This is a genomic window from Paraburkholderia metrosideri, assembly GCF_904848625.1.
In the GTDB taxonomy this organism is placed as follows: Bacteria; Pseudomonadota; Gammaproteobacteria; order Burkholderiales; family Burkholderiaceae; genus Paraburkholderia; species Paraburkholderia metrosideri.
Window position 1 is genome coordinate 56139 of record NZ_CAJHCP010000007.1, and the last position, 57671, is coordinate 113809.

The 57671-nt window shown below is 57.2% G+C and carries 49 protein-coding genes; 29 read left to right on the plus strand and 20 right to left on the minus strand.

Annotated features, from left to right (window positions below):
* Positions 1-52 precede the first annotated feature (52 nt).
* Positions 53-256 carry an AbrB/MazE/SpoVT family DNA-binding domain-containing protein gene (locus LMG28727_RS34655; RefSeq protein WP_328810957.1) on the plus strand — a complete coding sequence of 68 codons (204 nt, stop codon included), beginning with the start codon at positions 53-55 and terminating at the stop codon, positions 254-256.
* 120 nt (positions 257-376) lie between these two features.
* Here LMG28727_RS34655 and LMG28727_RS16320 read toward each other — a convergent pair whose 3' ends face one another.
* Positions 377-739 (minus strand): hypothetical protein, encoded by a 363-nt coding sequence (locus LMG28727_RS16320; RefSeq protein WP_201643364.1) that lies wholly within the window; start codon positions 737-739, stop codon positions 377-379.
* 195 nt (positions 740-934) lie between these two features.
* On the opposite strand from LMG28727_RS16320, the gene LMG28727_RS16325 reads away from it, so the two are divergent.
* From LMG28727_RS16325 to LMG28727_RS16340, 4 genes are all read left to right on the plus strand, one after another.
* Positions 935-1465 carry a hypothetical protein gene (locus tag LMG28727_RS16325; protein ID WP_201643365.1) on the plus strand — a complete coding sequence of 177 codons (531 nt, stop codon included), beginning with the start codon at positions 935-937 and terminating at the stop codon, positions 1463-1465.
* A 55-nt stretch (positions 1466-1520) separates the two neighbouring features.
* Positions 1521-1772 (plus strand): helix-turn-helix domain-containing protein, encoded by a 252-nt coding sequence (locus LMG28727_RS16330; protein WP_201643366.1) that lies wholly within the window; start codon positions 1521-1523, stop codon positions 1770-1772.
* 145 nt (positions 1773-1917) lie between these two features.
* The gene (locus LMG28727_RS16335; RefSeq protein ID WP_236591967.1) at positions 1918-2547 is read left to right on the plus strand and encodes an RNA 2'-phosphotransferase; all 630 of its coding nucleotides are present in this window, start codon (positions 1918-1920) and stop codon (positions 2545-2547) included.
* A gap of 42 nt (positions 2548-2589) precedes the next feature.
* Positions 2590-3414 carry an SIR2 family NAD-dependent protein deacylase gene (locus tag LMG28727_RS16340; RefSeq protein WP_236591969.1) on the plus strand — a complete coding sequence of 275 codons (825 nt, stop codon included), beginning with the start codon at positions 2590-2592 and terminating at the stop codon, positions 3412-3414.
* A 551-nt stretch (positions 3415-3965) separates the two neighbouring features.
* Here LMG28727_RS16340 and LMG28727_RS16345 read toward each other — a convergent pair.
* Entirely contained in the window at positions 3966-4286 is a 321-nt protein-coding gene (locus LMG28727_RS16345) for a DUF4148 domain-containing protein (protein WP_201643367.1), read from the minus strand.
* Between the two features lie 470 nt (positions 4287-4756).
* Here LMG28727_RS16345 and LMG28727_RS16350 point away from each other — a divergent pair, with 470 nt between their 5' ends.
* Positions 4757-5941 (plus strand): porin, encoded by a 1185-nt coding sequence (locus LMG28727_RS16350; protein ID WP_201643368.1) that lies wholly within the window; start codon positions 4757-4759, stop codon positions 5939-5941.
* 65 nt (positions 5942-6006) lie between these two features.
* On the opposite strand, the gene LMG28727_RS16355 is transcribed toward LMG28727_RS16350, so the two are convergent.
* The gene (locus tag LMG28727_RS16355) at positions 6007-7050 is read right to left on the minus strand and encodes a LacI family DNA-binding transcriptional regulator (protein WP_201643369.1); all 1044 of its coding nucleotides are present in this window, start codon (positions 7048-7050) and stop codon (positions 6007-6009) included.
* A gap of 433 nt (positions 7051-7483) precedes the next feature.
* On the opposite strand from LMG28727_RS16355, the gene LMG28727_RS16360 reads away from it, so the two are divergent.
* The 12 genes from LMG28727_RS16360 (at position 7484) to LMG28727_RS34785 (ending at position 22939) form a co-directional block, all read left to right on the plus strand.
* Positions 7484-8398 (plus strand): LysR family transcriptional regulator, encoded by a 915-nt coding sequence (locus tag LMG28727_RS16360; protein WP_201643370.1) that lies wholly within the window; start codon positions 7484-7486, stop codon positions 8396-8398.
* Between the two features lie 134 nt (positions 8399-8532).
* The gene (locus LMG28727_RS16365) at positions 8533-9453 is read left to right on the plus strand and encodes an intradiol ring-cleavage dioxygenase (protein ID WP_201643371.1); all 921 of its coding nucleotides are present in this window, start codon (positions 8533-8535) and stop codon (positions 9451-9453) included.
* 14 nt (positions 9454-9467) lie between these two features.
* Positions 9468-10394 carry a sugar phosphate isomerase/epimerase family protein gene (locus LMG28727_RS16370; protein WP_236591971.1) on the plus strand — a complete coding sequence of 309 codons (927 nt, stop codon included), beginning with the start codon at positions 9468-9470 and terminating at the stop codon, positions 10392-10394.
* Positions 10391-11428 carry an inositol 2-dehydrogenase gene (gene iolG, locus LMG28727_RS16375; protein ID WP_236591973.1) on the plus strand — a complete coding sequence of 346 codons (1038 nt, stop codon included), beginning with the start codon at positions 10391-10393 and terminating at the stop codon, positions 11426-11428. Before LMG28727_RS16370 ends, iolG begins: the two co-directional genes overlap by 4 nt.
* 24 nt (positions 11429-11452) lie before the next feature.
* On the plus strand, positions 11453-12541 hold the full coding sequence (locus LMG28727_RS16380; protein WP_201643372.1) for a Gfo/Idh/MocA family protein: 1089 nt from the start codon (positions 11453-11455) through the stop codon (positions 12539-12541).
* A gap of 94 nt (positions 12542-12635) precedes the next feature.
* Complete coding sequence (gene chvE, locus LMG28727_RS16385; RefSeq protein ID WP_328810868.1) at positions 12636-13706, plus strand: multiple monosaccharide ABC transporter substrate-binding protein; 1071 nt, start codon at positions 12636-12638, stop codon at positions 13704-13706.
* A gap of 90 nt (positions 13707-13796) precedes the next feature.
* Positions 13797-15335, plus strand: coding sequence for a multiple monosaccharide ABC transporter ATP-binding protein (gene mmsA / locus LMG28727_RS16390; protein WP_201643373.1), 1539 nt, complete (start codon positions 13797-13799; stop codon positions 15333-15335).
* Positions 15328-16536, plus strand: a complete 1209-nt coding sequence (gene mmsB, locus LMG28727_RS16395) for a multiple monosaccharide ABC transporter permease (protein WP_201643374.1) — start codon at positions 15328-15330, stop codon at positions 16534-16536. Before mmsA ends, mmsB begins: the two co-directional genes overlap by 8 nt.
* A gap of 136 nt (positions 16537-16672) precedes the next feature.
* On the plus strand, positions 16673-16969 hold the full coding sequence (locus LMG28727_RS16400; RefSeq protein WP_201643721.1) for a Dabb family protein: 297 nt from the start codon (positions 16673-16675) through the stop codon (positions 16967-16969).
* A gap of 43 nt (positions 16970-17012) precedes the next feature.
* The gene (locus LMG28727_RS16405; protein ID WP_201643375.1) at positions 17013-18074 is read left to right on the plus strand and encodes a maleylacetate reductase; all 1062 of its coding nucleotides are present in this window, start codon (positions 17013-17015) and stop codon (positions 18072-18074) included.
* Positions 18075-19732: 1658 nt separating this feature from the next.
* The gene (locus tag LMG28727_RS16410; protein ID WP_236591981.1) at positions 19733-22561 is read left to right on the plus strand and encodes a UvrD-helicase domain-containing protein; all 2829 of its coding nucleotides are present in this window, start codon (positions 19733-19735) and stop codon (positions 22559-22561) included.
* A 108-nt stretch (positions 22562-22669) separates the two neighbouring features.
* Positions 22670-22939, plus strand: coding sequence for a Sir2 family NAD-dependent protein deacetylase (locus tag LMG28727_RS34785; RefSeq protein WP_407945852.1), 270 nt, complete (start codon positions 22670-22672; stop codon positions 22937-22939).
* 293 nt (positions 22940-23232) lie between these two features.
* Here the strand turns inward: LMG28727_RS34785 and LMG28727_RS16420 are convergent, their stop codons facing one another.
* The 3 genes from LMG28727_RS16420 to LMG28727_RS16430 all read right to left on the minus strand — a co-directional run bounded on the left by LMG28727_RS16420 (position 23233) and on the right by LMG28727_RS16430 (position 26364).
* The gene (locus LMG28727_RS16420) at positions 23233-23601 is read right to left on the minus strand and encodes a hypothetical protein (RefSeq protein ID WP_201643376.1); all 369 of its coding nucleotides are present in this window, start codon (positions 23599-23601) and stop codon (positions 23233-23235) included.
* Between the two features lie 220 nt (positions 23602-23821).
* Complete coding sequence (locus LMG28727_RS16425) at positions 23822-25072, minus strand: phosphatidylserine decarboxylase family protein (protein WP_201643377.1); 1251 nt, start codon at positions 25070-25072, stop codon at positions 23822-23824.
* 155 nt (positions 25073-25227) lie between these two features.
* Positions 25228-26364, minus strand: a complete 1137-nt coding sequence (locus LMG28727_RS16430) for a glutathione-independent formaldehyde dehydrogenase (protein ID WP_201643378.1) — start codon at positions 26362-26364, stop codon at positions 25228-25230.
* Between the two features lie 252 nt (positions 26365-26616).
* Between LMG28727_RS16430 and LMG28727_RS16435 the strand changes: the two genes are divergently transcribed.
* Positions 26617-27651 carry a flavodoxin family protein gene (locus LMG28727_RS16435; protein ID WP_201643723.1) on the plus strand — a complete coding sequence of 345 codons (1035 nt, stop codon included), beginning with the start codon at positions 26617-26619 and terminating at the stop codon, positions 27649-27651.
* Positions 27652-27869: 218 nt separating this feature from the next.
* Here the strand turns inward: LMG28727_RS16435 and LMG28727_RS16440 are convergent, their stop codons facing one another.
* Positions 27870-28100, minus strand: coding sequence for a response regulator (locus tag LMG28727_RS16440; protein ID WP_201643379.1), 231 nt, complete (start codon positions 28098-28100; stop codon positions 27870-27872).
* A gap of 507 nt (positions 28101-28607) precedes the next feature.
* On the opposite strand from LMG28727_RS16440, the gene LMG28727_RS16445 reads away from it, so the two are divergent.
* A complete protein-coding gene (locus LMG28727_RS16445) occupies positions 28608-30206 on the plus strand; it encodes a hybrid sensor histidine kinase/response regulator (RefSeq protein WP_236591986.1) in 1599 nt (532 codons plus the stop codon).
* A gap of 550 nt (positions 30207-30756) precedes the next feature.
* On the opposite strand, the gene LMG28727_RS16450 is transcribed toward LMG28727_RS16445, so the two are convergent.
* Together LMG28727_RS16450 and LMG28727_RS16455 are read right to left on the minus strand one after the other, a co-directional pair.
* On the minus strand, positions 30757-32106 hold the full coding sequence (locus LMG28727_RS16450) for a hypothetical protein (protein ID WP_201643381.1): 1350 nt from the start codon (positions 32104-32106) through the stop codon (positions 30757-30759).
* Positions 32107-32133: 27 nt separating this feature from the next.
* On the minus strand, positions 32134-32937 hold the full coding sequence (locus LMG28727_RS16455) for a TetR/AcrR family transcriptional regulator (protein WP_201643382.1): 804 nt from the start codon (positions 32935-32937) through the stop codon (positions 32134-32136).
* A 347-nt stretch (positions 32938-33284) separates the two neighbouring features.
* Between LMG28727_RS16455 and LMG28727_RS16460 the strand changes: the two genes are divergently transcribed.
* The 4 genes from LMG28727_RS16460 (at position 33285) to LMG28727_RS16475 (ending at position 38346) form a co-directional block, all read left to right on the plus strand.
* Positions 33285-34100: a hypothetical protein gene (locus LMG28727_RS16460; RefSeq protein ID WP_236591989.1), complete on the plus strand. Its 816-nt coding sequence runs from the start codon at positions 33285-33287 to the stop codon at positions 34098-34100.
* A gap of 45 nt (positions 34101-34145) precedes the next feature.
* Positions 34146-35120 carry a SphA family protein gene (locus tag LMG28727_RS16465; RefSeq protein WP_201643383.1) on the plus strand — a complete coding sequence of 325 codons (975 nt, stop codon included), beginning with the start codon at positions 34146-34148 and terminating at the stop codon, positions 35118-35120.
* 168 nt (positions 35121-35288) lie between these two features.
* Positions 35289-36743 carry a DUF1254 domain-containing protein gene (locus LMG28727_RS16470; protein ID WP_201643384.1) on the plus strand — a complete coding sequence of 485 codons (1455 nt, stop codon included), beginning with the start codon at positions 35289-35291 and terminating at the stop codon, positions 36741-36743.
* Between the two features lie 88 nt (positions 36744-36831).
* A complete protein-coding gene (locus tag LMG28727_RS16475) occupies positions 36832-38346 on the plus strand; it encodes a DUF1254 domain-containing protein (protein ID WP_201643385.1) in 1515 nt (504 codons plus the stop codon).
* A 340-nt stretch (positions 38347-38686) separates the two neighbouring features.
* Here the strand turns inward: LMG28727_RS16475 and LMG28727_RS34210 are convergent, their stop codons facing one another.
* Both LMG28727_RS34210 and LMG28727_RS16480 read right to left on the minus strand, forming a co-directional pair.
* Positions 38687-38905: a hypothetical protein gene (locus LMG28727_RS34210; protein ID WP_236591991.1), complete on the minus strand. Its 219-nt coding sequence runs from the start codon at positions 38903-38905 to the stop codon at positions 38687-38689.
* A 402-nt stretch (positions 38906-39307) separates the two neighbouring features.
* Positions 39308-39838: an isochorismatase family protein gene (locus LMG28727_RS16480; RefSeq protein WP_201643724.1), complete on the minus strand. Its 531-nt coding sequence runs from the start codon at positions 39836-39838 to the stop codon at positions 39308-39310.
* A gap of 13 nt (positions 39839-39851) precedes the next feature.
* On the opposite strand from LMG28727_RS16480, the gene LMG28727_RS16485 reads away from it, so the two are divergent.
* Positions 39852-40025 carry a hypothetical protein gene (locus LMG28727_RS16485; protein WP_201643386.1) on the plus strand — a complete coding sequence of 58 codons (174 nt, stop codon included), beginning with the start codon at positions 39852-39854 and terminating at the stop codon, positions 40023-40025.
* A 550-nt stretch (positions 40026-40575) separates the two neighbouring features.
* Here the strand turns inward: LMG28727_RS16485 and LMG28727_RS16490 are convergent.
* The 4 genes from LMG28727_RS16490 to imuA form a co-directional block, all read right to left on the minus strand.
* A complete protein-coding gene (locus tag LMG28727_RS16490) occupies positions 40576-41862 on the minus strand; it encodes a hypothetical protein (RefSeq protein ID WP_201643387.1) in 1287 nt (428 codons plus the stop codon).
* A 609-nt stretch (positions 41863-42471) separates the two neighbouring features.
* Positions 42472-45621, minus strand: a complete 3150-nt coding sequence (locus tag LMG28727_RS16495) for an error-prone DNA polymerase (RefSeq protein ID WP_201643388.1) — start codon at positions 45619-45621, stop codon at positions 42472-42474.
* A gap of 12 nt (positions 45622-45633) precedes the next feature.
* Positions 45634-47097 carry a Y-family DNA polymerase gene (locus LMG28727_RS16500; RefSeq protein ID WP_201643389.1) on the minus strand — a complete coding sequence of 488 codons (1464 nt, stop codon included), beginning with the start codon at positions 47095-47097 and terminating at the stop codon, positions 45634-45636.
* Positions 47021-47734, minus strand: a complete 714-nt coding sequence (imuA, locus tag LMG28727_RS16505) for a translesion DNA synthesis-associated protein ImuA (RefSeq protein ID WP_201643390.1) — start codon at positions 47732-47734, stop codon at positions 47021-47023. The genes LMG28727_RS16500 and imuA overlap by 77 nt, the downstream gene beginning before the upstream one ends.
* Before the next feature lie 90 nt (positions 47735-47824).
* Between imuA and LMG28727_RS34215 the strand changes: the two genes are divergently transcribed.
* Entirely contained in the window at positions 47825-48106 is a 282-nt protein-coding gene (locus LMG28727_RS34215; RefSeq protein WP_236592064.1) for a hypothetical protein, read from the plus strand.
* A 127-nt stretch (positions 48107-48233) separates the two neighbouring features.
* On the opposite strand, the gene LMG28727_RS16510 is transcribed toward LMG28727_RS34215, so the two are convergent.
* Positions 48234-49595, minus strand: coding sequence for a hypothetical protein (locus LMG28727_RS16510; protein WP_201643391.1), 1362 nt, complete (start codon positions 49593-49595; stop codon positions 48234-48236).
* Positions 49588-50745, minus strand: coding sequence for a nucleoid-associated protein (locus LMG28727_RS16515; protein ID WP_201643392.1), 1158 nt, complete (start codon positions 50743-50745; stop codon positions 49588-49590). Before LMG28727_RS16515 ends, LMG28727_RS16510 begins: the two co-directional genes overlap by 8 nt.
* A gap of 488 nt (positions 50746-51233) precedes the next feature.
* On the opposite strand from LMG28727_RS16515, the gene LMG28727_RS16520 reads away from it, so the two are divergent.
* Positions 51234-52193, plus strand: a complete 960-nt coding sequence (locus LMG28727_RS16520) for an SOS response-associated peptidase family protein (RefSeq protein ID WP_201643393.1) — start codon at positions 51234-51236, stop codon at positions 52191-52193.
* Positions 52194-52314: 121 nt separating this feature from the next.
* Here the strand turns inward: LMG28727_RS16520 and LMG28727_RS16525 are convergent, their stop codons facing one another.
* Both LMG28727_RS16525 and LMG28727_RS16530 read right to left on the minus strand, forming a co-directional pair.
* Positions 52315-53754: a hypothetical protein gene (locus LMG28727_RS16525; protein ID WP_201643394.1), complete on the minus strand. Its 1440-nt coding sequence runs from the start codon at positions 53752-53754 to the stop codon at positions 52315-52317.
* 60 nt (positions 53755-53814) lie between these two features.
* The gene (locus LMG28727_RS16530; protein WP_236591994.1) at positions 53815-54648 is read right to left on the minus strand and encodes a three-Cys-motif partner protein TcmP; all 834 of its coding nucleotides are present in this window, start codon (positions 54646-54648) and stop codon (positions 53815-53817) included.
* 120 nt (positions 54649-54768) lie between these two features.
* Between LMG28727_RS16530 and LMG28727_RS16535 the strand changes: the two genes are divergently transcribed.
* Positions 54769-56034: a three-Cys-motif partner protein TcmP gene (locus LMG28727_RS16535; RefSeq protein WP_201643395.1), complete on the plus strand. Its 1266-nt coding sequence runs from the start codon at positions 54769-54771 to the stop codon at positions 56032-56034.
* On the opposite strand, the gene LMG28727_RS16540 is transcribed toward LMG28727_RS16535, so the two are convergent.
* The gene (locus tag LMG28727_RS16540; RefSeq protein WP_201643396.1) at positions 56027-56776 is read right to left on the minus strand and encodes a DUF5131 family protein; all 750 of its coding nucleotides are present in this window, start codon (positions 56774-56776) and stop codon (positions 56027-56029) included. The two genes, LMG28727_RS16535 and LMG28727_RS16540, sit on opposite strands and share 8 nt — an antisense overlap.
* A 370-nt stretch (positions 56777-57146) precedes the next feature.
* On the opposite strand from LMG28727_RS16540, the gene LMG28727_RS16545 reads away from it, so the two are divergent.
* The gene (locus LMG28727_RS16545) at positions 57147-57365 is read left to right on the plus strand and encodes a hypothetical protein (RefSeq protein WP_201643726.1); all 219 of its coding nucleotides are present in this window, start codon (positions 57147-57149) and stop codon (positions 57363-57365) included.
* Positions 57366-57671: the final 306 nt, after the last annotated feature.

The following is a 57671-nucleotide window of genomic DNA, read 5'->3' on the forward strand; positions in this document are numbered from 1 at the left end:
GTCGTTCCGTGAAGAGTCCAGGCGAGAGAAGGAAATCGTGGCCGAATCAACCGTGAATTCGAAAGGACAGACCACCGTGCCTGCGAGTGTGAGGGCGACGTTGAATGTTCTAGCAGGTACGCGTTTGTTCTGGCACGTAATGCTCGATGGCACTGTAATCGTACGCGTGAAATCGAAATCGATTCGTGGCTTGGCGGGGTCAGTGAACACCGACATACACGTCGACATCGAAGACATGAACCCGTGGCGTGGTTGATTTGCTATCGGCGCCGGGTTCAAGCTGCCTGCGATGCTCCGACCATGGCCAGAATGTGAAGGTGTGTCTCGAAATGACACGAGCACGCTGCCGTCAACGTCTGCCATGGCATCACGGATTTCACCGGCATCGTGCCCCCAGGCTAGAGCGCCATGGCAATTTGCGGAAATCCTCTTCCGAAAGAACCTTGCCATTGCGAGCATCATCGAGTCCATCCATGGCGTCATTCAGCATCATCATCCTGCGCCGCTCTTCTTCAAGCAATAGTGCCGACTTCACCGCGATGCTGATGAGCGTCTCTGAGACGGGCGGCCCGTTAAGCCTCTCGTTAAAAAGGTGTTCGCACTCCATTGCTTCGGAGGACCACAACGGCTGTGAATAGCGATGCACGTTAGCGGCCATGTCGGCGGCGGTGAGCACGCTTGCACGTTCGGCAGCTAGCGAAGTGCTTCGCTCAATCAAAGCCTTCAGATTCGTACCCATATCTGCATCCTTGCAGTCGTCGATTACGAATATTGCACGAAAGAGTCGGCTGGACAATCCTTTGCGGGAAGATGCAATGCTCAAAAATAACCAGGATGTCGGCGCCTAGAAATGGTAGATACGGCCGGTGGAACCGGCGCCACGAGCGTTTGTTGAGCTATACGGTATCGTCCCAACAACGAACACCCAGAACATATGAATGACTTTGCAGAAGACCAACTAGATATCAAAGAACTCCGGAACGCTGCTTATCATGAGGCAGGCCATAAGGTGATTTACGAGCGCTTCGGCGGAGCGGGTGATGCGGTGGTGTGGAAGAACCAGAGCGGAAATCTCGACGAAGCCACCTGGCTCGGGCACTTCCAACCCAGGACCTGTCCCGACACAATGCACGCAATAGCCAAGGCGCAAGGATTCATCGCCGTTCAGCTGCCCGCGAGTTGGAAGGTGTTGTACGGCATGGCAGGCTTGTTGGCTGAGGTCATCATAAGCGGCGAGACGGACGACGCCGGCGTCATGGCTGACATGTTGCGCACTCGAGTGTGGACTGGCGAGGCGTCACTCTCGGACTTAACGTTGATGAACGCCATCGACCTCGATTGTTCCTCGCTGAGCTACGACGTCGTCGAAGAGTGCGTGCGTCTGCTGCGAGAAGGATGGACCGACGTGCAGCGAGAGGCCGAATATCTTATTGCGGCCGGGTTGGAAGATTTGAACGTCAAGTGACACGTTGAGCAGGCCCTCTTTTAGCGTGAACACTGATTCAGCGAGGTGAGTTCCCATGTCGACAGATGCGAAGATTTCACCGCCATCCGAAGGCGGCACTGACGAATTCATGTCCGCTGCTGAAGCTGCGAAGCTGCTATTTGTTTCACGCCCACATGTGCTGAAGCTGCTCTCGCAAGGGAAACTCAAGCTCCACCACAAAACGGGGAACAGCCGATTCGTGACGAAAACGTCGGTTCTGGACTATCGGGCCGACCAGCGCGCTGCGGCAAAAGCATACCAAGCTTCAACAACTGACGACGAGTAAAGCGAGTGCGACCAGCTGAGCAGAACGCCAAGTTTGAGGCAAGCGCTCACATGCGACTGCGCTCCCCTAGGCGCTGATTTTTCGACAATAAGTGGTCGAGACAATGCCGTATCTTTCCAAACAGTGCCCGCGGATACATATCTACATGAACATGAAGACCGATACTCATCTGCCGACTGAGCACCTCGCGGTTAGCAGACTTCTTTCGAAGATTTTGCGCCACGAACCCGAGCTGATTGGCATCAAGCTCGACAGTCAAGGATGGGTATCTGTTGACGAGCTTACACGCGCCATCGAACGTACTGCGCGTACCGCGGGCGCGTCGAAGCGACTGAGAACACTTCCAACAATCACCAAAGAAGTCATCCAGGCGGTCGTTGCCACAAGCGACAAAAGGCGATTCACACTATCATCGGATGGCACTCGAATACGTGCGGCGCAAGGCCACTCGATAGAAGTGAGCCTAGGATATGCCGTAAATGAACCGCCTGCCGTTCTCTATCATGGCACCGCCTGGAGCAACTGGAAGAGTATCGCTGTTGAAGGGCTGACGGCTCAAACGAGGCACGCAGTCCATCTGAGCACGGATGCGGAAACGGCAACGCGGGTCGGCGCTCGCCACGGCCAGCCACTGGTGTTGGTCGTGGATGCGGCGCGGATGCACGCCGACGGGTACGCTTTCTCGCGGTCGGATAACGGAGTTTGGCTTGTCGAGGAGGTCCCGGCGGCTTACCTCGCTCAGCTTGGGCCGCGCGGGCACGGGTCGAAATCGTGAATGCGGGTCAGCGCACAGGTCGCAATTTAATGGAGAGTAGCGGTGTCCAATTCACAAGATGAGAAGCTGGAGCAAGCGGCCGCGTTGCTGCGAGAAGCCGACGGACTGCTCATCACTGCTGGTGCTGGCATGGGCGTCGATTCGGGCCTGCCTGACTTTCGTGGCCGAGATGGCTTCTGGCGCGCGTATCCCGCGCTCCGTCACCACGGCTTTTCGTTCGAGGACATGGCAAATCCAGCAAGATTTGCGGAGTATCCTGAACTTGCATGGGGCTTCTATGGACACCGTCTGAAGCTTTATCGTGAGACTGTGCCGCATCAGGGCTTCGCGATTCTGCGGCGGAGGGCGGACAGCATGCCGCGTGGTGCATTCGTGTTCACGAGCAATGTCGATGGACAGTTCCAAAAAGCCGGGTTCTCCGAGAGCCGGGTCTACGAATGCCATGGGTCAATTCACGCATTGCAGTGTCTGGAGGTCTGCACGGACGCCACATGGTCGGCTAGGGACTTTCAACCGCAGGTGAATGAAACGACATCGGAACTGGAAAGCCCGATGCCTCGCTGCCCGCATTGCGGTGCGCTTGCGCGTCCAAATATCTTGATGTTCGGAGACTGGACGTGGGTTGACGTGCCCTATGAAAAGCAACGGGAGCACCTTGAGAGCTGGATTTCTTTAGTATCGAAGCTGGTCGTCGTGGAACTGGGAGCTGGGAAAGCACTGCCCACGGTGCGCCGCTTCAGCGAGCGTAACGCGCGCCAGCGGCTCATCCGGATAAATCCTCGGGACTCGAACACAGACCCATTACATGGTGTGGGCTTTGTGGGCAGCGCGGCCCTGACACTCAAGCAGCTCGACGCACAACTGTGAGTCGCGCGCGGATAGAGTGCACCTGCGGCACAGCAACGCGCACTGGACTTCGCACATAACGAGAGTACTCGGCTTGGCGCGCTGGACATCGTTCCCAGATTCTCTGCTTCTCAAAGGTATCGCGCCGCTACGGGAACACCTCCAGGTAGTTTCGGCAACGTGCATCTTCGCGAGTGTTGAGTGCGGGTGCCGCGTTCCAGCGAAGAAGCGCCCCAAATTTCCGCCAGTTGTCGTGTAGCGTCGCCGGAAAGCCCGAATTTGTCGGGTAGCGTCCCCGGAACGAGAAAGACGTCGCGGTGTCGCGGATGCTTCTGGTGACGCATGCCGGCCGCGTCACAAAATCGGGTGCTGATATCTGTAGCTAAACTTGTCGAGCGAGATATAGTATCGCTCGCAAACGCTGAGGGGTTTCGTACAGCGCGCGCGTCGGATAGAGATTGAGTCGACGAGTTTAAGGAAAGCTGAAGCTGTCAGCTCGAGATTTCTCTTTTTGACGAGACGAAGGCGCTAGCCGCGCGGGCGTCACAAATCGCACTCGCCCGCACTACTCGTCATGGAGCTACGGCTGGCGAGGTCTTTGAATTCTGGCCTGCGGCCTTCTTCTGGGCACTTTCCAGATTCTGCGGATAGTTGGTTTGATTGCCGGCGGGGTTGTACCCATTTTTTTCTAGGGTGCTCAGTTCGGCATTCTTCTTCGCACGGCGCTCCTTGCTTGCCGCCTTCTTTTGTGTCTTTTTCTCCTGCTTTGAAGCAACCCCATCAGATGCGCTGACGTCTTGCGTCGCTGCTTGCGCAGTTAGTGCCGAGACACAGAGGAGGCTCAAAGCCAAACCAGCGGCGAAAGCAAGATTAGAAAACTGATTAACTTTCATACGTCTCTCCATATGGATGCGTTGATGAAAAAATGCGTGCGAGCCGCTTGAAAAAGTTCCAGAAAGGACGTCTCCTTCCTTCTTGGAAGGCCAAACTGTAGCTGACAAAACGTCGACGGCGATACGGGGTTAACCGCGAGCACGTTGACAATGAAAGGGCCGAAAAGCCCTTCTGCTCGTGCATCTGCCGCATTTTCCCTATTAGCGCGAAAGAGATTCCCCGTTCTGCTCTTTGTTAGAACGATTGAGGAATATAGACTCCGGCCGAAATGCACAAATTGCTGACGACGCTTGCGCCGCTTGAGTCGTCGATTTCAGGCATTGTCTCGTCGCCCTCAACCTGTGCGCACCGCTTTAGCCGGCCGGTTGATTGTTCACCGTTGAAGTTTCGAGCGTTGCCGGCTACCCGGTTAGTCGAATTTCCTAAGAACAATTTAATTGAGTAGTACAACTACATTATGGAGGCGACAATGAAGAAGCTCATGTTCAGTTTGACTGCATTGTGTGCGACGGTTCCGGCATTCGCTCAAAGCAGCGTCACGTTATACGGTATCGTGGACAACGGTATCGTGTATGAGACCAACCAGCCGAAGGGGCACGTATTCGGCGGCCAAAGCGGTGGCTGGGCCCAGTCGAGATTCGGTCTTAAAGGCGCCGAGGACCTCGGCGGCGGTACTCATGCAATCTTCCAGCTTGAGTCCCGACTGAACACGATGAACGGGTCTTTCGCGAACGGCAGCTTCTTCGAGGGGCAGGCAACCGTTGGTCTGCAAAACGACACGTGGGGGCAAATCAAACTCGGCAATATGGGCTCGGCCGAAATCAGCCAGTATTCCGGCGATGTCGACCCTCAGCAAACCAAGAGATACTCAATCGGCACACTGGTTCGCGGCCGTATCTTTTCGCAGGCTGCGAACGGCGTCGAATACCTCTCGCCGACGATTGCCGGTCTCACCCTACAGGGTCAATACGATTTGACCAACTCGACGAAGTGGAACTCCGGCAATCCTGGCAGCGCTCCTGGCCAGCTCGGCACGTCAACCGGACTCGGTAGTTCGCAGGGACGTTCCGACGGCATCAAACTTTCGTACGCAAAGAAAGGCCTGTTCTGGCAGGCGACTTACGACGAGGTTCGTGACGGGAACGGCGAGTTCAGTAACGTGTATCTGGCGTCCCGCTCGATTCTCACTGGCTTGACCTATACATTTGGCACCGTAACCGGTTATGTCGGATACCAGCATCTCAGCGCGCCGGATGCGTCCAATGCGGGCTATTTTGGTACCGCGACGCCGTCCGCATTGCCGGCGGGGACGAGTCTCCCGACCGCCGTCAATCACGAATGGCTCGGCGCAATCTGGCAGTCGACACCCGCGCTTGCCATTACGGGTGCGGTCTATCATGCGAATGCAAATAATGGCAACGGGAACGCGACACTCTACACACTGGGCGTGAACTACTCGCTGTCCAAGCGAACGTTGCTTTACACCGAGTTGGCTTACATTCGCAACAGCTCGACCTCTAACCTCGGTCTCGACGGGAGCCTGTACGGAGCGAACATCAACAACGACCCCGTCAACGGAAGCCCGTCCACCACGAATCCGAACTACGGTAGGAGCCAGTTTGGCGTCATCGCAGGTTTGGCGACGAGCTTCTGACGTTCGAGGTTGCCCGGGAACTCCATTGCCGGGCAACAGCGATACCAGGCTCGCGAACTGGCAAATCAGTCACGGAACCGCTTGGCGATGTAGTCAGGAATATTTTCGGGTGTCACGACTACAACGGAAGAAGACGGCGCGACAGAAGACGCGGGCAACAGCTTGTGGAATTGCATCACGTGATGACATGCGGAGCGCAAGTCCTGACGGAGGTCATGATGCAGTATTGCCTGTATCTTCCCTTCCCGAAGGAGTCGCACGTTGTCCCTGTCGAGGTCATGCCCTATAAAGAAGACGGGGGTCTGCTGGTGTGCTTCGATTGCGCGGAGAATTGCGACGTTCCCTCCGCCCATGGAGTAGACGGCCGAGATTTCGGTATCCGAGTTGAGCACGCTACAAACCCGCTGTTCAGTAGGTGAATCGAGACCATGCCCACCACTGGCATCAAGCAGTCTGAGTTGCGGGTGGTGCTTTCGCAATGCACGACGGAAACTTATCTCTCGCTCTTCCTCTCCGCGAAAGTGTTCGTCGCTCATAGTTACCAGGACATTTGCGGGTTTGGGCCCAAGACCCAAGCCCAGAAGATAGGCGGCTGTGGCACCAGCGGCACGATTATCGAGCCCCGCGTAGGCGACGCGGCCAGACAAAGGGATGTCGGTGACGACCGTGACCACAGGAATTCCATCGCGCTGGAGTTCCGCGACTGTTTCGGCAATCTCGGGGACGTCGCGTGCCTTCAAAACCACGCCGTGGGTGCCTCTGCGAGCAATGGAGCGCAGAGCGTCGACGACCTGGTGCGTCGTCATGGTTTCCTGCAAGAGAAAGCGAGGACGAACAATCGTCGGGAGCATTAGCGCCAGCTCACCTTCTAGCGCGTGCTTTATTTCGTCGCTGAATCTGGCGGGAGCTTCGACTACCACGTCGAAAATGAGCTTCCTGCCCGAGTTCGCAAGGTTGACAGCTTGGGTCTCAAGGTCCTTTATCGCCTGCTCAACCCGAATTCGAGTGTGCTCCCGGACGTTAGCGCGCCGGTTCAACACCCTGTCGACGGTCGCGACGCCGAGCCCAGCCTGGAGAGCGATTTCCTTAATCAAAAAGCGGTGAGCCAATTCGCCCTCCTTCTCTGATAGTTTGCTGACGCGTTAAATCTAAATTGATAGAACGTTGATGCCTATCCTACATCGAAAACTGAGATGTGAATTAGCGAGAGCGGATGTTTTCTGCTCAAACCAGCCGCTGGCCGCATTTAATGCCGACCGCGACCAAGCGTTGGACTCAAGTTGCAGCATTGTTCCCATGGATTGGCGCTCTGTCTACGCACGGCCAATCCGCCGCCGTAGGTCAAAAACAAGTATTTTCCCTAAATGTTCCAATTTAAAAGAGTTGATTTGATAGTTTTTTGATGGTTTTTAAATCGGTGAAGATAGATTTTTGTATTTACCATGATAGGGAGGCAATTTTCAAAGCGAGTCAATGAGGCAGAGTGTGCTCCTGCAGTCAGCGCGAATGCAGGCGGAGACAATGGCGTGATGGCGTAAGAGCATGGACCAATTCAAGGAATTACAACTATTTGTCGAGGTGGCCGAGACGGGCAGCATCAGCCGAGCTGCGGAATCCGCCGAACTTTCAATCTCGGCGGCAAGCCGGTATCTAATGTCTTTGGAGTCGCGGCTGGGCGTGCAACTCGTTCGAAGGACGACGCGCAATCTCTATCTAACCGAGGCAGGCGCTGAATTTCATCGGCGTTGCAAGTCAATTCTCGGGGAGCTTGGCGAAGCCGAGGCGGCAATCAAGGAAGCAGTCGTCCGTCCAAGCGGCGTGTTGCGCGTGACGGCGTCGCTGTCGTTTTGCATGCTGCACATCGCCCCCATGCTTCCGGAGTTCAGTGCCCGTTATCCAGACATCTCAATCGACGTGGTAGCCGCCAACCGTTACTACGACATCATTGAGAACGGTATCGATGTGGCCATTCGCACAAAGGTGCTTGAGCCTGACAGCAACATCACAATTCGACGACTGGCGTCCACTCGCCGAATACTCGCCGCGTCGCCCGCTTACCTGGACGCGAACGGCCGCCCCCGGTTTCCCGCAGAACTCGCGAAGCACAAGCTTTTGAACTATCAGCTCGCTGACAATCCTCGTGAGCTGTCATTCACGCGTGATGGCGAGACCGTTGTGGTCAGGGTGAAGCCAGCGGTGGAGTCAAACGACGGGCAGATATTGCGCGTTGCGGCGCTCGACAACATGGGCATCCTCGTGCAGCCCAAATACATCATTTACGACGACCTTCAGGCGGGGCGCTTGATACCCGTGCTCGACGACTGGGACCTCCCGCGATTGACGATGAATATCGCCTTTCAGACGCGAGCGCACCTTCCTGTAAAGGTGCGCCTGTTTATCGACGCGCTCGTCGAGAGATTTCAGCAAAACGAGTACGAACGGCGCTGGACCGAGTGAGCCGCGCGCGAGGTGGTTGCTGGGAGGCATATTCCCACCTGGCGCGAAAGACTTTCCCTTTTCAACTCTGTTTTGACTGAGGCAGCGAATATAGACTTCACTCAAGGCTACAAACAAGATGATGGAGACAGGCAATGCAAAGCGGTTCCCTTCCAAGTCAGGCCACCTCACCGTATTTCGATGAAGCTCGCTCAGCAGAAGTCGTCAATGCCCGCATGAGCGACGAGGCCGATGGTCGTCTTCGCCGCGTCATGTCGGTTCTGGTCAAGCATCTTCATGCTGCCATCAAGGAAATCGAGCCGACTCACGAGGAGTGGTTCTCGGCCATCCGCTTCCTGACCGAGACCGGTCAGATGTGCACCGACTGGCGGCAAGAGTACATCCTGCTGTCGGACATTCTCGGCGTTTCGATGCTGGTCGACGCCATCAACCACCGTCGACCGAGCGGTGCGACACCAAACACGATTCTGGGCCCATTCTACGTGGCCAACGCTCCCGAGTACGCGAACGGCGAAAACATTTGCTTGGATGGCAAGGGCGAGCCGATGGTCGTAGAAGGTCGTGTGACGGACATCAGCGGAAACTCCATTCCGAACGCGAAGCTCGAAGTCTGGCAGACCAACGATGACGGGTTTTATGACGTGCAGCAAAAGGGTGTTCAGCCCGACTCGAATTTGCGCGGTGTTTTCACGTCCGATGCTGAAGGTCGCTACTGGTTCAAGTCTGTCAAGCCGCGTCACTATCCGATTCCCTCGGATGGTCCGGTCGGTAAGCTTCTGGAAGAAATGGGTCGACATCCGAATCGTGCCGCCCACCTGCACTTCATCGTGTCGGCACCGGGCTTTGACCCGGTCATCACGCACATTTTCACGCCCGACTGCCCCTACTTGAGCGAGGACGCGGTATTCGGCGTAAAGCGTGAACTCATCGCCGAATTCACCAAGATTGACGACCTGGACGCAGCGAAACGCGTCGGCTTTTCGTCGTCGTATTGGTCGGTGTCGTGGGACTTCACACTCGCGACGTCAGGTAAGCCCATTCTGGCAAACGCCTAATCGCCGGCACGCGGGTGCGTGCATTCTCGAACCAAGTGATTTTGATAGACATAGGAATGCTAATCATGAGCAAGAAGGAACTGCTGGCTGCGTACTGGACTTTGGCCGGCGACGTTTATCCGTGTGCAGCGAACGAAATCAGCCCGTTTCCGCTGCGCGACCGCTGTGAAGCAGCGATGCGCGCGGGATGGAGCGGTGTTGGTCTCATTCTCGATGACCTTGAGTACAGCGTCGAGAAGTACGGCCTGTCGGGCGTGAAGAGCATTCTGGACGACACCGGGCTGAAGTATTTCGAGCTCGAAATCCTGATGGACTGGTATTTCGACGGCGAGGCGCGCGCCAAGTCAGACCACGCTCGGCAACGCTTCATCGAACTGGGTGGCGAGTTGGGCATGCGCAACCTGAAAATCGGTGCAAGCCCCTTCGACAAGACCCCCCCCGACTTTGCCCGCATGACGGATGAATTCGGAAAGCTGTGTCAAGACGTAGCGACTGTCAACGCGACAGTCGCCATCGAATTTATGCCGTTTTCTCCCATCCGCAACGTGGCAGAGGCGCTGAAAGTCGCAGGAGGCGCGAATCAACCGAACGGCGGGCTGATGGTCGACCACTGGCACGTCGCTCGCGCTAACACACCGTACAGCGAGGTCGCACAAATTCCGGCCCGCTTCATTAAAGGTGTCGAGATGGACGACGTCGCGGCGCAGGTGAAGGGGTCGCTGTTCGACGACAGCACGTTTAACCGGCAACTGTGCGGCGAAGGCGCAGGCGACTGCCGCGCGTTCGTCGATGCTCTCGAGCAGGCCGGCTGCGCGCTGCCGTACTACGGGGTCGAGCTCATCTCCGAGGTCCACCGGACATTCCCGCTCGACGAGATGGCAAAGCGCGCTTACGACACGACCATCGCCCAGTTCTCGGCAGCGCCCACGACGGCTGCGTGACGCTCATCAACTTTCAACGAAAAGTATCTCAGGAGACTCAAATGATTCGAATCGCCGTACTCGGTGCTGGCCGCATTGGCCGCATTCACGCTGCCAACGTTGCAGCAAGCCCGAACGCGAAACTGGTGGTGGTGGCCGACCCGGTCGAAAGCGCGGCACAATCGCTGGCCACTCGCCTCGGCTGTGAAGCGTCCACGGACCCCGCCGGCGTGCTCGAGCGGAACGATATTGATGCCGTCGTCATCGGCACGCCGACCGACACGCACATCACGTTCATGCTTGAAGCAGTCAAGCGCGGCAAAGCCGTTCTGTGTGAAAAGCCTATCGACCTCGATATGGAAAAGTCGCTCGCTGCGGCAAACGAGGTCGAGCGCCAGGGTGGTCGCGTCATGCTCGCTTTCAATCGCCGGTTTGACCCGACGTCGCAAGCGTTTCGCAAGGCGATTGATGCGGGCGACGTAGGCGATGTGCGGCAAGTCATCATCTCGAGCCGCGACCCGGGGATGCCCCCGCGCGACTACGTCGAACACTCCGGCGGCATCTTCCGCGATATGGTCATTCACGACCTGGACATGGCTCGCTGGTTGCTCGGCGAGGAACCTGTCGAAGTGATGGCCATGGCGAGCCGCCTCATCGACGAATCCCTCGAGATGCTCACCGACTTCGACACGGTGATGGTCCAGTTGCGTACCGCGTCGGGCAAGCAATGCCATATCAACTGCTGCCGCGAGGCCGTCTACGGCTATGACCAGCGCATGGAAGTGTCTGGCTCCAAAGGCATGCTCCTGCAGGAGAATCTGCGGCCGTCGACGATTCGCCGCTGGTCGAAGGAAGTGACCGACGCGCGCGAGCCGCTCCTCAACTTCTTCCTCGAGCGCTACGTGGAAGCGTACAAGGCCGAGCTCGAAGCCTTCGTCGACGCACTGAACACGAATTCGCCGCTGCCGACGTCCGTACAGGACGGGCTCAAGGCACTCCGCCTGGCGGATGCTGCGCTGGAATCCGCGCTGACGGGCAAAACAGTCAAGGTGTAACTAGGAACCCGGAGGAGATAAGTCATGACCCGAAAGATTGGTCCGAATGAAACGCTCGGCGTGGCGTGCCTCGGTATCACTCACCCGCACACGTCCGGGCGAGTCAAAGCGATTCAGCGTCGTACCGACGCCAGGATGCTCGGCGCGTGGGACACGAGTCCGCTTTTGACGCCGTTCGTCGATGCCCTCGGCCTCGAGGCGCGCTCGAAAGAAGACATTCTGGCGGACGAGAATGTTCACGTCGTGCTCGTCCACTCGAAGAGCGAGAAGATGGCCGACCTGACCATCGAAGCACTCGAAGCGGGCAAAGCTGTGCTGTGCGAAAAGCCGGCTGGTCGGAGCTCGGCAGATGCAAAGCGGATTGCCGACGCCGTGGAGCGTACGGGCGGCCTTTTCCAAGTGGGTTACTGCTGGCGTTTCGCTCCATCAGTCGACGCCATGCAGGCGGTGCTGAAAAGTGGTCGTCTCGGGAAGGTGGTTCAGGTACGTGCGCATGGCGGCTGCTCACATGACGAGGCCGGTACCGCGCACATGACTCGACCAGGCGATATTGGCGGCGCCGTATTCGTCATCGGATGCCACCTCATCGACCGGATTCTCCTGCACTTTGGTCTGCCGCGCTCGGTGAACGCGCGCATCACGAAGTTCCCGAACTTTCACGGTGACGAATCGCGTGAAGATGCGGCGGGCGCGGTGCTCAACTACGAAGACAAAATCGTCAGCGTCGACTTCATGTCCTGGGACGTCTTGCCGTGGACTGAGAGCTGGGACATCACCGCCTACGGAACCGAGGGCATCATGTCTTCGCGTTCGTTGCCCGCGAGCTACAAGATTTACGACGCCGGCAAGGGCGACTATCCGGAAGGATGGACGGAGTGGCAGGAAACCAGCTTTCCGGAAATCTGGGCGACGAAAAAGACGGAATATTCGCCTGACATCGCTGAAATCGGCAACCCGGTCTACTTCGACCGCGAATCGAACGCATTTTTCGACGCTCTGCGTAACGGCACATCGTCCGTGGTTCCCGCTACGCAGGCGTACAACATCAGCCGTGTCATCGAGGCCATGTTCGCCTCTTCCAGCAAAGCAGGTTCAGAGGTCTTTATCGATTAATGGTTTGAAGCTGACGCGCCCGCGCGTCAGCTGAAGATTCCATATCTCATCACCTGAAAATGTAAATACGCATTCCTAAATAGGAGACGATGTCATGAAAATCTTGAAGAGTGTTGCACTTGTGCTGGCCGCTTCGGCCGCTTTCGCGGCGACTTCCGGCGCAGCCTATGCCGAAGACAAAGGTGTGGTTGGAATTTCGTTGCCCGACAAGACCGAATCTCGCTGGATTACGGACGGCAAGAGTATGGTCGACGCACTGAAGGCGAAGGGCTATTCGTCGGACCTGCAGTACGCGAACTACGACGTTCCGACACAAGTGAATCAGGTCGAGAACATGCTCGCGAAAGGTGTGAAGGCGCTTGTGATTGCGCCTATCGACGGCAAGACGTTTTCGGACGCTCTGGCACTCGCCCAGAAAAAGGGCATCAAGGTCATCTCCTACGACCGCCTGATTAGCCAGACCAAGGACGTCGACTACTACGCGACGTTCGACAACTACGGCGTCGGCGTCCTGCAGGCGCAGAGCATCGTCAGCGCCTGGCAGAAGGCTGGCAGCAAGACTCCGTTCAACATCGAAGTGTTCGGCGGCTCCTCGGACGACAACAACGCACACATGGTGTACGCCGGCGGCATGTCGGTCCTCAAGCCGTACATCGACAGCGGCAAGTTCGTGATTCGGAGCAAACAGGTTGCTTTCGAAAAGGTCGCCACTCGCAACTGGGATGGCGCGACCGCTCAGGCGCGAATGGACAATCTGCTAAGCGCGTTTTACGGCAAGGACCACCTCGACGCGGTGTGGGCGCCGAATGATGCGCTGGCCATCGGCATCATCTCGTCTCTCAAGGGCGTGGGATACGGGTCAGGCCAACAGCCAATGCCCATCATCACAGGGCAGGACGCGGATGTTCAGAACGTGAAGAACATCGTTCGAGGCGACCAAACCTCGACCGTGTTCAAGGACACCCGCAAGCTCGCTGGCGTTGCAGCCGAGATGGTTGACGATGCGTTGACCGGCAAGCAGGTGCCCGTCAACGACACGAAGAGCTACAACAACGGCGCCAAGATTGTTCCGACCTACCTCGTGAAACCTGCGCTCGTCGACAAGGGCAATTATCAGGCGGAACTCGTGACTAGCGGCTACTACACGCAGGCGCAAGTCAAGTAAGTCACCTGGACGTAGGCGATGCGGAGTTTCCAGCGAAGCGCCGCATGGCACAGGCACGCGCGCAGCGTGACGAATCGGAGGAATGAGAGCATGGATACCATTCTTGAAATGCGTGGAATTCAGAAAACCTTTGGCCCGGTCAAAGCACTGAATAACGTCAATCTAAGGGTCGGTAAGGGCGAGATTCACGCCATTTGTGGAGAAAACGGCGCAGGTAAGTCGACGTTGATGAAAATTCTCAGCGGCGTCTACCCGCACGGAACTTACGGGGGTGATGTGCTCTACGACGGTCAGACGCGCGAGTTCGATGACATTTCCGACAGCGAAGAGGTCGGAATTATCATCATCCATCAGGAACTGGCTCTCGTGCCCATGCTCTCGATTACCGAGAACATTTTTCTCGGGAACGAGCAGTCGAAGCGCGGTGTCATCGACTGGCAAGGGTCGCGGGCGAAGGCTAGAGAGCTTCTGTCAAAGGTGGGCCTCGCTGACTCACCAGATGTGCCGGTCGGTACGCTAGGGATTGGCAAGCAGCAGTTGATTGAAATTGCGAAAGCGCTATCCAAGAAGGTTCGTCTACTGATTCTCGACGAGCCTACCGCCAGCCTGAACGAGAAGGACAGCGACACGCTCCTTACTCTGTTGCTTGAGCTGAAGTCGCGCGGTGTCACCTCAATCATTATTTCGCACAAACTCAACGAGATTTCGCGCGTGGCAGACGGTATTACTGTCATCCGCGACGGCTCGACCGTCGACGTACTGGACTGTCGTGCCGAGAGCGTGAGCGAGGACCGCATCATCAAGGCGATGGTCGGCCGGGAGATGTCGGACCGTTACCCGCCACGTACGCCGGACATCGGCGACGTCATCTTTGAAGTCAAGGATTGGCGTGTCCAGCATCCCACGCAGCGGGACCGTGCGGTCATCAAGGGCGTCAATCTGAAAGCGCGCAAGGGTGAAATCGTCGGCATCGCCGGACTGATGGGCTCAGGACGCACAGAGCTGGCCATGAGTGTCTTCGGAGGCACATATGGGCAAGACATCACGGGCCAAGTCCTGATGCACGGCAAACAGGTCGACACGTCATCTGTGCAAAAGGCCATCAAGGCGGGCATCGCCTATGTGACGGAAGACCGGAAAGGCAACGGTCTGCTCCTCGACGACAACATCAAGCGAAATATCACGCTTGCCAACCTCTCCGGCGTCTCAAAGCTCGGTGTCGTCAACGAGCACGAAGAAATCAAAGTTGCGACGGAATTTCTGAAGAAGCTTCGCATCCGGGCGCAAGGTGTAACGCACGTGGTCGGGAATCTGTCGGGTGGAAATCAGCAGAAAGTCGTTATCAGCAAATGGCTTTACTCGGAACCCGATGTGTTGATTCTCGACGAGCCGACACGAGGCATCGATGTGGGTGCGAAGTACGAAATCTACAACATCATCAACCAGGTGGTTGCGGCAGGTAAATGCGTTGTCATGGTTTCCTCGGAGATGCCTGAGTTACTCGGAATGTGTGACCGCATCTACGTAATGAACGAAGGCCGGTTCGTCGGCGAATTAACCGCAGAAGAAGCCTCGCAGGAAAGCATCATGCGGGCAATCATGCGAAATGGAGACATTCAAAATGCGTAAGGCACTCTCTCCGGTGGCCGCCGAAGGCACCGAGGTCAAAAAAAGCGAACTGTTCGGCGTTGTGAAGCGTATTGGCAGCGAATACGGATTGCTTCTATCGCTTGTCATCATCATGGTGTTCTTTCAGGTGTCGACGAGCGGGGTGCTGATGCAGCCGCTCAACCTGACGAACCTTGTTCTTCAGAATAGCTACATCGTCATCATGGCGCTCGGCATGCTGATGGTGATTGTCTCGGGCCACATCGACCTTTCCGTTGGCTCAACGGCTGGCCTGGTTGGTGCCCTGGCGGCGGTGTTGATGGTGCAGTATGACGTCAACTACGTCTGGGCAACCATCATCTGTATTGCTGCAGGCGCGGTGATTGGCGCTGCGCAAGGGTACTTCATTGCCTTCTGGCGCATGCCGTCCTTCATTGTGACGCTCGCGGGCATGCTGGTCTTTCGCGGCATGACGAACCTCGTGCTTCAGGGGCAGTCGATTGGCCCGTTTCCCGACGGTTTCGGCGCGGTGAGCTCGGGTTTCATCCCCGATGTATTCCACGGTCAAACACTCCATATCACCTCCATCCTTCTCGGAGTGCTGGTTGGCGCGATGTTCTTTGTGATTGAACTTCGTCACCGCGCGGGTGCTGCGAAGCACGGCGTCGGCAGCGGCTCGTTCTCGATGTTTGTCGCGAAGAATGTTGTCCTTACCGCACTCATCGTAGGTTTCTGCTATCTGCTTGCCTCATATCGCGGCTTGCCGACGGTGCTGGTCATCATGGGCGTTCTCATCGGCGTGTACACGTTCCTGATGAATCGCACGACCATCGGTCGCCGGATTTATGCGGTTGGCGGCAACGCAAAGGCCGCGCGGCTCTCGGGCGTGAGCGTGCCGGCAGTGAGCTTCCTCACCTTCGTCAACATGGGGATTCTCGCGGCCCTGGCCGGGTTGATTTTCGCGGCGCGGTTGAACAGCGGGACGCCGAAGGCTGGCACGGGTTTCGAGCTCGACGTCATTGCAGCGTGCTTTATTGGCGGCGCCTCGGCTTCTGGCGGCGTAGGCAAGGTGGTCGGTGCGGTGGTCGGCGCGTTCATCATGGGCGTCATGAACAACGGCATGTCCATCATGGGTATTGGCGTGGACTATCAGCAGGTCATCAAGGGCATCGTCCTGCTCGCCGCAGTGTTCGTCGACGTGTACAACAAGAACAAGGCGTAACTGATACTAATCCAGCAGACCAGATTAGGGAGTCAGCAGGCGAATCGAAACCTGCCCTGCTGGCACGCAGACTTGAGTCGTGAGATTGCATCTCGGGAATTTGGCCTCGCTTTAAGCACTACTAATGGAAATGATTATGGTCAAGCACATCGTGATGTGGAACGTTCGAGGTGACACTCCCGAACAGAAGAAGGCATCCGCGAATCTCGTGAAGTCGGCGTTCGAGAGCCTAAGTGGGAAGATTCCTGGGCTCACCAAGCTTGAGGTCGGGCTGGACGTCAGCGCAGTTGATTATGCCTGTGACGTCGTGCTCTACACCGAGTTCGAGAGTCAGGAGTCGCTTGAGGCATATGCCTCGCATCCTGAGCATCTCAGGGTGAAGGAAGTCGTGGGAGACATTCGCATCGCGCGCCATCAGGTCGACTACGTCTAAGGGCGTCATACCAAAGCGTTCAGAAGACACAGGAAGCAAAACTATGTACGAATTCACCTACACCACACAGGCGGCAAGAGTCGTATTCGGCGCTGGAAGCATGAAGCTGATTCAGCAAGAGGTCGAGACCTTGGGGGCCAAGCGAGCGTTGGTACTATGCACGCCCGAGCAAAAGGCTCAGGCTGGAAATGTCTCGGACCTGCTTGGCCCTTCGAGTGCGGGTGTGTTCGACGGTGCCCAGATGCACGTCCCAATCGAAATCGCGCGCCGTGCACGTGAACATGCCAAGGAAGTCGGCGCAGACTGCGCAGTTGCTATCGGAGGCGGTTCGACCATTGGCCTCGGAAAAGCGATTGCGCTCGAATCTTCATTGCCGATTATCGCCATCCCGACGACCTATGCTGGGTCTGAGATGACGCCCATCTATGGGATAACAGAAGACGGCCTGAAGAGGACCGGCCGCGACGCAAAAGTGCTTCCGAAGACGGTTCTCTACGACCCGGAACTGACGATGGGGCTGCCGTTGAAAATGTCGATTGTCAGCGGTCTCAACGCAATTGCTCACGCAGCTGAAGGTCTCTACGCACAGGACGGCAACCCTGTCATGTCGCTGATGGCGGAAGAAGGCATTCGTTCGCTCGCCTGCGGATTGCGGGGTTTGAAGGCGAACGACAGGGACAAGAAGGCTCGAAGCGAAAGTTTGTATGGCGCCTGGCTATGCGGCATGGTGCTGGGCAATGTCGGCATGTCGCTTCATCACAAGCTCTGCCATACCTTGGGTGGGACGTTCAACTTGCCGCATGCGGAGACGCATGCAATCGTTCTCCCTCACGCGCTCGCGTACAACAGTACAGTCGCGGTCGAGGCAATGGAGCGCATTGCAAGGGCTTTGAGCGTCAGCTTTGCCCCAGATGGGCTCTACCAACTCAACGAACAGCTTGGCGTACCAAAGGGTCTGCGCGAAATAGGACTGCGCGAGGCTGACCTGGACCGCGCGTGCGAAGTGGCCTTGTCAAATCCCTACTGGAATCCACGTCCGATTGAGGAGAAGCCGCTGCGCGGACTGCTGCAGCGTGCGTGGGAAGGTGCTCGCCCGTCGGCATGACGAGGCAAGCCCGGTACCAGCTCAACCAAAATTGCAATTGACGGCGGTGAGCCCATCGAGCAAGTGCGACATATCGACGAGCCGTTGGGCGAGCAGGTGATGAACCTCGGCCGCGCGTCACCACGTCCCATACACCGCAAGCAACGATGCGCCCAGAGTTTCCTGCCGGGGTCGCTCCTGGATTGGAGGCCATGCGTGGGCGACGCATGGTCAGGTAGGGAATTTCATCCGCTGGTAGATGAGGCGACATCGGAACTGGAAAGCCCGATGCCTCGCTGCCCGGATTGCGGTGCGCTTGCGCGTCCAAATATCTTGATGTTCAGCGACTGGACTTGGGTTGATGTGCCCTAAGAAAAGCAACGGGAGCACCTTGAGAACTGGATTTCTGAAATACCGAAGCTGGTCGTCGTGGAACTGGGCGCAGGCAAAGCTCTGCCCACGGTGCGGCGCTTCAGCGAGCGAAATGCGCGTCAGCGGCTCATTCGAATAAATCCTCGGGACTCGAACACGGACCCGCTGCACGGTGTAGGTTTCGAGGGCAGCGCCGCCACAACTCTCGAGCTGCTCGACGCACAACTGTGAATTGCGCGCGCAGAAGTCGCATTTGCGGCATGGCGAGGCGCATTGGACTTCGCACGTGACGAGTGTGAGTAGCTTGGCGCGCTGACTATCGTCGGCAGATGCTCTGCTTTTCAAAGAGCATCAAGCCACTGCTGAAGCGAATTCACATGCTTGCAGCAGCAAGCGGTTTCGGGACTGTTGAGTGCGAGTGTCGCGTTCCAGCGAAGATTTGCCCGCGATTTCCGCCGGTTGTCGTGTAGCGTCACCGAAAAGCCCGAATTTGTCGGGTAGTGTCCCCAGAAAGCGAGAGATGTCGCGGTGTCGCCAGATGCTTCTGGTATCACCTTCTCTAGCGGATGGATGTGTGAGCATTCACAAAAGTACGAGCAACCCGAAGTGTCATGTTGAAGTTCCTCGACATGACTTGACCTTTGCCCACGGTTTACTTGACCCCCACCCACGCGCAACTTGACCTCCACACACGTTTTGCTTGACCTTCACACACGCAAAATGGGTATCCAGTCGTGAAAACTCCCACGTCGCTTGGCAGTTTTCTCGGTCGAACGCGCTGGTAATCTTATAATCTTTTAATCTGTGTAGTCGCAATGCGTGGGTTTGACTATTTTTCGAATCACCTTGTCAGCGTGTTTTCTGTAACTCATCGTCAAGCCTGTGTTGACTATGCTCAAGTTGGAATGCGCGTTTCGTGGCAACCAGGATAAGGGCAGTGGCGTGCGTGGTTCTGTACTCGCATCCGCTTCGTTCACGAAGACATCGGGTTTCGTCAGGAGTGAGCTTCCGACGCTCCTCCTTGGCTGCGATGTTCACGTCGTGCTCGTCCACTCCAAGAGTAGGAAGATGCCGGCTCAAGGCGCTGTTCGGGAAGGGCTGGTCGCAGCAGCGAAAGCAGGTGCCGGCCGAGCGTGAGACTCATCGAGTTGTAGTCGGCGACGACGGTCGAAGACGGTGTAATTCGAGCTGAGAGCGATACTCAATCACTCTGCACCTTTCGTTTTCCCGTCAGACCGGCTACCGTAGTGATTTTTGAGATACGACCGTCGCCAGCCAGATATGTGGGTTCGCGTCGGCGAACTACGATGACCAGCGCCGATAACATAAACCAGTGGGCACCTTCCCACTACGGCCAGAGATTCACGAAATCGAAGAACTGGATTTTGCGCCTGGCAGATGGCGCTCTGGTTCTCTTCGTTGAAGGGAAGCAACAGGTCACGCTCACCCTGGACGGCAAGAATAGACCCAATATCAAGCAAGGCCTGTTCTGGACGGACATCACCTTTGGCGCTGGGAAGCAAGACTCTGTCCGCATCGATGGGCTTCCAAACAAGCTGGCACATGGGCTTGAAGACGCAATCTCAACGTGCGAGCGTCTCAGTCTGTTCAATCACGCATATGGCGAGATACTGGCGTGGTTGAAGTCGGCCGGCGCCCACGTGGCGAAATGCGAAAAGGAGAGACGCTGGATACCGGAAAGCTGGCAGGCCGGATTCGAGGCGCGGCGACCGCGTCTGAAAATCTCCGACGAGGAACTTTGGAACCTTTTTAAAGACCCGGCTGTTCGCGCCAACCTTTGCGATGCCGCCGACCGCATCGAAACAGCACTCAAGAGTTGGCGAGGTGACTGGCCGGCCTACTGGGCACGGAGAAATGAAGCGCATGCGCAGCGGGAACTCGCTGCCTGCAAGGACCTGTTTGACCGGGTCGAAAGCAAACCGCTATCTGAAGAACAAGCTCGCGCGGTGGTCTGTTTTGAGGACCGCCTGCTGGTTGTCGCCGCTGCCGGGTCGGGCAAAACGTCGACCATGGTTGCTAAAGCAGCCTACGCAATCCACCTAGGCATCATCCGCCCCGACCAGGTCCTCCTCCTGGCATTCAACAAGAAAGCCGCAGACGAGCTTCAGACGCGCGCGGTCCAGTCGTTCAGTCGACTCGGCATGAACGATGTAGCAGTTGAAGCGCGAACCTTCCACGCACTGGGACTCAGCATCATCGGCAAGGCAACTGGCGAAAAGCCAGATGTGCCCGACTGGGCTATCGACGCATCGTCCGGTCAGCGAAAACTGATGGAAATCGTCGACGCGCTCAAAGACAGCTCGCCCATATTTCGCACGAACTGGGACCTCTTCCGGATTGTGTTCGGTCAAGACCTGCCAAAACCTGGCGAGCAAGGTGATGCCGACTTCATCGACCGTGATGGCAATGCAAAGATTCGAACTAACGACGGCAAGTTTGTCCGCAGCCAGGAAGAACGCATCATCGCGAATTGGCTGTTCTACCAGGGCGTCGAGTACGACTATGAACGACCTTATGAGCACAACACGAGGACGGCCGAGTATCGCCAGTACAAGCCCGACTTCTACTATCCGGACATCGGCCTTTACCACGAGCATTTCGCGTTGGATGCGAACGGTGACGCCCCTGCGCACTTCGAAAACTACCTTTCCGGCGTAGTGTGGAAACGGGAAGAACATGAACGCCGCGGGACCGCGCTCGTCGAGACGACATCTCACCAGGTCCGCACGGGTAAATTCGCGTCAATCCTCGAGCGCGCTCTCACAGAACGTGGGGTTGTGCTTGACCCGAATCCAGACCGCCCCGTCCCGAAGTACGGGCAGCGCCCCATGGATAGCGCGACGCTGGTCAAGCTCATCCGCTCGTTCATCGTGCATACGAAGAGCAATTCACTGTCGATGGACGATTTGCGCAAGCGTCTTGGAGATTCGTCCAAGGATACCTTCGTTCATCGTCATCGGATGTTTCTTGACCTTGTCGAGCCGATACTCGACGCCTGGAACGCAGCACTCGTAGTAGAGGGTTGCATCGACTTCGAGGACATGTTGAACCAGGCGGCCGAGCACGTTGAAAGCGGTCGATACCTGTCACCGTATGGGTTAGTCATGGCTGACGAATTCCAGGACGCGTCGCGCGCCCGGGCGCGTCTCTGCCGGGCGCTGGCGAATGCTCGACTCGGGCCGGCGCGGATGACATTCGGGACAATAACCGAGCAGACGAATTTTCATGTACCCAAGACGCCAGCGCGCGTAAGCCACCGGTACTTCTTCGCCGTGGGTGACGACTGGCAGTCCATAAACCGCTTCGCTGGCGCCGATGTCTCGGTGATGACCAGCTTCGCCGAGTGGTTCGGCAAATCACAGGTGCTGCGACTGGAGCAGACATTCAGATGCCCGCAGGCGCTCTGCGATATATCGAGCCGGTTTGTGACGAAGAACCCCCAACAAATCAAAAAGAACGTTCGCTCGTCGACGCCTACTATCGGCGCAGTGCTTGAGGCATTTCAAGTCAAGACGCGGTTCGACGTCCAGAGAGCTATCGATGATTATCTGGCAAACCTGCATCGCGGTCTCCTGGATGGGAGCGTTCCTCGTGCGCACGACAGAAAAGTCACCGTATTCATTCTCGGCAGGTACAACGCTGACAAATCTGCGCTCCCGGCTGGATGGCAAAGACGCTATGGACAGGAAATTGCGTTGTCGTTTGTCACCATGCACAGTTCGAAAGGCGCCGAAGCTGACTACGTGATTTTGCCCGGAATGCTCAGCCGCGGATTCCCTAATACGCGAGAGGACGACCCAGTTCTGGCCCTCGCGATGCCCGGTACTGACCCATATCCATTTGCTGAGGAGCGGCGCCTCTTTTACGTCGCACTCACGCGTGCCCGTCGCTCTGTAGCGATGTTCACAGTCGCGGGTCAGCGCTCCTCGTTTCTGACGGAGCTACTCTCAGAAGGCGCTGTCAACGTCACGTCGGCACGAGAAGATGAACATGCGGAGAATACGTGTCCGGCGTGCGGTACCGGACAACTCATCATCCGTGAAGGACGTTACGGGCCGTTCCTTGCATGCTCCAACTTTCCGGCATGTCGATACAAGCCCCCTGCGAAAAACTAGGCTCGACATTTTTATCGCTCAGGGCTCCCCTGGTTGCATGCGTTTCGGTTATACCGTGAGACCGTCCCGCACGAGGGCTTCGCGATTTTGCGCCGATGGGCGGACCGCATGCGGCATGGCGCATCCGTGTTCACGAGCAATGTTGACGGACAGTTCCAGAAAGCCGGATTCTTCGAGAGCCGAGTACACGAATGTCATGGGTCGATTCACACACTTCAATGCACGGAAGCCTGCTCGGCAGACACATGGTCCGCGGAAGGATTTCATCCGCTCGTAAATGAGAAAACATCTGAGCGAGAACCCTTTGCCGCGATGCCCGCGCTGCGGTTCGTTAGCGCGGCCGAACATTCTGATGTTCGGAGATTGGGCGTGGGTTGACGCGCCATATGAAAAGCAACGGGTGCGCTTCGAGGACTGGATTACCTCGACGTCGAGACCGGTCGTCGTGGAGTTGGGCGCGGGAAAAGCTCTTCCGACGGTGCGGCGCTTCAGCGAGCGAAACGCCCGTCATCGGCTCATTCGCATAAATCCACGTGAGACAGACGCAAACCCGTTGTATGGTATTGGATTCGCGGGGAGCGCCGGTCTGACGCTCAAGCTACTCGGTGCGCATGTGGAGAGGTCGCACCGATAGTCGACAGGCTAGCACTCACGTGCGTCCGTCGGCACTCTCATTTTGTCTTGCCATTTAGATTTCGTGCTGGATTCTTCATGCTCGGCGAACCCGGTGTGGTGGTCGCTCCCGATTCATTCTCGACGTGACGCTCGCCGCCATTCTGCGCGAAGCGTCTCACTTCCATGGCAGCATCCGTGGATTTCGATTGCTCAAGTCGCGTGGCCAGTAGTTCAAGAAAAACGGGAGCCTCGGCAGGACCGTGAAGAGCTACAAACTCCGTCCAAGCTTCCTCAATCGCGGCGTTGCGAGTATCAGCACTTCGAGTGCTGGCGATATGCGACCGCCCCCGCGCGAGTTCAACCTCGTAGCGCCTGTCGTATTGACTCAAATTTTCTGGCTTTCGCTTTTTCTTTTGGCCGCTCACGATTTTCCTCTCAGACTCCGTTGGTTGTATCACTCCAACGCCGCCAGTCTAAATCTCACAGGCAATTTTGAGAAGAATCCTGACGCGACTCAGCCTCGCTTGCATTTGCATATAGCGTGGCTATAGAAAGACTGACACCACTTGTTCGGAGCACCCGAGAACGTGCTGCCTGTTTGGTCGCGCGCACAAATTGGCCTGACTACGAAGCACGACACATGTCCTAGCGGGCGGTGGCAACGGGAGCATTAACTTTGATAGGTGGCGCGTCATCATCGAACGGCGCGTGCGGCACAAAGCTTCCTACGACGTTCGGCTGGAATACCAAACAATAGGTCGAGCCACCGTACTGGAAAAATCCGATTTCGTCGCCCTTCGCCACTTGCTGACCAGGAAGGGCTTCGATGACGCACGAGGAGACGTCTGCCATGCCCACGAAAATACATCCCACCAAGCCAATCTGCGGGTCATCGCAATTGATGACGATAACCGCTCGTGCCGCGACGGAAGTTGTGTAGCCTTGCGAATCGTTAAGCCCACCCGGGTCTACGCCCTCGGATTCCGCGTCGGAGTAATAACTGCCGTCGACGTGGTACGCCTTCACGATTCGGCCGGCAACAGGAGCATGCCAGCGGTGATAGTTGAAAGCACTGAGGAACGCCTGATAGACACTCCCGCCAACAAACTCCTGCGCCACGTCGCGCTCGCGTGCGGTGAACATCTCCTCAAGCGAATAGGGTTGCGACTTAATCCAAAAATTGTCGCGAAGCTTCACTTCATGCTGAATGTTGTACGGAGACGCCTCGCATGCGCTGACGATGACCTTGGAGTTGTCGGGTTCAGCAACGGGTCGGGCGTCGGGTTTAAAACGGCGGGTGAAAAAACTGTTCCACGACGAAAACCCCCAATAGGGTTTGTCGGGGTCGCAAATGAACTGGGACATCCCGAGTTGCTCCTGTGCCTTCGGAGACAGCCATCCCTCGGGAGCGGATGTATTCAAGTATTCGCGCGAGTGAGGGCCATCCAGAAATCCCGACCACACATTGAGGACCCGCTTAAGCTTGGCGTTCACGACGGGGTCGCGGAAAAACGCGTATCCAGAAGGCATGCACATCCGCCAGTCAAGGACTGCGTTCAACGGGCAGTGAATCAGACTTGCTTCGCTAAAGCGCGGAGGGTACGTCATCAGATAGTCGATGATGTCCATCAGCTCGTCGATTGTCGAATATCCAAGCTCATAGCCGGCCTCAATTGCATCCGAGATGGCACGCGTGAGGTCCATACGCATGACCGGGTCGCCTTCGACTAGCATCGCCAGCTCCTGTACCGCTGACGTACGGGGCGCGAGGCCGGCCCGTCCTCGGGCCTTCTCGGCCAAATCCCTACGGAACGCAATCAACTCGGCTTCCTTGCGCGGCAACCAGCCGCCTAAGCGGCGGCGTTGCTCTAACGTGTTTTCCGGACGGCCAGACATCGAATACTCCTTGGGGCTGGGTTTTTGCAATCGCTGGAGACGCGACCATTGTTTTCCCGACGGCGCCATGACCTGTAGCAAACGCCGCGGGGGGGGGGGTGCCATTCGGGATGGGCACCCACCATTGCTCGAATGCCGAGACTTGGACGGGACGCCTACGCCGCCGTTTTCAGCACGACCTTAGTCCATCCCTCGTCCCTAGCGTCGAAATGCGCATACCCTTCAGCCGCCTTATCAAGCGGTAGTTGGTGGGAAATGATTTCAGACGGCTTCGCTTTCCCAGCGGCGATGAGGTCGCGCAGTTTCCTGTTGTACGCCTTCACGTTCGCTTGACCGGTTGCGATATGTTGACCTTTCATCCAGAGCTGGCCGAAGTCGAGCGCGAGCTGGCCCTTCTTGGCAAGAGCGTCCTCAGCTTTCGGGTCCTCTGCGACGAAGACACCCACCACGCCGATACCGCCAGTCGGTCGCACCGCTTTGATGAGGTTGTTCATCGTTGCGTTGGGCACTTCGTGGCCCTTGCAACTACATTGGTACCCGACGCATTCACAGCCTCGGTCTGCACCCTCGCCGCCGGTTAGCTCCATCACCTGGTCGGCCGACGAACCATCGCTGTCATCAATCGGGATGGCGCCGAGCTTTTCCGCGAGAGCCAGCCGGTCGGCGTGTGTGTCAACCACCATAACTTTGCTGGCGCCTTTGATTGATGCGGACAGTGCAGCCATCAGTCCCACCGGCCCCGCGCCATAGATAACAACGCTGTCACCAGGCTCGACGCCGGCGAGAACCGTCGCGTGATAGCCGGTAGGAAAAATATCTGACAGCATTACGTAGTCGTTCTCCTTCTCCTCAGCGTCGGGCGGTAGGAGCAGACAGTTGAAGTCGCCGAATGGAACACGTAGGTATTCCGCCTGCCCCCCACTGTATGGCCCCATGCCCGCAAACCCATAGGCTGCACCCGCGACGCCGGGGTTGGCGGTCAGACAAAATCCGGTCAGCCCTTTCTCACAGTTCTTGCAAAAGCCACAGCCAATGTTGAAGGGAAGGCATACGCGGTCGCCTACCTTGATACGCTCCACACCTTTGCCGACCTCGGCGACAACGCCAAGGTTTTCATGACCTAGGATGCGTCCGGTCTCCATGTTTGTGCGGCCTTCGTACATATGCAGGTCTGAACCGCAGATGTTTGTGGTCGTGATTTTTACGAGCACGTCGGTTGGCTTTTCGATTTTGGCGTCCGGCATTTCCTTTACAACAACCTTGCGTGGCCCTTCGTAAACAAGTGCTTTCATTTCCCATCTCCGTTGAGATTTGCGGCACTGCCACCAGTGGACAGCGTGGCAACAAAGCCAGCATGGGGCATGCCTCAATGATGCGAACCGGCGGACTGCCAACTGGTCCGCGCTTGCTTCGCGCTAGAAGCGACGGCACGCCTGATGAAAAACGCCAAGGAAACGAGGATGTCGACAAACACTGGGGACGATTCAAAGCAGCGCGCAGTCGAACAAAGAATTGAGGTGCGAAAGGGGCAGGTCACCGAGAAGATGTCGCGCGATGCCTTCAGGCAACGATTTATGGCCAGATTTTATGACCCGAAATTCCGGGTGGAAGATGAGTCGCTCGATAGGCTCGAAGCGATTGCATGGGAGGCCTACGCTGCAGGGCGTAAGTCGCCCGTCACGGAAAAGGCAGGGCCGGGATTCGCCGACCCAGACTACGATTTATCAGTTGAGTGGCGCCAGGCCAGCGAGCGTATAAAGGCAGCCCAGCGTCAGCAGGCAGACCCTTCAGCGACCAGCCGCGTGCTCATTGTCAACGCCTCGTCCCGCAATGACTACTCGTGTCCGGGCGAAATGTCGAAAAGCTTTCGCCTGTCGAAGCTCGTTCAGGGCACCCTCGAATCGAAGCGCATTCAAGTTGATTTGCTGGACCTCTCCCGCCTCACATCTGACCGCGATTTACACATCCATCCTTGTAAAGGTTGCGTTTCTACCGCGATGCCGCTTTGCCACTGGCCCTGTAGCTGCTACCCGAATCACTCTCTCGGTATGGTGAACGACTGGATGAACGAGATATACGAACGATTTGCTGCGGCGCACGCCGTCGTCTTCGTGACACCGGTCTATTGGTACCAGGTGAGCAGCCCGCTCAAACTTTTGATGGACAGGCTCGTATGTGCTGACGGCGGCAATCCCGACCCGACTAGCACCCACGGTAAAAAGCCTGATGAAGCGAAAAAGCTCGAGCTCGCGGGTTGGGACTACCCGAAGCATCTCGCGGGCCGCGCCTACGGACTGGTTGTCCACGGCGACGTCGCCGGCATTGAAGGTTCTCGTCGTGCGCTCACGGACTGGTTCGACTGGATGGGCTTCGTCGAAGCGGGTGGTAAGTCTCGTCTCGACCGATTCATCGGCTACTACGAACCCTACGCAACGAGTCATGCAACGTTGGACGAGGATGACAATATGCAGAAGGAGGTTGTCAATGTTGCGCTCGCAGTGGCGAACGCGGTCGCCGCCATACGGGCCGGTAAGCTCGAAGAGCCGGACGCGAATCTTGAAGCGCCTCGGGCGAAATAAGGCGCGGTTCAGCTAGACCCGTTTCGGCGAGCGAGATAGCGGTGCTTAGCGAGGCCGCGCCGCTTGAACCGCCCTCACAGAGCCGCCAACCTGCAACAGAAGCAGTCCGACACTGGCTTGCGAAGCTGGTGGCGTCGCGTATCAGATAGCGCCAGAAGAGGCGCATTCACGTTCACGGCATCGCAAGTTTAGGACCGCGGGAACAAGGTATCGAATGTTCAGTGCTCGCACGAGTATTCATGTACCTCGGGGTGTGATTCGTCCAGAAGGCTATGAATCACCTTTATCAGCTGGCCTATGGGGGCTGGCTTCAGCAACAGCACGTCCCACAGCCGTTCACTCACATGAGGCGGCAACGCGGCCGACAACATCACCACAGGAATGCCGGCCATCGCAACGTCGGCCTTCAATCGTCGACACAATTCGACGCCATCAATGCGCGGCATCATCTAGTCTGTCGCGATGAGACTTGGTCTTTCGATAGCAGTGGTAGCGAGCGCTGCCTGTCCGTCCGTCTAGCGCCGCGAGCACGCGGAATCCGTCTCGCTCCGGCAGCCATCGAAGGGGGCGCAGAATATTCGGGTCATCATCAACAAGAAGTATCGTCGCCAATTTACGGACCGCTTTCGCATTAACAGGTTAACCCTTCGACGGTGCAATAAACGTTCCTAACCTTGTCGCCGCTGCGAACGGCCGCGCTGCCGCCATTGGTCTTTGTCGTGCAGCGACTACAATTAGCTGGCGCGGCAATTTTCCCGCTCATTTGACAGTACAAGTTACAACCTGGAGGCCATATGGTCGGACCGTCTGCGCCCTCCGCAGCGGACCGCGCACGCTGCGCGGGCACACTTGCTACGCCTGCACTGGGCACGCGCCCCCATCGACCGCCCGATTTCGCCGCTGAAAGCGAATCGATGCATCGTCTAGCGCGAGCGCTGACCTCCTCGGACGGCGCTATGCTCCAGACGCTGTCGGACATGGCACTTAATTTGTGCGAGGCGGGTAGCGCGGGCATTGCGTTGCTGGAACGCGGTGCCGATGGCGCACAGGTCTTCCGCTGGGCCGCGGTTTCGGGCGAATGCGTCGTCGCCATGGGTACTACGCCACCTGTGGAAGACAGCCCGAGCGGCATCGCGCTCGATTTGGCTACGGGGCAGCTATTCTCGTTTCCCCAAAACCACTTCACGTGTCTGCAGCACGTTGTCCCCGAGATTATCGAAGAACTGGTCGTACCGATTCCTGGCGAACGGGAGCCATGGGGCACGGTTTGGGTGATGTCTCACGACAGGGAGCACCTGTTTGACTCCGAAGACCTCAGAATCCTGACCAGTCTCGCGAACTTCACCTGCGCTGCGCTCACCATAACGCGGGCAAAGGCTGATGCTGAAGCCCGCGCGGCTGAAGCCGATGCAGCGAGGAATGCACTGGCTCTGGCTGAAGCACGCAAGGACGATTTCATTGCGACCCTGAGCCATGAGTTGCGCAATCCCATTGCTCCGATTGACAGCGCCCTGACTGCAGCGCGAAAGCTCGCTTCAGACAATTCCGCCGTGTTGTCGGCTTTGAATATCGCCGACAGGCAGATTCGGTTGTTGAAACGACTCGTGAGCGACCTGCTCGACGCGTCCCGGATACGGCACGGCAAACTTTCTGTCCGCCCCTCGTACGGGTTACTTCAGGACATCGTGGGGGACGCCGTGACGGCGATGAAGGCTGACGCCAACAACGGTCAGCATCGACTCCATACCATTGTTCCGCCGTATCCGGTGACCGTTCACGCGGACCCCGCACGTCTCACGCAGGTTGTGTCGAACCTGCTGTCGAACGCGGTGAAATACACACCTCCCGGCGGCGACATTACTCTATTGGTAGAGGCACCGGACCTCAGCACCGGGTCGATACACGATTCATCGCCCCGCACTGCGGTCATCACGGTGAGGGACAACGGCGCTGGCATTTCATCTTTATTGCTGCCACACGTCTTCGACATGTTTGCCCAGTCGGCTTCAGCGCGCCGACATGCAGAAGGTGGCCTCGGAATTGGACTGGCTGTCGTGAAGCATCTGGTGACGGCACACAACGGCACAGTCACAATTGCGAGCGCTGGCGAAGGCCAAGGGACGGAAGTCAGTCTGCAACTCCCCATCGTCTGCGAAAGCACGGGCGAGGTCACCATCATCGCGAGGCGCACGATGGCACCGATGCGCATCCTCCTTGTAGACGACAGCGCAGACGCGACGGAAGCAGTAGGCACCTTGCTGGAACTGGAGGGGCACGAAGTGAAGCGCGCACAGAGCGGGCCCGACGCGCTCTCGATAGTGGAGTCATTTACTCCGGATGTTGCCCTGATTGACATCACAATGCCTGGCATGGACGGCCTTGAGCTTGCGCAACTGCTTCGTCTGCGGGCGCAGTGCTGCCTGACGAAGCTGGCGGCATTGACGGGCTACACCGACGCCGCCGGCAGACTCCAGACTGACGAACGGATATTTGACGGTCATCTGACCAAGCCGCTGTCGCTCGATGACCTCGCAGATTTTCTGCGAGCTTCATAGAGTTGAGTAAAGCCCAATGAAAAAACGAGGGAAGACGGATTTCACACGGAAGCCGCAATGGATAAACGGTTGTGCATCGAAATCAGATAACGCGCCTTGAGCAGGGCATCGACAAGCTTCGATTCTCGTCGACCTTCCGAACCCACCCGTCGGCCCTCATGATGGAAGTCTCCATTTGATAATCATGTTGGGCAGCCTATTCCATTTGGGCGCTACGCACGTACCTTCGTTGGCCGCGCGGTGCCTGTGGCATCCTCGAACAAATCAGTCTCGAGTCGGCCGTCCTTCAAGGACGAGGAATGCGCCGTCCGACGAGCCGTCAGTCCTTGTGGCGTACGTCCCAGCTCGCGCCTGGCCGGGGTCGGGTCGTTAAGACTGGCTATCTCGCGCTATCTGCCGTACTTCCCGGAGGGGGTTGGCCCGGTCGGAGCCCTTGTCGACCTGATGGTGCAGCAGGCTTCTGTTACGGCAAGAGCGGCACCGGCGTCATCACAAACCTGCAATTGCGGAGGCCATCGCCACTCAGCGACGACCTTCACCGTCATTCGTGTTACTTGCAGCCAAGCGCCTGGTAAGCGGCCGTCGTGGTGTAGGTGATGCTTGGCAGATACGGGCCGACTACGGACGCCTCGTCTCCCGGCGTCTTTGTGTTCTGGATAGCGTTTGCGAAATCCGGACTGGAGAGCATATTTCGCATAATTAGCAGACCGTCGTCAGTATGTCCGGCGCCGTCGCCTGAGTCTGACCACGTGATAAATCCGCTACCGCAAGCTGAAGTAGCGTTGCTCGGCTTGTCTGCAGCCCGGCTGACCACGATGGTGTAGTTTCCTTGTGCGTCGACAGGCACCTGCTCATCATACAAACAAGAAGTTGCCTTCTGAGTGTAGAACTCGTTTGTGCACATCGACCAGTAGCGCAACTGCCCCGAAGTCAACGAAGCGACATTCTGGAACGATTTGGGCGTGGTCGGTAGACGCCCTTTGAGAACCACAACGGCACCGTAAGCGCGACTGATGAGGGCTGTGACGTACGCATTGTCGAGGTTCGCAAAGAAGCCGACTTGGCGGATTGGATTACCGCCGCATTTACCCATAAACATGCACTGCAAACCATACTGCGTATTGTATTGAGCCATCCAGACACCCGGATTCACCGCGGGGAAGCCCAAGGGAGCACCTGATTGGTCCCGAAGTGCAGCGTAGGTAGCGGCGGGTAGCAGTGGAGATGCAACCGCAGTCTGTGATGGGGACAGTGCGTTGCAGGCCTGGGCACCGGTCAATACTGTGCCGTTTGCCTGTTGTACCTGAAGGTCAGGCAAGCCGACGCCACCGGTCGCGTCGGCACCTTTGTCAGCGACATATACACGGTACCAGACCGTGATTGTCTGACCGTAGTTGCTGTCCGCGTAGAGCGTGTTAGGTGCAGTTGTCCCCGGAGCAGGCGTTGGAACTATTTCGACCGTGTAGTTTCGGTTAGCCGCGTAGCGGGCGGCGCCCGGGACAAACGGGTTTATGGAACCAGCATCCGGCGCTATTTGATAATCGGTCAGTGCTACTGCTGGCGCATTATTCGTTTGGTAGCTGTTGAGCGACATGTAGCGCGAATAGGCGAATTGCCCCTTGAGAAAAACGCGCGCGCCGGCCGGAATCTGGAACTGCGCGGTCCAGTATGTAGCGCCGGAATCGGGGTAGGCCTCATTAACCTCGTTCGCAGCGGTACCTACTGGACCTTGCCACAAACAGCTAGTCATTGCGTGTGCGACTGAGAAGCTAGCTGGCAGCGGTTGAGATGCATCAATGCCACCTCCGCCGCAACCGGACATCGCCATCGCTCCTGCCATGACCAGTCCACTTAGTACAACTGATTGACATTTTGAGCAGGCACCATTGAATGCTTTCATGCTTGAATCGTCTCCCGGTTTGTTGTGTCAGCTACAGCTCTCGATTGGCTTGCTGCTAAAGCGAATACCCCCTTCGATGTAATCGAGGAGATACCGGTCAAGCCGGTCGGTGTTTTTTGTTTCTAATGGCCAGTAGGCCTCAAGGCCTATGTCCACGACCACATTGAGCGCAGTGTTGAAAGCAAATAACGCTTTGGCGCCAGCGGCTTCCCGTCCGTTTTCAGGGACCGCGTGATACACGAGGTCATTGACTCGTTCGGCAACGCCGCGCCACTCGCGCGCTATGACTTCCTTTCCACGTGCTCCGGAACCGCCAATCATCCGTGCGAGGAATTGCAAACTTGCCATCCCTTCGGGCGAGCTCGCGATTCGGACTATGGGACGAACCATGGCTTCGACCACCGCTTTGAGCGGCAAAGGGCCGGAGGTTTCAGCCTCGGCGGCATCAAGTATGGCGCTTACGCCAGTCAGGTAACGCTGGAGGGAAACTTCGATGGCCGCCTCTACCAGTCCCCATATATCGCCGAAGTAGTGATACACCGCGTTCTGACTGGACACTGCTGCCGCCTTGTTCAGCGCACGAATCGAGACCCCTTCAATGCCATGCCGGGCGAATAGCCGAATGGATTCCTTGATAAGCCGAGCCTTCGGTCCCTCGTCGGACTCGCGGCGTTTTCCCAGCTCGATAGGTGGCGGTGCAGTCATCTCAAATTTGGTACGTTTGTACCAGTACAATCGTACCCAGATGCTGGCTAATTGCCACCAGGTGATTTCCCTCAAACGCGGGAATGCGTAGGCGCGCCGGCATATGACGCTTGGTGCCGAATGCATCGCTCCATAGCTGGTCCACTATCCCTCGGTCAGCCGAGCGCGGGGTGCGTACCCGCCTCTGACGCGCCCTCCGGCGTAAGCCGCCCGCTTCGTTCGCATGCAAAAAGCATGAGATGGGCAATGTCCGAAAAATTCTCCACGTTGCCGGTCCAATTGCTACACTTTGCGCAGAATTCGTAGTCCGCTCCGGACATCGTTGTTTCGCGCTGCGTTTTGTCTTCCATTAAGACAGGCACAGTCGAGCAACCTCAATCATCGCGAGGACAATCCGCTCCCGACTTTTCCCAGTTTCTTAAGCTTGATGTCCGCTACGAAGGGTGTCTTCCGCCCCAACAAAAGGCTAGGTTATGAAGCCAAAAAAAGCGCAGAAGGATGTAGCAACTCGTCGCAAGTTAGCCTTTGTACTACTCGTATTTTTTTCGGCGGACGCGGCCGCGCAAAGCTCGGCGGACGATGCAAATCGAAGCAATAATCCGCTTAACCTGGCGCCTTCGTTCAACGTCCAGAACTACTACACTCCCAGCCTTTTTGGCATCAGCGGCCACACGAATGACCTTCTGTTGCGGCCGACTATTCCAGTCGGCCCTCTGGGACCCATCGGAGTGCCAGAAATATTCCGCGCAACCGTCCCTGTAAGTACGCGGCCTGACCCGACCGGCGGATATAACACCGGCCTGGGTGATGTCAATCTATTCGACATTTTTCTGCTATCGCAATCTGACATCCAGTTCGGCGTCGGTCCGTTAATCACAGCACCCACCGCCACCGACCCTAGTCTGGGGACAGGGAAGTGGCAGGCTGGACTGGCGGCAGTTGCGGTCAGCGCTACGAAGGCCCGCCTGCTCGGCGCGCTTGTTCAATGGCAGCACTCCTTCGCCGGCCAGAGCAGCCGACCGACGACACAGTCTCTCACTGTCGAGCCCTTCGGTATTTTCAATTTGCCGGAGGGTTGGTACATCCGTTCCACGGGTATCTGGACCTTCGATTTGCAGCATGGCAGCTACTACATCCCGGTCGGCCTCGGTGCAGGTAAGGCATGGAAGAGCGGTTCAACCATCTACAACGCGTTCCTTGAGCCACAGTACTCGGTCGCTCACTCCGGTTCAGGTGTGCCACAGTTCACCATCTTTGCTGGACTCAATATAACGTTCGGCAAGCAATGAACTTCGCCGAAAACGTCAGATACTTTCGAGTTGCGAGGAAAGGCCATGAACTGCAATGACCGCCAGGCAAGCCACTACTTCTTTCGCTCGCGAGTGCTCACGACTCTGTGTGTCGTCTCTACGGCCGGTAGCATTTCGCTCAGCGCCTCTGCTACCGAAGGCGGCATCGGTCGCCCCATTACCGGGATGCAAATAGCTCCATACGCGGGCATCGTTCCGCCGACGGACGACTGGATTGTCTTGATTACGTCGATTTATTACGAGGGTTCGCTCGGGGCTAGTAAGTCGATTCCCATCGCGGGCACAGTGACAGAGGGTCTCGACTATCACATCTCATACAACCTCATCAACGCAGTCAAGACCTGGGGCATCACCGCAGGCGGGTGGAATTTCGCCTCTTCGTTTGGCGTTCCAGTGCAGTACACAGATGTCTCGTCATTTCATGGACGTTTGCCCGATGACCACGCGACGCAGTTTGCCGACATCTTCTTTACGCCGGTGGTGGCAGGCTACCACCTGACGAAGACAGACCATGTTGCGCTTAGCGTACAGATTTACGCTCCGACGGGCGCGTACAACACAAACAATCTTGCGAATGCCGGCCAGAACACATGGACCTTCACACCCACAGTCGCGTACACCAAGATTCTCCCAAAAGAGAACGTCGAGTTGTCGTTGAACTACGGCGTGGAGTTTTATGCCCCCAATAACGACACCCACTATCACAACGCGCCTGTCAGCGTACTCGACCTGATGGCACTCAAGCGCTTTACAGGCGGCTGGGGTTTAGGTGTCGTCGGTGGTTGGATTCAGCAACTTGGCGGCGACTCCGGCGGGCTAGCCGCACTCGTGGATGGTGCCGGCGGCCATTCCATCGGTATTGGCCCAGTCGTGACCTGGGCCGGCAAGGTAAGTAAGACGCCCGTGTCTGCGTCTTTGCGGTGGGTAAACGAATTTGAAGTAAGTAATCGGCCAAAGGGCAATGCTGTGCAGCTCTCGGTGAGCGCCACGTTCCAGTGAAAATCTGCAAGCTGGCTTCGCCAGCTTGCGTAGCCTCAAACGTCGGCTGTCTGGCTAGCCGCAGTGAGTTTGTTAAGAGGGGAATGGCAGTACGGTGTTGGGTTCGCGAGGGCCGTCTGCTTGCCTGGCTTAAACAGAAAGCTTCCGAACTATTTGAAAGGAGTTTTGATGCCCCGAATCCTGAGGTTGCCAATGCTCACGGCAGCAACTGCGGCGGTTTTGGCTTGCGGAACCACTTCCGCGCAGACGGTGGACACGCGAATCGGCAAAATCGATTTGTTCGAAGGTGTTCCCGCCAGCGCACAGACTGTCCAGAAGCTCTTTGACGAGTCGGATTTTCAGCGAGCATCGCAAGCGTACGTGTGGGCCTTGCCGCTAGTTGGCTTTGCTCAATGGCAGGCCGACGCGCGCAACGTCTTTGGTGCCAAAGACACGGACATGGTGATTTACCAATCAGTGCAGGACAAGCTTGGAATTTTGACGGCGAATGCAACGACGCCATACATTATCGGCTTGCCTGACCTGTCGAAAACGGGTCCGCTCGTGATTGACTACCCTGCCGGAAACTCTGCCGGAGGCGTGGGTGATTTCTGGCAGCGTCCGCTAACCGACATGGGCGAGACAGGGCCGGATGCAGGTAAAGGCGGCAAATATCTGGTAGTGGGACCTGGCCAGGAGGCCCCGCGCGCGAACGGATACCGCGTGGTTCATTCGCCGACGGTCAACATCTTTGTCGCTTTCCGTGCGCTCGACGCCGACCCGGCGAAGGCGAATTCCTTGATTCAGAAATTCCGCATGTACTCGTACGCGGACCGTGCCTCATCCTCGCCAACCCGCTTCCTGCGGCCCGATGGCCGAAAGTGGTCTCAGGTTCCGCCGCGAGGCTTGGCTTATTGGGAAAGGCTTGCTGACATTATCCAGCGGGAGCCGGTCATGGAGCGCGACCGCGTCATGATGGGCATGCTTCAGCCACTGGGCCTCGAGAAAGGCAAGCCGTTTGCGCCGGACGAACGTCAACGCAAGATTCTCGAAGATGGCGCAAAGATAGGTGAGCTATTTGCGCAGGCCAATGCATTCGACGGTCGCGCACCGGGGGCACAATACCGGTCCGGCGCGCAATGGCGTTATGTCATCGCTTTCGACCCATCGCAGGAGTCGAAGTATTACACGCAGGTGGACGGACGGGCCGACTATTTCTATCAGGCGGTCACGACATCCAAAGGCATGGTTACGCGGACACCCGGCGTCGGGCAGGCCTATCTGGCCGAGTACCGTGACAAAGACGACCAGGTGCTCGATGGCAGCAAAAACTACGTTCTCCACGTGCCTGCGAATCCGCCCGCGAAACTGTTCTGGTCGCTGACGGTGTACGACACTGACCAGCGCGTCTTAATCGATAACGGGAAAGGCGTCGCGGACAAATCCTCCCGGCAGGATTTGTTGAAGAACGCGGACGGTTCCGTGGACATATATGTTGGAGCGGACGCCCCCTCCGGCAAGGAAAAAAACTGGATTCCATCTGTTCCCGGGAAGGCCTGGTTTGCCATGTTCAGACTCTACGGGCCACTTCAGCCTTATTTTGACGCGGCGTTTGAGTTGCCGGACTTCGAACAAGCCAGGTAAGCACTAGCAGAGGCATCAGACCATCAAGCGAGGCGCCTAGATGGCAAGCGCCAAACGTCTCGCGCCACAAGTCACATCGGGAGCTGTTATGTACAAGTATCCGAAATGCGGACGTCGATACGCGGTTGTTCTCGCTGTGCTCGGCACGCCAGCCGTCGCTGCGCCCCCTACGTACAAGATGACAACTCCCATCCCGCAAGAAATCACAACCCCTGACCAGGTTGATACGCGGATTGGCCAACTCAATTTTGTCGACGGTGTTCCGACAACGGAAACCGCACAGAAGGTCTATGACAACCTCGATTTCACTCGTGGAGTCGAAGCATTCCTGAACGGTATTCCAGGAGCATCGCTCGTCGCCCTGCGTGCGGGGCTGCGAGAGGTTGGCGCAGTCGGCAGTACGGTTGGCGTGTTCGAATCCCTGATGGATTCCAAGTCTCTATTCCTGACTGCGAACACCGAGACGGTGTATTTCTGGAACTGGATGGACCTGAAGAACGGTCCGGTAGTGGTTGAAACGCCGCCGAACATCCTAGGTGTGGTCGACGATTTCTGGTTCCGCTACGTGACCGACCTTGGGAACGCAGGTCCTGACAAGGGTAAAGGCGGTAAATTTCTATTTGTGCCACCCGGATACAAGGGGCAGTTGCCGAAGAGCGGATACTACATCGTGAAGTCCCCGACGTTCGGCAACCTCCTCTTCGGTCGGGCGTTCATGAAGAACGGCGACCCGCGCCCCGGTGTCGCGAGCCTGAAGGAGCGCCTGCGCGTGTATCCTCTCTCGCAAGCCAGTTCACCTCCGCCTACGAACTTCGTCAATTTGTCTGGCCGCGTCATGAACACGATTCATGCGAACGACATCAAGTTCTATGGCGAGGTCAATCAAATCATTCAGGAGGAGCCGGCGGGCGCGTACGGTCCTGATATGACCGGACTGTTTGCGTCCATTGGGATGGAGAAAGGCAAGCCTTTCTCACCTGACGCAAGGATGACGAAAATTCTCACCGACGCTGTTGCCGTCGGTAACGCGACCGCGCGTGCAATCGACTTCGCCAACCGCGACAAAGCAGTACTGATTTATCCCGACCGGCATTGGACCACGCCATTTGTTGGCGGCAGCTATGAGTGGCTGAACAACGGCGCGCGAAACTTTGACGCCCGAACGATGTTCTTCTATGCAGCTACTGTCGATACGCCGGCGATGGCGGTCGCCATGCCAGGAATCGGCTCGCAGTACGCAGCTGCGAATTATGATGCAGCCGGCAAGCCATTCGACGGTGCGAAAAACTACACGTTGCATGTGCCACCCAACGTTCCAGTGAACAATTTCTGGTCGGTCGTACTTTACGACACACAAACGCGCTCGATGCTTCAGACGGACCAGCAGTTTCCGAGTCTATCTAGTGAGAAAGGGCTCACGAAGAATCCTGATGGCTCAGTCGACCTGTACTTCGGTCCAAAGGCGCCAGCAGGCAAAGAGAGCAACTGGGTACAGACCATTCCTGGAAAGAGCTGGCTAACGATTTTCCGCCTATACGGTCCGCTCGCACCCTGGTTCGACAAGAGTTGGAAGCTTAATGACATTACGGAGACGGTACCCTGAAGCGTAACGAGTGAATCCGGTTCCAAGTCGCCCCGCAACGGTCATGTTCCGACGGCCTAACCGGCCGCCGCTTCCACCACGGTCAACGGGATTATCACGGAAGCGACGACCGGAGGCTCGAGTGTGCTACTCAGCTTAAATCCAAGCGGATTCCATCAAGCCCAGAATCTTGCTAGACGCTAGTTGATTGCGGACATCGGCATTGCGCCTTGGCAATGCATCTTCTAGCTTGTCCACTCTCGAAGCTTTTCGACGCGAGTTCGATAGAGCTGTCGCACGCTGCCGCTTCTAATGCCCTCTGCGCTTGAGACTGAGTGGGTTCACATCAGTCACCACATCGCTAGCCGTGGCTATCGACCCACGCGCGACACCATGAAAGGCCGGCCGATTCCGCGTCTTCATCAGTATCGAATACGCCAAGCACTCCAGACGCCACTACAACCTTCGAATCGCGCATGATTGTGCCGCTTCCGGCGAATCGTTCCTGGTGCAGGACATCTTCCTCCTGCAGGATGGCATGGCCCCACAACGTATATCCGCGGTATTGGTCAGTTTGCATCGGTCGACCTTTGAAGGTCCTCTATCGGTTTTTATTGTTGCTTAGCTCAACTTGGCCGGCTCGACACCTGCCTACTGTTCACCCGTGCGGTGTCGACACCTGCCATCTTCAACGCAGAGTCAATCATGCTCAGTTCCTCAACGAAGTCGAGCGCCCAATCTCCGCCATCGCACCGCATGGTCGTGCCGTCATGCAATCAGATAAGATAACCAACCGAAATGCAATTGACCCGGACGGTTTCGGCTTTGTGATGAGGAGAGGTACGAGCAAAGTGGTCAATATCACAGGACATCGGCTCGGAACGGTGTGATAAAAGAAGGTGTTTCCAGACCGAGGTCGGTCGCGGGATGGTCGTGGTCGGCATAACGCTGCTAACCGGGCGACGCTTTCGCGTCGCCGTGTTCATTTGATGAGTTTCAGGACATCGCGAAACTTGGGATGTTGGCAGGACCGCAACCACTCGAACGCAATCATCTCCACTGTCGCGACTTCGGCGCCAGCTCGCGCCAGTCTGTCTATTGCTGCCTCACGGTCCGATGGTCTTCTCGACCCTATCGCGTCGCTGACGAGGGTGACCTCCAATCCGTGGTTCATCAGACCCATCGCAGTCTGCAAAACGCAAACGTGCGCCTCACAGCCTGCAACTATCGTCCTCGTGACTTCGCATGACAATACGTCAACAAGGCCCTCAGCAGCCGCGTCGAAATGGTGCTTCACGATGATGCGCGAGCATAGAGCTTTGATTGTCTCGTCGTTCTCGCCAAGATGCCGCGGTGTCTGCTCTGTGCCGACGACCGGGACACCAAGCATCTGCGCAATTTTTCCCAGCCGAGCGGCTTGACTCACAATCAACGTACCCTCATGGATGACAGGCATAAGCCTAGCCTGCAAGTCCACGAGGACGAGAGCCGACGACTCTATAGCGTGTAGCATCATGCATCCATCCATGAAAGAGCTAACCGGTGCGGGACGTGCCAAACAATGCAATTGGAAAAAACCGGCGTCGCGTTCAATAAATCGGATTGAGCTGCAGGCAACCTTGCTCACCATCAAGACGCGTGAACGTTCGGAAGCCAAACGCCTGTCCTTAGCTTATGTCAAAGCGACGTCGGAGCATTAACTTCACCCAATACAAACCGTTGCCCTGGTCCAACGACAGTTGTATCTGACACACTATCGATGGTGGAGGATTGGCGGGTTGACCTGACGTCATTGGCCCGCTGGGTTCATGCATGCAGTGACCGCATTCTGCCCGAGCACCTCCGCAGGCCCGTGATGTGAGTCGCGCACCAGTAGCGCAACACCCGCTAATATTCTTTCGGTCAGTGCGTGACGCGCTCAACAGCCGAGGTCGGCGTCGTCCATGGACGATGAAAATGCTGCTGTTTTCCAAGCCAGCGACGTGTCCTCGCTGTCCTCGAACGGCGAGATGGGCGCTCCTGTGGTGTGCGTTGGGCACTTCTTTAATGCGGCCCGGCGTTCAACAACATAGATGCATGCTTGTCGGTAGTTCAGCATGAATGCGAGCAAACGCTACCCGATGCTGTATGCAAGCGTCGTGCTCTTCGCGCCGGTGTCGTGCAAGCAGCCCGGACCACATATCTCATCGTATGAACTGTCGACAGCGCTGCCAAGCTAGACTAGCTTAGCAAGTTTCATATTTGGAGCAACTAGGACAAGAACGACTCGATAAAGCAAACCCCGGCACCGAAGTTATCGTCGAAGGCTTTAACTCTCAATTCGGCAACCTCATCTGCGCTCATGTCCGCCGGGTAAATCCTCAACAACTTCATTCGGCTATCGATGCGCTTTAGCGCAGCCTTGTCTCCAGCCTTCTGAGCAATTGCTGCCCACTCCGGCAAAATCCGAGTTTCCGCTTGACTGTCGCCGTACATGCCTTGATAGAAGGCTTCTTCATAGCCGGCCAAAGCCTTCGAAATATCGCGGCAATATAGATGAAATCGGGCTTCGAGCCAGGTTATATAGTAGCCAACTACCGGGACTCCATATGTCTTTTCCTTAACAATCGCAAGCAACTGTTCTGCACGAGCTTTGTCGCCCATGATGCGATGCTTGTTGTAAAACAGCAGAGTGGTGAGACATCTCAGATAGTAGACGCCGTCCGCGCTTATCTCTTTCCTCGCGAGCATGTCACTCTCCTCGGTGAGAGTCATCGCAAACTGAGACGGTGTTGGCGGCGGAGCGTCTCGCTCAATGGCATCTGCAATTAAATGTCGGTACTGTTTGTCAATTTTTTGCAGAAATCGCCCAATCCAGACCCAAAAGACAATGCCCGAATATTGTCCCTGCCCAAGAGCGTCGAGAAGCTCGAAGCATGTCTCCAACGACGGCGTGGCCTTTCCTGCACCCCATTTCCGGACTAGCTTCTTATTGTCGTCAATATCATGGTCGGTCGGCTTATCCGCATACGTTTCTGACTTGCCAGAGTAAATCTCAGCAAGGTCAAGCCACGACTTACCCGCATGATGCAATGGGTAGTGAAATGCGACCTTGAGGGGCGACTCCGAACGCAAGAGTTCGACGACGTCAACGAAATCAAACGGCTCGCGGTTCAATAGTTTCAACCACCATCCCGCATATGGGATGATGAATTCGGGGACCAGCTTCTCTTCGACAAAGCGCGACCGCCCCCAAATGGAGGCGCGACTGTTCAATATCAAAGACTTGTATACATCGAGAAAGCGGCGGAACGCCTCGAAGCAAAGGTCCCCCAGTCCCGGTGGCGCAATATCATCTTCAAGGCGCGCTTGCAGGACATCAAGGATTTCGTCGAGAAGACTAAAATCTTTGCCTTTTTGCTCTCGAACGAACTGCTTCAGGTGGTCATAGGCAGGGTCGTTGCCGTCAGTCAGCACCAGGCCGCTGCGAACGGCCAGGAAGGCGATGATTTCGCCAATTGTCGGAAATGCCGTGTCGCTCGCAACGTACTTTGCCATGTTCACTGTCTGTTGTTTGGGGAACAGGCGTGCTCCCCGTCCACTTAAAATTCACCGTTTTATCTTGCCCGGCGTTACTTTCTCTGCGCCCTGCGAATTTGCCTGATGAGCTTTTCGCATTGCGGCGCTCATTGCTCTCGCCGCAAACGAGTCCTTCCTGACCTGACCGTTCCCGGCCTTCGCCGCCGCTGAGTAGATACGCGACGCTGCCTCGATAGTCATGCTCTGAACCGTAGCCATAGATAGCCTCCATCGTTTTCCCGCGTGGAAGGTGTTAGTCTGCTGTCGCGGGTCCCAGCAGCACTGAAGTCTCCGTATGTTATTTCTCGAGAGGGCGGTAGCGAAGCGCACTTTCAGTGGAAACTGTTGTCAAGGGGGCCGTCGTCTGACCTCGGGCTCGCCAGGCGAGTAAGGCAAGCCGCGCTGATTGCCTCGCCCTTATTTTCGTGAATACCCTTTGGTGGAGAAGCGCGTCGCCATATCGTGAGCACTGCCTTCACCATCGTCCCAAGCATCGTAGAGATGCCCCTCGGAGCCAGCGTCACCCGTTAGCCGTTCGCCTCAGGGCGCTAACTTCGCCACCCTGTCTGGTATCTCAAGGCTAACTGCTTAGCAGAAGTTTCGACTGACGGCGGTAAGCCCACCGAGCAAATGCGACATATCGACAAGTCGCTGGGCGACCAGGTGGCGGACCTCGCCCTCGCATTGCCACGTTCCGTACACAGCAAGGAGCGACGCGCCCAGCACCTCCTGCCGAAACTTCTCCTGGACCGATGTCCAGATGATGACGTTGACATTGCCGGTCTCATCCTCGATGGTCAGAAACATCACGCCTTTCGCCGTCCCTGGTCGTTGACGTACCGTGACCAGACCACAACCGCGAGCGAGCCTGCCGTTGCGATACGTCATGAGCGTCGCGGCCGGAACAAGACGGTGTTCGAGCAGCACCGGCCGCAGCAGCGAAAGGGGATGCCGGCCGAGCGTGAGGCTCATCGAGTTGTAATCGGCGACGATGTCTTCGCCCTCTGACGGCGCGCCAAGCACAGGCGTTTCATCATCCGCGCGCGCATCGGCAAGAATGTCACGGTCGGGTACCGCGGCGACGGACGTCCAGAGGGCTTCGCGCCGGTTGCCGGCGAGCGACGACAGCGAATTCGCGGCGGCCAGAACCTGAAGGTCCTTCCGGTCGAGCTGCGCGCGTTTGGCAAGGTCGCTGACGCTGGCAAACTGTTTCACTGCTCTCGCGGCTTCAATACGTTCGGCGGCACCGTCCTTCATGCCCTTCAGCAGCGACAGGCCCAGACGCACAGCCGGCCTCGATTCCGATTCGTGACGCTCGAGGACCGAATCCCAGCCGCTGATGGTGACGTCTGCCGGCAGTACCTTCACGCCGTGCCGCTGAGCATCCTGAATGAGTTGCGAAGGGGAGTAAAAGCCGAGGGGCATGCTGTTCAGCATCGCTGCAAGAAACGCCTCCGTCTCATGGCACTTCAACCAACTGCTCGCATAGACGAGCAACGCGAACGACGCCGCATGGCTCTCCGGAAAGCCGTATTCGCCGAAACCATGAATCTGCTGGAAAATGGACTCTGCGAAGTCTTTTGTGTACCCGCGCTCCGTCATCCCGTTGACGATGCGGTCGTAATATTTGTCGAGGCCGCCCTTGCGCTTCCATGCGGCCATCGCGCGGCGCAGCTGGTCCGCTTCGCCGGGCGTAAAACCGGCAGCCAGGATTGCAACCTGCATCACCTGCTCCTGGAAGATGGGTACGCCGAGCGTCCGACCGAGCGCGACCTCCAGTGCTTCGCTCGGATATGTCACGGGTTCGAGCCCCTGCCGGCGGCGCAGGTACGGGTGCACGGCCCCGCCCTGAATCGGCCCGGGGCGCACGATGGCGACCTCGATGACGAGGTCGTAGAACTCGCGCGGCTTCATACGTGGAAGCATGCTCATCTGAGCGCGCGACTCAATCTGGAACACGCCCACCGTGTCGGCGCGCGAAATCATTTCATAGGTCGCCGCGTCTTCAGCCGGTATGTCCTGCATCTCGAAGCGCTCGCCGCGTTGCTCCGACACGATGTCGAGCGTGCGCCGGATTGCCGACAGCATTCCGAGCGCGAGTACGTCGATTTTCAGTAGCCCGAGCGCTTCGAGGTCATCCTTGTCCCACTGGATTGCAGACCGGTCTGCCATCGCCGCGTTCTCTACCGGCACGAGGCGCGTCAGCTTGCCCCGGCTGATGACGAAGCCGCCGGAATGCTGCGACAGGTGCCGGGGGAAATTGAGAATCTGCGCGGCCAGCTTCGCCCAGAGACCAATGAGCGGATTCTCAGGGTCTAGGCCTGACTCCGCGAAGCGTTGAAGCAGGTCCGCCGAATGGTCGAACCACTGGTGCGACTTCGCGACCTTGTCCGCAATCTGCGGGTCGACGCCGAGCGCCTTGCCGCTTTCGCGCAGCGCGCCGCGCGGCCGGTAGGTCGATACCGCCGCCGCAATCGCAGCACGGTCTCGTCCGTACTTCCGGTAGATGTACTGGATGACCTCCTCACGGCGCTGGTGCTCGAAATCGACGTCGATGTCGGGCGGCTCACCGCGTTCCTTGCTAATAAAGCGCTCGAATAACATGTTGCCGCGCGACGGGTCAACCTCCGTCACGCCGAGGCAATAGCAGACTGCGCTATTTGCAGCCGACCCACGTCCCTGACACAGAATGTGCTGGCTCCGGGCGAAACGCACGATGTCATAGACCGTGAGGAAATAGGCCTCGTATTCCAGTTCGTGAATAAGCTGCAGCTCGTACTCAATCTGCTCCTGCACGCTGTGCGGGATGCCATTGGGATAGCGCCGGTGCGCACCGATGTACGTCTCCTGTCGCAGATACGCTTCGTGCGTGAAGCCAACTGGTACCAGCTCGTCGGGATATTCGTAACGCAGCTCATCGAGCGAAAAGTTGCAGCGCTCGATAATGTTAAGCGTCTCGTAGAGCGCGTGCGTCGGATACAGGTTGCCCAGTCTGAATCGAGAGCGCAGATGACCTTCAGCATTGGGGGCGAGGTCGTATCCGCATTCGGCGACGGTCTTGCGCAGCCGGATTGCCGTCATCGTGTCCTGCAGCGGCTTGCGTGACCTGACGTGCATCACAACGTTACCCGTCGCCACCACTGGCACCCGATACTGGTCAGCCACATGCTCGACGATGCCGCGATGAATGTCGTCCATCGCGCGCTGGTGCAGCGTGAGGCCTACCCATGCCCGGCTCTCAAACACATCGTTCATCCACTCAAGCTGGGCTGAAAGCACATCTTCTTTCGCGGGGAAATCCGGCACTAGGATGGCAAGGCAGTTCGGCATGCCGCGGAGATGTGTGTAGCCTTTCTCGGGCTTCGATATATCGTGCGGCGTGAGCAGGTATTCACCCTTTGCCGCACGCATACGTCCCAGCGTGATGAGCTCGGAGAGGTTGCCATAGCCTTCACGGTTCTGCGCCAGCAGGATGAGGCCGAAGGCCGAAGTCCTGTCCGCATGCACAAGCTGGAAATACGAGCCGATGACCAGTGGCAGCTTTGCCTTCTTCGCCTCGACATGGGCACGCACGACGCCTGCGAGCGAACACTCGTCGGTTATTGCAAGGCCTGAATAGCCAAGCTGGGATGCACGTTGCACCAGCTCTTCTCCGTGAGACGCGCCACGAAGAAACGAAAAGTTGGTGAAGGCAAAAAGCTCCGCGTAGTCTGGCAGCATCGACGATGGAAAGTCCATGACGGCACCGTATTACCCGAAAAGACCGTGGAGAAACCAGCGGACTTCTTCCGTCCTGACCATAGGTCGTTCTCGATAAATCCAGTAGCAGCTTCTGTCGGCAGCCTCCGCGACATAGTAATCGCGCGTGACCGCTTCGCTGTCATGCCATCCGGCTTCGATGCGCTCGCCCATCGAGACGAGCTTGAGCGGCGAACCGTAAAACGGTCGATGGTTCTTCATCATCAGCTTGATGGGTTCCTCGAGCAGCCAGATGGGTCGAGGTAGACCAGGCGGTGGCGCCTGTACTTTTGCATCGGCCTGGACGGTCACCCAGCGGTTTGCCATCTCCGGCCGGTGGTCGCATGTTGGCGCCGCGCGCTCCACATTCTCCGCGCCGAGTCGCGCGACCAGCAATTCGATGAGACGGTTGTGGTCTTCGGCTAAACCACCCGGGTCAGGGAACAGCGAATTGCTGGGTGGCACCGCGGGCTGCACGCTGCTTGCCGTCAGGCGCACTGCGAGGACGGCGGCCGGCAGCTCAGCCCGCCCGAGACGCTCCTTCAGCAGGCGGACAAGGTGTCCCTCATGCCACGTCGGTTCGGCGAGTGCGATTTCGAGGACGGTCGGCTCGACGGCTTCACGTCCACGCTCATGTTCAAGTGACACGGTGGCGTGGGTCAGCGCGAGCTGCTGCGCGCTGAGCCAGCCGCACATCTGGACGATGAGACGCTTCGCGGAAAACAGGATGGCTTCGGCATGCTCGACACGGTCGGGAAGCTCGGCGCGCGCGCTAAATGTCGGTGGCATTTCCAGCCATTGATACAACTCGGGCGACAGACCATAGGCGCGGTCGAGCGCATCAAGCAAGCCCACACCGCAGCGTTTCTTCAGCCCGGCGCGAGGGAGGCGGCGGATGTCGCCCAGCACTCTGCAGCCGAGGCCCTGAAACCAGTCCGCGAATGCGCGAAGCTCCTGCACGACCGTGAACGGCAGAGCGTTAAGGTTTCGCTCGAGTGACGGCATCTTGAGCACGCGGCATCGGCCCCGCTTGGCGAGCAGCCACGCGCCCTGGCCTGTCGGCGCCACGCTCATGCGAACGGTCACGCCGACGGTCTTCACGACATCGAGTATCAGGGCGCAGACGTGCCGGATGCCACCGAAGAGACGCAGGCTGGCAGTCACGTCCATAACGATAGTTTCCTCGTCGCAGACCCCAACCTGCGGCGAGAAGCGCAGCAGACCGAAGGCGACTTCGCGCTGCATGTCACGCTCGCGCTCGACGCTCCGGTCGTACATCAGGGCGTCGGGTGACATGGTGATTACGCCACCCCGTTTCATTCCCGGCAGCACACCGGCTTCCCGCGCCATTGCATCCGCTACCACTACCTTGTCGCGTTCCAGCACGACGCAGCCGTGCTCAGTCCGAGGCGACCACCTCGGACGAAACACCTCCAGCGAAAGCCGGGGCAGGAAGATGGCGACGAACACGGCCATAAGGGCTGAGAAGAATCGGTGACGGTTGCAGGGTGATGGACAGCGTTTCGCTTCGTGTTGGGCCCCGTCGCTTGACGACATCGACGACGAGGCCGCCGTCAGCGGGTCTGACTCCCAACCGAAGCGTGGCGGGTGATGCGTCCTGCGCACTCGCCAGTGGCCGGATGAGTACGAGCAGCGTTTCGGACGCCTGCGCCGCCAGATGTAATCGCCGCAGCGCCTCGGTACGGATGTGCTGCTGCCACAGAATGAGTGCGCCGCAGCTCTTCGCCTGAAGCACACGCTCCGCACACCAGAGCGCGTCCGCCGTCTTCGGTGCCCTCAGTCTCATGAGCCGCTCGACTGGCAAGCCGAGGTATGAGAACGCCACCGAATTCGGCACGTGCGGTGGCTGCAGTAGCGCAATCGGCCGCGCGCTCAACTCGGCGAGCGCCGGCTTCAAAAGCCGCATCTCGCCAATCCCGGGCTGCTGAACCAGCAGTTCCACCAGTGCGCCCAACGGCCAGCCACTGCCGGGTAGTTCGGCCGACAGGGCCGCGTAGCCCGTATCGACTGTCCTGCCGTGGGCACGCGCGAGCTGCGCCCCGCGCCAAAGCGCTGGGTGAATCGACTCGACGTATTGGGGTAAGGTGGCCAATTTGCAAAAATACTGTATGGATGTACAGTATCCTATATCAAAAACCCTGTATGTGAAGTGTCCCTTTTAAGCCGCCATAGGAAACGCATGATGGACGTGCCTGTTCGAAAGCACCCGATGCCGGAGATTGCGGCGTTCGTGACCGAATTGCGCGCGGCGTTCGGAGATGCGACCATCGACCAGGCGGTCGCAAGCGGCAAGGCGGGCGAGCCGACCTTTTTCGCACGGGAGAATGGCCGGACGGTCGGCACGAAGGCGAGTGACAACCCGAATTGCTGGCCAGTCGACAATAGTGTGCGGGACCGGCATTACTGCCGGGGATGTGACGGGTCATGCATCGGCACCGAAACGCGGTGCAGTCAATGGAGGTGACGCATGTGCTACTCAGCTCAAGTCTGGGCGGACTATCGCCGCCGTGAACTGACTCGCGCTTGCTGGAAGTTGCCGATTGGGGCGACGGGACGGGCCAAACGTAGTCAGTTAGCTCACCACTGCGCAACTATTTGCCGGCCGCTGAGCTAGCTTGCGAGTGAGCAACTTTGGCCGCCGACGCTGAACGCGCATTGGCCGCGGATGACGTCGAGGTCGCAGCGCCGGCCTTAGGGCTTACCGACGACGAACCCGCAGTAACACCACTTGCGTTCGTAGCCACGCCACGCCCTGCTTTCTGGGTAACGTCGGCCTTAGCTGTTGCAAGATGCGAGTCTTGTTCAGGGTTGGTAAGCCTGAAATAGACGACATGAGCCAGCACTAAACCAGTTGCAAGTACAACTGCGACGGCTACTAGCGCGACGCGTTGCCACCAAAGGCGCTTCAACAGGAAGTCGAATACGCCAGCGAATTGCTCAGCTATGGCTTCATAGTTCTTCTTGGTGTGCTCTTTCTGCCGCTTAATTTCTCCGTCAATAACCGCAAGCGTAAATCGCTGATTCACTAGCAGGAAGCTTACGAGAATGGCGAAGACCCAAACGCCGGCTAGCACGGCAGTATTCACCCAAAACTCGTAGCCATAAGTGGTCGCTGACTTCATCTGTGTGGCGACCACAATGGTGGCCACCGGGATGGTCAGAATCTGTGTCTGGATATCGGTAAATACCTTGTGAATTTTTGCGGCGTATTCAACCTTGGCCGTTTCGAGTGCATCACGAATCTTGTCGTACGAGAATTCAGAGATGAAGACCCGATAGCCGTGAGTCGCCTTTTCCGCCAACTCGGGCAGATTGGCCAGAAGTCCTGAGAACCGGTCGGGCTCAGCATATGGCTGGCAAGTTTCACGAATCGCACCTTCGAGAATGCCAAGTTTCTTCTCGTTGAAGGCGTCATCGCCGACGAATGCGAGCAGCTTGCTTGTTGCAGCTTCGTCCATGATGGCCAAGTCTTTCACCGTGTACGCGATGGGCATCTCAAATCGACCACCATGCACGAACACGAGCTTGCCCGCATCCCTATCGAGGTATGCGGCCACAGTCTCCAGCAGCTCGACGAGTTGCAACAAACGCCGGTATTGCTGAACCTCAGCAGGAGGGTCAGCATCGCCTTTCGCGAACTTGCGCTCAATGAGAAAATAATTCTTGGGCTCTTTGAGACGATGTCGCTGCGCCTTCAACAAGCCGGTCATATCGTCAGTGAGCATTCCGAGCCCGAGCTTCGGTTCCCCGAACTCCACATGAACAGTGTTGCCAACGGCGACTGCGGTTGTATCTTCGGTGATAGCAACTGAATACTCATGCAAATCATTGAGACACACTTTCAGGGCATCGCAAATGCCCTGATTCGTAATGTCCAACTCGCCTTTACGCTCCCCTGTGAATTTGGTGGCTCGGTAAAGCGTGACGAGGTAATCGAATCCTGTATCACTCATCTTGCTCTTCAGCGTTTAGCTTCTGCTTGAAATCGTCAGGCAGATTGTGAAGCGTGAGCGTGCCGTTCTTGCTGTTGTAGACCGCTTGGCCGTCGTTGAACGCCTTCCGCGTTACTTCCACTTTCCAGAAATTCGTCTGAGCCTGGAATTTCACCAATGGGCTCAGAGCGGCTTTGTCTGGGACGAACCCGTCCGCCAGCTCGACCGAGGCGTCGCTGAAGACCTTACTGATAGCAGCCGGCTCCTGCGGCCAAGCCGCGTTGCAAAAATCTTCAACGATAAACGGCGCTTTCTTTTTTGCCAATTCATCGCATAAATCAAAGACTTTCCCAAGCCAAGCGTCTCTTTCTTTCACGTCTGCGATGTTCTGAGAGGCGAAGGCCTGAAGTGCCGAAGTGAGCTTTTGAGTCTCTGCCTTCGCAAGCACGGCATCATCACACCCCATGAAGTGCCGGAAATAACCAGAGACTTGTTCACTCTTCTTTCCCTTCAGAAAGCCGATATAGCGGTCGATTTTTTCTGTCCAACCGGTGAGGTCAATGCGGCCAGCAAGGCGGAAGTTACTAAGGTCGACGTGCTCAGAGTCGACAATGTCGAGGTTTTCCGTGATGGCGCTACCAAGGGTCTCAGTCACGATAGCGAACAGCAAGTAATTCCGCTCGCCGCTAACTAGGTGGCAAATGAGCACATAACCACCTGTAGACAAGGGCGCGTCATCGGCCTTGCCCTTGAGGATGCCCATCGCTGCTAGCGAAAAATCCAGAAAGTCACTGGATTTGTCGATGAAATATTCGCGCACGCGACGCTGCATCGGAAAGTTGTCTTCATTATCTTCAAACTTCCCGTAGCCCTTACTTGCTTTATCGCTATAAAGCCCGTGCAAGGCGTCAACAAGACGCTGAACCGGCTTAGTCACCTTAATGACCGTTTTACGCGGAACAATCGTCCCCTTTGCGTGTGTTTCTTTCTCGAATTTGTGAACAACAAGACCCGCAATTTCGTTTGCCACGCTGCCCTCAGTATGCTGTTTGGTATTAATTTTCTCGCGCGTGGTTGGCGCGATGCGCATGCAATGTAGCACAGGCATAACGAGTGGAAATGTGGCGAACTTCGAAATGTCTGAACGTTGTGTGGGTGCGGCTCGTTGCATTTCTTGTCACCATTCGCGACCTTGCTGGGCCGGACAATAAACCGTCAGTGGTTCGGCAACCCGCCCACGCGGGGTTTGGGTACCGGCAACTCCCGCGACGTCGCCCCGTGCAATGCTTCGACTAACGCGGGCGGCTGGAGTCAGGGCAGTGCAGGTGTCGGACAGGCGGTAATTCATCGCGAATACTGTATGAATGTACAGTATTGTATATTAAAAACCGATTTCCTTAGTGACCCTTTTTTGTGTATTTCTCGCTGGCTTTGATAACAGATTCGCGCGATAGCGTTCGATGTCTGAAGTTGCTGCGTCGTGGCAGATTTGCGTCATACATTCAGGGATGCGACCATTGGACAGCGGTCACGTGCAGCAGCGCGGGCGAGCCAACGAACCCGCGAGTCGACGATAGCGTGCGCGACCGACATTACTGTCGGGGATGCGGCGGGTCATGCATCGGGACCGAAACGCGGTGCAGTCAACGGAGGTGACGCATGTGCTACTCAGCTCAAGTCTGGGCGGACTATCGCCGGTATGTGCGGATGTTCGGCGCGCACATGGACATTGCCGAGTTCGCGCGCCTCTATTTCCTGCAGGCCGAAGGGAGCGGCGCAAAGACGCCGAAGGCATTCGACGATGCGTTCCGCGACCCGCAGACCGACGACGAGCGTGAGATACGGCAACTCATCGACACGACCTGCGCCCAGCAGAAAACGAAACTTGAGCAGGAGCTCTTCAAGCAGCGCACCCGACTGACGGAAGCCGAGCGCAAGCTGGAATCGAAGGTGACGAAGGCTGCGACCGAAAGCCGACGCATCGCTACCGACAAAATCGAGGCCGCGCTACGCCGCATTGAAGACGTCAACCGGACCGACTCGAAGCCTCGCGATTCCCGCATCTTTCCGGGGTGGTACGCGCCGGTGCTGGTGATGGAGAACGGCGAATATGTCGTCAAGCCGATGCGCTACCAGTGCCGGGTCGCGGGCACGCCGGCCAGTTTCGATATGAAATATCCCGGAACATACAATGCGCGCAAAGATTCATTGGATGGCTTCTGGAAGTCGTGCTTTGGTCAAACGCATGGCGTGATGCTCGTCGAGGTCTTCTACGAGAACGTGAAGAGGGCAAAGATGGAAGGCACTCTTCTTGAGACGCACAATAAGGACGAGAACGTCGTCCTCGAGTTTCAACCGAGCAACCGGCAAGTGATGCACGTTGCCTGCCTGTGGTCGCGATGGACTAAGCCGGGTGAGCCCGACCTGTTGTCGTTCGCGGCCATTACCGATGACCCGCCGCCGGAGATTGAAGCGGCCGGCCATGACCGGTGCATCATTCCCATCAAGCCCGAGAACATTGAAGCGTGGCTGAATCCGGAAGCATCAAGCCTGGATGCGATGTACGCCATCCTTGATGACAAGGACCGGCCTTACTACGAGCACAAGCTCGCGGCGTGAGCCAACGCCACCGGAGTAGGCGCCGTGAGACCGACCAGTCGAGAAACTCGGCTACTCGGCGCTGCTCGCCTAGACCGAAATGCTGCTTCCGCTCCGGACTTGCTTTTGGGAGCTGCTGACGTTATAGCCAATGAGCGCCTTTGCGGGATTGCGCGCCATAGCCAGCTGGTAAAATGACCATGTTTGGAATGAAATTTTTCATCGGTGGCCCACGCCAGAAGTCGGACGAAGTCTCGTCGATGACTATCACCTGGTCCTTACTATCCACCGGCCCCAGCGCGTGTAGAACGATTGCGATAACAGCTTTCATCGACTCCATGCGCTCAACGGATGAGATAACTTTTTTCCTTCGTTGAGCCTCAACACCAGGGCCTTCCAACGTCTCAAATGCGACATGCAGGACAGCGAGTTGGTCGTTGGGAAGCTGGCGTACGGCGCGCGCTATTGTGGTCTTCACGTCCCGTGCTTTCCGCTCGATTGCATCGTCCGCATCGCAACTGAACGTCGCTCCACTCGCCCAATCCACTGTGTTGAGAAACGTCGAAAAATAGCCGGGAGTTTCGCTTGAGTCTTTTCTCTCGCCATCCACCGACAGTGACGTAATCGCATTTTCTGGGACCCAGTCGCCGCCGAGCAAATGGCGCAACTTCGAGCCAGCCAACTTCAATGAGCTCCATTTGAGGTCAGAATCGAGTGCTTTACGGTCAATCAGTCGCACCCGAACAGTAGCATTTTCGTCGGATGAAGTTGCGTCGTTATCTATAAGTGGCAGTAGCCCTGCAATTCGCTTGGACAACCAGTCGTTCGGCAAGGTCTCTAATCTGGCGTGCGCCACGACGTCCAGCCAAACCGATTGGCCCTGTTCGCGCAAGGACGGAACGGCTTCTTCCCAATGGAGCCTCCAAAGCGCCTCCTCTTCAATCGCATACTGAGACCGCGACGACATTCGCTTGCATTCGACCAGAAGTTTTACCCCGGACCGTTCAACGCGCATATCGGGTGTCGGGTCACCACCTTCCGGGAGGAACTCCACAGTCCATCCCAATTCGGCATACGAGAGCGCCACAATCACTTCGAATATGAACCCGTCAGGCTCGCGCTTGCGGTCTGTCATCGTCTCTCGCAGCTTGGCATCAAGATTCTTAACGGACCCTGCATATTGCAGTTTGCGTCCAATCACCCCTATGAATGGCAGCGTTCGCGAGGAGTAGTATGTCGGCATCTCGTACGGGCGAGCGATAGCCAACTCGCATAAATAGAGATACCACGCGATGGTGTCGTCGAACGCAAGCAAGGGCGCATCGACGTAGCCCATGAGCTCGGCAGATTTTCTCTGAAACTCCGCGGCGATGGCATCGCGTCGGGTGAGCCAGGCGTCGACTCCGATTTGAGCAACAAAAGCATCGAAGGCGCGGCGCAACACGACTGGGTCGGGTTCCGAAACTTCGACGTCGGAATCTTCTGCGGTCAGCGTGGACACCTTCGCCCATGTTGAATGGGTACGCATGAGGCTCTTAAGGCGGCGCTCGTTCTCGCTCATTTCACTAACTGGCTTGGTCACGGTATCGTTGTCAGTGGGTCGTAACGTGTTCACATGTGTTGCAGAGAGTCGGCATCGGCGTCACATACCTGGGAACGACTGCTGCTTCGCTGCCGGCAACGCAGCGGTATTCCAGAGCTTGGTCGCAAGTGGATGGCGGGCAAGATGGATAAGGCGATACAGCGGCCCCTTGTTCATGTTGACGAATAGCGGTTTGGATTGCGCAACCTGCATCTTGGTAAGGTCTGTCACGAGTGACTCCCAATACTCCAGGTACGCACCGACCTGCTCGCGCTTCGGAACCTCTCTCAACCGCAGCTTGCTGCGCCAACCCGGCGCGGCGGCATCCAACCTCGAACTGGCCAGATTGAAGTCGCCCCCAATGTTTCGTTGAACGTCCATGACGCTGAAGTGAATCAGTAGGTCGATGTTCGGTCGCGCCGCGAGCTTGCGGATAATCTCGAAGTCGAGGTGCTCGATATTGAACGGGTCGAGGAAGGCGAAATGCAGTCCCCGAGGCAGCTTGCCGAGCACTTGGTCTACGGTCTTGGATGCGCTACCTACATAGGCCTGTACCGTGGCACCTGCGTCGCGAAGTCGCGCAGAACAAGCCTCCACGCTTCCCGCGTCGGCATCAGCGATGAACATCTCGTTGAACGGCACGCCTCCTCGCTCTGACATGCGCCACGCCGACAGGACGCCACCGTCAGATATAACACCAGACTCACGGTTCAGTACGCGTCCCGGCCCAGAGAAAAGGTCGATAAACGAGGCATAGGGCCACTTCGCCCGAGCCTTTCGCGCCGCATCCACATATCGTGACAGTGCAACGTGCTTGTCTTCCGACCAGGGACCAACCTTCATCACCGGCAAACCGTCTGCCGGGTCGATGACAATCTCGTCGTCGTTTTTCATGGGGACGCTTTTTCTCGTATTTCAGCGCTCAGTAGGAAGTGAAATAGTATGCCGTGATTTCGAAATAACTACTAAAACCTGATAATCTTTTGAGAGACCAAGGGCCCCATAAAACCAAGAATGGCGAAGACAGAAGACAAGTATTTCTGGCAGGTTGGGCATCGTCCACCGATTCTTGACCAGCACAGTGCCGTCAAGCATTCGATTGTCGAACAGTACGTTCAGCAGTACATCGAAACCCTGATGAGTATGCCTACTATGCCCAAACTAACTTTGACGTTAGTGGACGGTTTCGCTGGTGGCGGGGAATACCTTAACGACAAAGCTGAGTCGGTCGACGGCACGCCACTGCTTATGATGCGCGGCGCATATTTGGCCCGTGCCAACCTGAACGTTGGTCGACGTACACTGCGCGAGGTCGATGCTGAGTTTTTCTTTGTGGAGAAGAAACCACAATCTGCAGAGTATCTGAGTCAGCATCTGGAAAAACGGCGAGTTGAAGGCGCGGTCGCGCAACAGGACTTCGCGCGGTCGAAAGTGTTGAAGGGTGGCTTTCTTGACGAACTACCGGGAATCGTGAAGCGCATCAAAGAGCGCAAAGGCGGTAACCGGGCGATTTTTCTGCTCGACCAGTACAGCTATAACGCCGTTCCGATGGAAAAGCTGCGGTGGCTGATGACAGAGTTGCCAAACGCAGAGGTCATCATGACCTTCAACGTCGACTCGCTCCTCACCTACATCAGTGACACTGAGCCGAATCGCAAGGCTGTTCGGGGAATCGGCATCGAGAAATACATTCCTTGGACCCAACTCGGCCAAATCAAAGCGGAGCATGGACGGGCCGCGCTCCAGCGCTACGTCGCGCACGGCATCAAGACTGAAACGGGTGCGCCGTACATGACCCTGTTCTTCGTCCGGCCAGACTCGGCGAATCCTTGGAGCTACTGGCTCGTGCACCTGTCGCGGCAGTACAAGGCTCATGACGTGATGAAGTCGCTGCACTGGGAGCATTCGAGCGAGTTCGGTCATGAGCTCGAGCCTGGGCTCTTCATCCTCGGCTATGACCCAAAACGGGACGAGCAATACACCGGGCAGTCCATCCTTTTCGATACCGGCGGCGCACAGCTCTGCATTGAGACGTTGAAGGATGACCTTGGCCGGGTACTATCGAGCCGACAGGAACCGCTCACATTGCGGCAGTTGCTGACCGAACATATCTCGAACACCATCGCCGATGAAGCGCGGCTAAAGATGGTCATCCGGGGTTTGCACGCCGAAGGCAACATCGTGGTGTCGAACAAGGAAGACAGGGCGCGGCGGCCATCAAAGCACTACAACGCGTCCGACATCATCGAATACTCGCCACAGCGGCGCTTCTTCACGTAAGCAATACGCGCTCTGGCATGTCGTCCCAGGTCCGACCGTCGAGGAGGCGTCCGTTCGCCCCCTTTGAGCGCCGGACGCCATCGCGGCCCCATGCCCCCCATTGCTTGAAGAAGAACTTCACGCCTTGTTCTTCGCATTGGAGCTTGACGTTGTGCACCCATTCTTCCCGCATCGGACGCGCCTTCGGTCCGGATTCCCCGCCGACGATGACCCAGTCGATATTCTCAAGATTGAGGGTGCCAATGTCTTCGAGAAGAGGCTCGACTGACAGGAAGCGTACGCCGCCTTCTACCTCACGCAGCTCATCGATACGAGGCACACCATACTTGCGGTCCTCTACGGTCACGCCGAGCCAGGCGTTCACAGGAATGTCCCTGCGACTGCAGTAGCTCGCGAGGCGCTCCGCACGCTTCGTGAGAATCTGGAAGGTGTGTTGCGGACAGGCTCGAATAGAGTCGAACACCTGTGTGATGTAGGCATCCGGAACGGAGCGGTGAAACAAGTCGGACATCGAGTTGACGAAGTACACCGTCGGGCTCTTACGCTTCAACGGCTCGTCGAGGCGACCCGGCAGGATATTCAGCCTGAAGCCGTTCTCGTAGCCAGGCGTTCCCATGGCGTGCAGGCGCTTCGCCATCCCTTCGGCGTAGCAGTTTTTGCAGCCCTTGGAGATTTTCGTGCAGCCCACCGTTGGGTTCCACGTGCGCTCGGTCCACTCAATTTTGCTTTGCCCACCGCTCATTATTCAACCTCTCAATTTGATTGCGATTTTATCGGGCTTCCTGCTGGTGCTACGAAATAGCCATGTTTCCGTCATGTGCTCGCATCTTCTCGCTGCGCGAAAGCAACGGCACACCCGCCCTTGCGGCGGTTCCGCCTTCGCAGTATAGAGTTATAGCTGTATATTCATACAGTAAAGTAACAAAAAATGTTTCCCGGTCTGGACGCGGGCCATGCATCCGGGATGCATGGGCAAACAGAGTCTCGGGGGAATCGACCGCGCCAAACGGATCGGGACGTCCGACCAACAGCGTGGTGACGAAGCGGGGTATTTGATACCGACCATATTTGGCTCAAGAAAGCCGGCGCATGCTCATAGGAACATGAAGACGATGCAACAGGCTACCTATAAAGGTTACGTGCTATGGGGTCACGCTATTGAGCAGCAGGATGAGGTCCTAGCGCTCAAGCGATACGCCGCGAGCGGGACGATTACGCGGGACCGTAAATTCGTGGAGGCCTCTGGCATCCTCGGTGTCTTCGATACCGACGAGGAAGCGCAGGAAGTCGCACTGTCGTGGACGCGGGCGTGGGTCGACTCGCATGAATAACCCGGAGGGCACTAATAGGGCATTTGAAATGACAGGACACAGGGTAAGCAAGGCCTCAGCCGCGCCTGAGGAAGCCATGGCTTGCTCGATGGGTGGTCAGCTCAGTGTGCAAGCGCGGGCTGAGTTAATGTCTCCGCGCCAAATCGTGTACCGATGTTCGACAAAAAGCGTCGCAAGCCCTAGAGCGCAGGAAGTCCCGATTAGCGGCGGGGACCGAAAGCGATGCCATTTCGTCATCCCTCCTCGACTGCTCAGATACAATTTCGTAGCCTCTCCGGCCAGATGCTCGCTAAATGTGTATAGGAA

Bases quoted from the DNA above. Each gene is read 5' to 3' on its own strand.
- LMG28727_RS16320 (WP_201643364.1), bottom strand. From the start codon at position 739: ATGGGTACGAATCTGAAGGCTTTGATTGAGCGAAGCACTTCGCTAGCT.
- LMG28727_RS16325 (WP_201643365.1), top strand. From the start codon at position 935: ATGAATGACTTTGCAGAAGACCAACTAGATATCAAAGAACTCCGGAAC.
- LMG28727_RS16330 (WP_201643366.1), top strand. From the start codon at position 1,521: ATGTCGACAGATGCGAAGATTTCACCGCCATCCGAAGGCGGCACTGAC.
- LMG28727_RS16335 (WP_236591967.1), top strand. From the start codon at position 1,918: ATGAACATGAAGACCGATACTCATCTGCCGACTGAGCACCTCGCGGTT.
- LMG28727_RS16345 (WP_201643367.1), bottom strand. From the start codon at position 4,286: ATGAAAGTTAATCAGTTTTCTAATCTTGCTTTCGCCGCTGGTTTGGCT.
- LMG28727_RS16350 (WP_201643368.1), top strand. From the start codon at position 4,757: ATGAAGAAGCTCATGTTCAGTTTGACTGCATTGTGTGCGACGGTTCCG.
- LMG28727_RS16360 (WP_201643370.1), top strand. From the start codon at position 7,484: ATGGACCAATTCAAGGAATTACAACTATTTGTCGAGGTGGCCGAGACG.
- LMG28727_RS16365 (WP_201643371.1), top strand. From the start codon at position 8,533: ATGCAAAGCGGTTCCCTTCCAAGTCAGGCCACCTCACCGTATTTCGAT.
- LMG28727_RS16380 (WP_201643372.1), top strand. From the start codon at position 11,453: ATGACCCGAAAGATTGGTCCGAATGAAACGCTCGGCGTGGCGTGCCTC.
- chvE (WP_328810868.1), top strand. From the start codon at position 12,636: ATGAAAATCTTGAAGAGTGTTGCACTTGTGCTGGCCGCTTCGGCCGCT.
- mmsA (WP_201643373.1), top strand. From the start codon at position 13,797: ATGGATACCATTCTTGAAATGCGTGGAATTCAGAAAACCTTTGGCCCG.
- mmsB (WP_201643374.1), top strand. From the start codon at position 15,328: ATGCGTAAGGCACTCTCTCCGGTGGCCGCCGAAGGCACCGAGGTCAAA.
- LMG28727_RS16400 (WP_201643721.1), top strand. From the start codon at position 16,673: ATGGTCAAGCACATCGTGATGTGGAACGTTCGAGGTGACACTCCCGAA.
- LMG28727_RS16405 (WP_201643375.1), top strand. From the start codon at position 17,013: ATGTACGAATTCACCTACACCACACAGGCGGCAAGAGTCGTATTCGGC.
- LMG28727_RS16410 (WP_236591981.1), top strand. From the start codon at position 19,733: ATGACCAGCGCCGATAACATAAACCAGTGGGCACCTTCCCACTACGGC.
- LMG28727_RS34785 (WP_407945852.1), top strand. From the start codon at position 22,670: ATGCGGCATGGCGCATCCGTGTTCACGAGCAATGTTGACGGACAGTTC.
- LMG28727_RS16425 (WP_201643377.1), bottom strand. From the start codon at position 25,072: ATGTCTGGCCGTCCGGAAAACACGTTAGAGCAACGCCGCCGCTTAGGC.
- LMG28727_RS16430 (WP_201643378.1), bottom strand. From the start codon at position 26,364: ATGAAAGCACTTGTTTACGAAGGGCCACGCAAGGTTGTTGTAAAGGAA.
- LMG28727_RS16435 (WP_201643723.1), top strand. From the start codon at position 26,617: ATGTCGCGCGATGCCTTCAGGCAACGATTTATGGCCAGATTTTATGAC.
- LMG28727_RS16440 (WP_201643379.1), bottom strand. From the start codon at position 28,100: ATGATGCCGCGCATTGATGGCGTCGAATTGTGTCGACGATTGAAGGCC.
- LMG28727_RS16445 (WP_236591986.1), top strand. From the start codon at position 28,608: ATGCTCCAGACGCTGTCGGACATGGCACTTAATTTGTGCGAGGCGGGT.
- LMG28727_RS16450 (WP_201643381.1), bottom strand. From the start codon at position 32,106: ATGAAAGCATTCAATGGTGCCTGCTCAAAATGTCAATCAGTTGTACTA.
- LMG28727_RS16455 (WP_201643382.1), bottom strand. From the start codon at position 32,937: ATGCATTCGGCACCAAGCGTCATATGCCGGCGCGCCTACGCATTCCCG.
- LMG28727_RS16460 (WP_236591989.1), top strand. From the start codon at position 33,285: ATGAAGCCAAAAAAAGCGCAGAAGGATGTAGCAACTCGTCGCAAGTTA.
- LMG28727_RS16465 (WP_201643383.1), top strand. From the start codon at position 34,146: ATGAACTGCAATGACCGCCAGGCAAGCCACTACTTCTTTCGCTCGCGA.
- LMG28727_RS16470 (WP_201643384.1), top strand. From the start codon at position 35,289: ATGCCCCGAATCCTGAGGTTGCCAATGCTCACGGCAGCAACTGCGGCG.
- LMG28727_RS16475 (WP_201643385.1), top strand. From the start codon at position 36,832: ATGTACAAGTATCCGAAATGCGGACGTCGATACGCGGTTGTTCTCGCT.
- LMG28727_RS34210 (WP_236591991.1), bottom strand. From the start codon at position 38,905: ATGCAAACTGACCAATACCGCGGATATACGTTGTGGGGCCATGCCATC.
- LMG28727_RS16480 (WP_201643724.1), bottom strand. From the start codon at position 39,838: ATGCTACACGCTATAGAGTCGTCGGCTCTCGTCCTCGTGGACTTGCAG.
- LMG28727_RS16485 (WP_201643386.1), top strand. From the start codon at position 39,852: ATGAAAGAGCTAACCGGTGCGGGACGTGCCAAACAATGCAATTGGAAA.
- LMG28727_RS16490 (WP_201643387.1), bottom strand. From the start codon at position 41,862: ATGGCAAAGTACGTTGCGAGCGACACGGCATTTCCGACAATTGGCGAA.
- LMG28727_RS16495 (WP_201643388.1), bottom strand. From the start codon at position 45,621: ATGGACTTTCCATCGTCGATGCTGCCAGACTACGCGGAGCTTTTTGCC.
- LMG28727_RS16500 (WP_201643389.1), bottom strand. From the start codon at position 47,097: ATGGCCGTGTTCGTCGCCATCTTCCTGCCCCGGCTTTCGCTGGAGGTG.
- LMG28727_RS34215 (WP_236592064.1), top strand. From the start codon at position 47,825: ATGGACGTGCCTGTTCGAAAGCACCCGATGCCGGAGATTGCGGCGTTC.
- LMG28727_RS16510 (WP_201643391.1), bottom strand. From the start codon at position 49,595: ATGAGTGATACAGGATTCGATTACCTCGTCACGCTTTACCGAGCCACC.
- LMG28727_RS16515 (WP_201643392.1), bottom strand. From the start codon at position 50,745: ATGCAACGAGCCGCACCCACACAACGTTCAGACATTTCGAAGTTCGCC.
- LMG28727_RS16520 (WP_201643393.1), top strand. From the start codon at position 51,234: ATGTGCTACTCAGCTCAAGTCTGGGCGGACTATCGCCGGTATGTGCGG.
- LMG28727_RS16530 (WP_236591994.1), bottom strand. From the start codon at position 54,648: ATGAAAAACGACGACGAGATTGTCATCGACCCGGCAGACGGTTTGCCG.
- LMG28727_RS16535 (WP_201643395.1), top strand. From the start codon at position 54,769: ATGGCGAAGACAGAAGACAAGTATTTCTGGCAGGTTGGGCATCGTCCA.
- LMG28727_RS16540 (WP_201643396.1), bottom strand. From the start codon at position 56,776: ATGAGCGGTGGGCAAAGCAAAATTGAGTGGACCGAGCGCACGTGGAAC.
- LMG28727_RS16545 (WP_201643726.1), top strand. From the start codon at position 57,147: ATGCAACAGGCTACCTATAAAGGTTACGTGCTATGGGGTCACGCTATT.